This is a genomic window from Priestia megaterium, assembly GCF_041941685.1.
Taxonomy (GTDB): domain Bacteria; phylum Bacillota; class Bacilli; order Bacillales; family Bacillaceae_H; genus Priestia; species Priestia megaterium_C.
The window spans coordinates 57672-115342 of the sequence record NZ_CP130959.1 but is presented as its reverse complement, the minus strand read 5'-3'; the positions used below and the strand labels follow the sequence as shown (position 1 = coordinate 115342).

Below are 57671 nucleotides of genomic sequence, written 5' to 3'. Positions count from 1 at the left end.
TTAAAGAGCTTTTCAAAAATCATGTTTCCAGGTTTAAGAATTGGTCTAGCCGTTCTTCCTCCCCCTATTCTTAGCACCTTTCAAAAATTTAGAATGACCATAGATATAGATAGCTCTATGATTTCACAAGCTGCACTATATCTTTATATAAAAAGTGGTATGTTTGAACATAATAAATTAAAAGTAAGTAGTATTTACCATAAACGTGCACAAATTCTTCATCAATCGCTGCAAAATCATCTGGCTAATTACGAATCATCGTCAGAAATAGTTATGCATGGTCATATTTTGCTACCTAGACAAGTAAATATGAAGTTATTTATTCGTTATTTATATGAACAGCGTGTATATCTGGATTCAGTTGAAAGTAATTATCTAGCCAACTTTCACAAAGAACGGATTTTAAAGTTAAATGTGTCAAATGTTGAAAATCACCGAGTTGAAGAAGGAGTCAAAAAAATTGCAAGTGCTTTAAAAAAAGAGATAACTATTTTTCTTAATTACCTAATGTAATTAAGGTCTTTAACACTGTTTAAGAAGAAGAGACTTAAAAGTATTATTCTTGTAATGATGTACATTTTTCTCACGTGCCTTTTATATTTATTCCTACCGGTAATTAACATTATGGTAATTAAGAACTTATAGAATCTCCAAACCTTCTTGTATTAAATTTAAATTCTCTAGAAAGGCGGGGGTATTAGTAAAATGCACAGATGGAAATCTGATAATGGTTTAAAAAAGAAAACTCGCGGGATAAAAAGAAAGTGTCGTAAGTTTGTTAATTCTATCACTGAATATACTACTTCTTTACCTAGACCTGATGATAATAGCTATTTGGGTTATTGGCACCTTCATATACCTTTTAACGAGTCATTTATTGATTCTAAAAACACATCAAATTCGGTAAGAAAGCTATGTATGCAGACAATGATTAATCGAATGCAGCATTTAATTGATATAAGAACTGAATTGGAGAAAGATTATCGTATTTATATTCTGATTTCATTACCAAAGTTATTTGATTCTCAAATTGTAGTTTTATTTGATAAAGAAGATTTACATGGATTCTTTGACAGGGATACAGAGGAACAACGTTGGATTCCTCTACCACCTGAAAGAAGCATAGAAAAAGAATGGGGATTAGAAATTCCTAAAGATCTAGTTATTAAAGGATATAAAGAGACTATTAATGACGAAGATTACTTTCATGAGGGCGAGTTATGGTTCATTGGAGAGCTTGCTTAATTATTTAAAAGGATCTTTAATTAAAGATCCTTTTTTTCTGCCGATAAATGGTTTTATGTTAACTATAAAAAGAAAAATGACATTAGATTATTTGTGTCAGACATTATAACAAAGTTATAGCTTGCTTATATCAGTTTCCGGTAATATAAAGTTAGTTGATTGAAGATTCAGAAATCCTTTTTTGCATAAAGGCAGCACCTAAATAATTAGGTGCTGTCTTTATGCAGATTGGACAGACATTTTAATTAAAATACAAGGTATAAAAGTCGAAAAGAGTCTTCTCTCATTCTTCATATTTGAGTTATAACTTTACTTCTAACTCTCTAAGCAGTTGCTTTACTCCCTCACGGCTTAGAATTACTTTTCCTTTTGCCAAGATTAGATTATCTTCGGAAACTTCACCTGTCACTTTACAGGCTAAATTAGGTGAATATTTTTTCAACACAATGTTCTCATTATCTACAAAAATTTCAACAGGTTCGTCATTCTTAATATTTAATGTTCTCCTTAGTTCAATGGGTAAGACTACTCTTCCCAAGTTGTCAATTTTCCTAACGATGCCAGTAGCTTTCAATTTAAAACCTCCATAAAATATTACTTACATACCCATTAAGTGTACAATATGCTTTTTATTGTTTTCATTAGTAATATATTACATTTTAGGTGGAGGAAGATATTTCAGTATCATAAGGTTAGGAAGAAAGGTTGCATAGAAGAATTATAATGGAAATTGTTAAATCACTCAGCATTTTTAGTTTAACCCGATGTAGTAATTAGAAATATAACTTATTCAAGTTATTTACAACCTATATAAAACTAACTTTAGCATATAAGTAAATCGTAAAACATTTTATAAAAATCATTAATTTCACCATTTACACTTATTGACGACAAATTAGGATTTTTTCTAGAATATAGGTATATAAAAAAATATTTTTAAGAAAGTACTTTAAAAAAACACTCAAAAATAGTGGATGTTTATGTACAAATTAATAACTTCCAAAATATATATATTTTTATTCAGAATATTTTTTTTATTTAAAAAGTTACGTTGACAAATCGGGTGGATAGATATAATATTGCATGTAATCAAATAATAATAAGCAAAGATTGGAAATAGTAGAAGGATGTATAAACTTGTCAGAGAGCCGATGGTTGGTGAGAATCGGTAGTTATTGCCTTTGAACTCATCCAAGAGCTACTCCCTGAATATTATAAGTAGGGGATGTCGGTTTTCTACCGTTATGAAGATAGGTGGTGATAGCTGCCGAAAATGAGTGGGTTAATTATGTAATGATTAATCAATTAGAGTGGTACCGCGAGCAACGCCTCGTCTCTATATTTTTATAGAGACGAGGCTTTTTTTATACATTAATACGACAAAGGAGTGTTTCTGAAATGACGAGAAAGATTTGGATGTTTGATACAACTTTAAGAGATGGCGAGCAAGTTCCGGGGGCTAAGCTGAATCTGTATGAAAAACTAGAAGTAGCACAGCAACTAAAGAAGCTGAAAGTCGATATTATCGAAGCTGGTTTTCCTTCGTCTTCGGCTGGTGATTTTAATGCTGTGAAAGAAATTGCTATGAAAATAGGAAATACAGACGACACAATCATCACAGCGTTAGCAAGAGCAGTAAAGACTGATATTGATGCTGTTTATAATAGTGTGAAATATGCTAAAAAACCGTTAATCCATATAGTGTTAGGCGCTTCAGACATCCACGTGGAAAAGAAGTTTGGAAAATCGAAAAGTCAAATTTTAGATCTTGGTGTTGATGCAGTAAAATATGCAAAAACACTTCTACCAGACGTACAATATTCAACGGAGGATGCGTCTCGCTCCGATTTTGAATATTTATGGACAACGATTGAAGCTGTTGTAAAGGCAGGGGCTACCATTATCAATGTGCCCGATACAGTTGGCTATGCCGAGCCGGAAGAGTTTGGTGAACTAATCTTTAAAATAAATAATCGCTTGAAAAATTTGAATGATAAAGTGCTTTTAAGTGTTCATTGTCATAATGATCTTGGTATGGCAACTGCGAATACGTTAGCTGCAATTAAAAATGGAGCAGATAAAGTTGAGTGTACGATAAATGGCATTGGTGAGCGCGCAGGTAATGCTGCACTAGAAGAAGTTGTGATGGCAATTAATACGCGCTCATCAATCTATAACGCGTACACAAATATTAATACGAAAGAAATCATGAATACATCTAGGTTGGTAAGTAGTTTAATGGGGCTTGATGTGCAAGTAAATAAAGCCATTACAGGAGATAATGCTTTTGCCCATTCTTCAGGTATACACCAAGACGGTTTATTAAAAGCAAGGGATGCTTACGAAATCATTAGCCCAATTGAAGTTGGTCTAGATGATATGGAACTGGTTTTAACTGCCCGTTCTGGACGTCATGCGGTAAAAAATGCCCTTGAATCATTAGGCTTTAATGAGATGACTAACATACGATTTGAAGGGATATTTGAAGCTTTTCTTGAATTGGCTGATGCAAAAAAAGAAGTATATAATCATGATTTATATGTCATCGTTGAGAACTATTATGCAAAAAATGATATTCATAATCAGGATATGACGCACTATAGTAATCATTTTTATGAACTAATGGACTTGCAAGTGATTAGTAACACAAACTTCCCATCTGCAAGTGTGAAGATTAAAAAGGGTGATCAAATGTTGAAAAGCAGTGCAGTCGGTTCTGGCCCAATTGATGCTTTGTATTCTGCTATTACAGAAATTAGTGATTTAGATATTAAATTGATTGAATATAATATTAGCAGTGTATCAAGAGGTAAGGAAGCATTAGGGAAAGTGAAGATTCAAGTGGAATATAGAGGAGAAAAGTATGTTGCCAAAGCAACAGATACGGATATTATGAAAGCAAGTGCATTTGCGTATATCAATGCTGTAAACAGTATTGTAGTTGATACTTTACTTCCGATTGAATAGATAAAAGGTAATATTTAACGGAATGTGCTTAGTTTGTTAAGGTAATTACTTCGGTCGACCTACATCTTTAACAGAGGGAGAAAAGGGATTAAATCATTGGTTAGATAGTTTTGTAGATGATTTTTTCCTGAGTTTTTCAAGGGAGAAAAAACAAAATAAATACCAATCTATATAAAGATGGTACATGGGTAGCTGATTATAAACGAATTCGAATTGTCGCCATTAAGAAAAAGTAAGGATTTATTAATTAGGAGGTCTATCATATGGAAGGGAATATTGCCCGTAATCGGGCTGAATTAGCAGGGAAGTTAACAAACGTATTAAATTCCCGGTCACTAACATACTCCCATAAAAGGCTTGCAAGTATACTTAAGAAAGGTATGACGGTTCTTGATTTGGGATGTGGAACAGGAGCAATTACACGTGGAATAGCAGAAGCAGTAGGTCCAAAGGGGCGTGTTGTAGGAATCGATAGCAATCCCAATCTAATCCAAAAAGCTCGTCAAAACCATGGTGAAACTCCAGGATTAACTTTTGAAACAGGTGATATCTCTAATCTTACCTATGAAGGAGAATTTGATATTGTTACCTGTGCACGAGTGTTAATATGGCTGTCCGAACCTTTAAAAGCATTGCAAATGATGAAAGCTGCTGCCAAAATTGGTGGTCGTATTTTGGTCGTAGACTATAATCATGAAAAGATATCGTGGGAACCGGCCCCTCCTTCAAGTATGACTTCTTTCTATTCTACATATTTGAAATGGCGTTCTGACGCAGGTATGAATAATGCAATTGCTGATGACCTTACTAATATGTTTCGGGAAATTGGGATTCAAGACATCATTGTAACCCCTCAACACGAGGTATCTAACCGAACAGATTCTAATTTTAATACAAACATTGGTATATGGGCAGATGCGGCTTCAAGTAGAGGAATTCAAATGGAAAGGGATGGGTATATTACTGAAATAGAATATATAACGGCGGAAAAAGAATATCGCGAATGGATGACTAAAGAGGCTCAATCTTTAACAATGTATATGTTAGCTGTAGAGGGTGTAAGAACTTTGTAAATGTATTTCTCATAGAGCCTCCAATTTATATTAATAGATTGGAGGTTTTAGCTACCTATAATACCTGTTACGTAAACTAGATTTACAGAATATAGATATGAGATAATATGGTAGATTTTATAGATAAAGGAGATTAATTTAGATGACAAAAGCGATAAACCTTTGGTCATTCGTCTTCTCATTGCTATGTGTCTGTCTAACTTTCATAACTTTTGCTCACCCATCCTTATTAAGCTTAAATTTTTATGTAGCAATTGTTATATTTTTAGTTGGTATTATAGGCTTCTTCGGAATATATAATTGGAAATCAGCTGTGAGAAGTGTTTTAACCATTATACTTAGTATTGTATTAATTATAGTGACTGGATGGATTATCTTTGTTGGAAATCTTTTCTCATAATTAGTATGTGGCTTAGAAATATAAAAAGTAGCAAAAAAGCCTTTAATCCCAATATAAAGGCTTTTTTGCTACCTAGAAAGGCCATTATGTTAACTAACTTTGCATACCATATACAATTTAAAAATAGAAAAACCACTGTGCCTAATCAGTTTTTTCTATCTCGAGTACAATACTCAAAGTACTAGATACTATTCAACTCTTTCCTTATAAAATACAAACAGGCAAATCATTTAATGATTTGCCTGTTTGTAGAATGACAGTCCCAGTTACTACTTTTTCCTCTAAATTAAGAGATAACCGAAAAACTACAACTGTTTTACTGCATATAAAATCTTATATTAGCTTTTAGCTTTGACTCTTACGAGACCAAACAACTACAGGAATAAGCACTAGTGAAAGAATGGCTCCAGAAAGTGATAATACTGCATAACTAGAATGAGCGACTACCATTCCTGATACCCCCCACCAGCTGCTCCTGACAGTGCAAATAAGACATCGACTGATCCTTGTGTTTTTGCACGCACAGATGGATGTGTTGAATCTATAATGAGAGCCGTTCCACTTATTAAACCAAAGTTCCAGCCCAAACCTAGTAGTACTAACGCCAGGATAAGTAGTGGCATTGAACCTACCGGTGCAAAAGCTGCCACCAATCCAGAGGCTAGGAGTGTAACACCAGAAGCAACAGCCATAGTAGTACGGCCAAGCTTATCTACGAGTATACCTGTTAATGGCGAAGGAAGGTACATTGCTGCTATATGGAAACCTATAACTACCCCTACCTCTTGCAAACCATGACCATGATGTCCCATATGAATGGGTGTCATGGTCATAATGGCTGCCATGACAAATTGGGTCAAAATCATAATTACGGCCCCTACCACAACACCTTTTTTGTTGATATTAGCACTCTTTAAATTTGTCTCTGTAGTATTCACATTTTTCTGAGCACTCGCAATAGCTGTAGACACAACCAAAGGATCTGGACGAAGAAAAAATAAGATCAATAATCCGGCAATTATGAAAGCAGCTCCTGACAAGATGAAAGGGCCAGCCAAAGTTGGAACACCGAGTGAATCCGCAAATTCTCCCATTGTATTGACCAAGTTAGGAGCAACTACAGCACCCAAGGTAGTGGAAACCATGGCCATACTTGCGGCAGTGGCCCTTTGTTTATCTGTTGCAAGATCCGTCCCTGCATATCGCGCTTGTAGATTAGACGCCGTACCAGCTCCATAAATAAGAAGGGAAAGGAATAAAAGTGCAATGTTGTTGGTTAAAGCTGCAATGATAACACCGATAGCGCCTATCCCTCCTGCAAGGAACCCTCCTGCAAGTCCTGATCTACGTCCAAAACGTTGTGAAGATCGGCCTATAAGTAGGGCAGCTCCTGCAGAACCTAAAGTAAATAGAGCCGTTGGAATCCCTGCTGCATTTTCCGTCCCTAGCATGTCTTGTGCGAGAAGTGCCCCTACTGTTACACCGGCTCCAAGTCCTGCTCCCCCAAAGATTTGTGAAAACATCAAAATTCTTAATGTTTTTTTATAAAGTTTTGCCTGTTTTTCTGGTGAATCAATATATTCTTGCAACCATATAGGCTGCTGTGTTGATGTATTTGTATCTTTTGCTGTCATTGTCATGAACTCTACCTCCTAATAAAATATATTTGTAGCTTTTCATGTGTGATTTTGTCATCCTTGGAATATTTCATTTGTGTTATTCTATATATTTAGGATTTTCGATACATTTAACTATATTCGCTATTAGAAGAAGCTCATAATTAAATTGTTGATAATTATGAGCTTCTTCTATTTCTTATTTTTTAATATGAACACGACAATATTTGTAGATATTCATATTAAAATGTGTAGGATTCACCATCTTCTGGTACTAAGATATGACTTGAGAATCCTTTTTCTTTACTAAAGTTTTTTAATTCTTCTCTAGATAGTGCCCAATGGTTAACAGCTTCCATATGAACAGAAATAATCTTAGCATTAGAAGCCGCCTTGTGTACTTCATAGATGTCTTCTTTTCCCATAATGAGAGAACCATATTCTGTAAATTGATTATCTCCGCCATTGACGACAATAATATCTGGTTTATAGGTACTTAATTCTTCCTGTACACCTTCATACCAAACTGTATCACCAGCTACGTACAATGTTTTTTCACTTGGATGTTTAAAGACTACGCCACATACTTCCCCCATAAGCTTTAATAGTTCTTCTCCTCTACCATGCTCACCTTTTGTTTTAACTAATTGGATGCCTTCAAAAACAGTGTCCTTTGTTAGTACCTCTACATTTTGGAACCCGGAATTTTGGACTTCCTTTGCCTCTTCTTCATTTTGAACGAACATTTTAATATCTTTTGGTAATAGCCTTTGCGCTGCCTCATCAAAATGGTCTAAATGTAAGTGAGTCACAATGACTGCATCAACTCCACTAATAATCTCGTCAACAGAGGTTGGTAAACTCACTGTAGGGTTATATTGATCTTGTTTGATTGAACCAGGGAAAGGTGGGTACGTACCTTTCTCTGCCAACATAGGATCTATTAAGAACTTTTTGCCAGCATATTCGACTACGATTGTGGCATTTCGGATTTGTTTAATATTCATCTTGATTGCTCCTTTTCTTTAATCTACATATAGCTTATACTATGTCCAGTGCATGATTACATAGATAAAATCAAGTCTTTTACCCGTTTAACTTGATTTTTGAAAGGATTTGAAGAAATGTTAGATCATACGGACATGGGTATCTTGCGTGAGCTGTCTAAAAATAGTCGAATCACCATGAAAGAATTGGGTGAGAAAGTCCATTTAACTGGACAAGCAGCTGCAGCTAGAGTAGCTAAACTTGAGGATAATGGAATAATTGAACGTTATACAATTGAGGTTGACCAACCTAAATTAGGGTGTTTAATACATGCCTGGATTAATATCTATACGAAAAGCACCCATCATCAGCCATATCTCTCCTTTATCGAAACTCAGGAGAATTATGTATTAAATAACTATAAAATTAGTGGAGATAGTTGTTATCTACTTGAATGTAAATTTCCATCTAATGAAGTATTAGATCAATTCTTAATAGAACTGAATAAGTATGTAAATTATAAATTATCAATTGTGATTAACAAGCTTTAATGAACAATAGGATCCGCCATCATCTTAAGAAAACAAACAATTCTTGGTGAGTAGAAGGTATATTTATCAAAATAAAAGGTCAATATGTTTATTTGTATTTTCCAGTCAATTCAAAAGGGGATACCATTTTTTTATCTAATTAAATAAATAGAAAAACAAGCAGCCAAACGCTTTCTAAAGAAAGCATTGGCTGCTTCTTATATTTGTAAACCTACTGTGATAACGTATGATAAAAATACATTTTATTCTATTTTCTTTATAGTCATCAATCAGTCATACTAATTGAGTCAAGTATAGAATAAGTCTTCAAAATTTAATTCACAGGGTTAAACGACATCAAAAGTGACATATTTTTAATAATGTTTTTATTATTAATCAATGTTGTCTTGAAGTTTTTATCAGATGCAGGAATTAGCCTTTCATCCGTTGGTTTGGTAAAGAGACATGAGTGTTAGTTAAATCTCGATAAACGATCAAATTTTATTTGTGGTTCTAACACATCGCTTACTCTTTCTACTACAATATCTTTATCTACTTTAAATGTAGCAGTTCCTTTAATATTTGTAGAAGAAGCCCCTATTTTCACTTTATAAGTGCCTTTTTCAACGACCCATGCGGATAAATCCTCATCAAATGATGCAATGTCTTTTGCGTTAAGCTCAAATTTTACATCTTCTTTTTTACCCGGTTTTAATTCTTTTGTTTTCGTGAATGCCTTCAACTCTAGTTCTGGCTTTTCAAGCTTTCCATCAGGAGCTGATACATACACTTGCACTACTTCTCTACCTGCTAAATCTCCCGTATTTTTTATTGTTGCATGGACAATAAGCTTGTCGTGAAAATTTTTGTTGTTCGTCACTTTAATATTGCTATAGTCAAAATCTGTATAAGATAGACCATACCCAAATTCATAGGAAGGTTTCACATTGAAAGTGGTATTGTAGCGATAACCAACATAAATGTCTTCTTTATATATATATTTCTTGCCTGTTCCAGGGAATGTATCTGCGTAAGGTAAATCTTCATAATCCTTTGGAAAGGTGTGCGGAAGCTTTCCAGATGGATTCACTTTGCCGGTTAACACATCTGCAACAGCGTTCCCTATCTCTTGACCTGGCTGCCAGGATAGGAGGATTCCATCTGCTTTATCCTTCCAGCTTTCAACTTCTATTGGTCCTTCTGTATTTAAAATTACAATAACCTTTTTGCCTTTGGCGTGATAGGCAGTAGACACTTTATCAATCATTTCTTGTTGTGTTTCAGATAAGTAGAAATCCTCTTTTGCCCGGTCTATAGCAGGTATTCCAAAGGCTGGTGATAAAACAATGATTCCTACATCCGTATTCTCAGCTGCGGCGATAGCATCTTCGGTAATATCCATTTCTGGTAATTTCGGTCCGAGTGTACCGAAATCACCAGGTGTACCTTTATATTGTTCCTGTGACCTTAATCGTGCAACATATTCTCTGTATTTATTAATTAAGCTTTCATTTAATTCAAACCCTGCATTTCTCAAACCATCTGGAATTCCTATAATTCTTCCTGGTTCTGTATAAACTGTCGAACTTCCTCGCCCACCGGTTAATGTCTCAATTTGCGGAGTACCAAATATAGATGCGCTGGCGTGTTTTGTGATTGGTAATGTATTTGATTTATTTTTTAGTAATACCATTGCATTCGCAGCTGCTTTTCGTACTACTTTTGCATTTTTATTAAGATCAGGATTATTTGAAGGCTGCTCACCTTTAAAGCTAGGCGTTTTTACAATTACCTGAAGAAGCTCTTTTACGTTACGATCAAGAACTTTTTCATTTAGTGCACCACTTTGCACAGCATCAATAATTTGATGGGAAGTGGTTGCGGTCCCAGGCATTAGTAAATTTGTGCCAGCGTTCATTTGCTTGGCTCGATCCCTCTCTCCAGTTTCCCAATCTGTCATTGTAAATCCTTTAAATCCAAATTCTTCTCTTAATACACTTCTCAAGAGCTCTTTGTTTTCAGTTGCATAGGTTCCGTTTATTTTATTATATGAATTCATGACAGCCCACGGCTTAGCTTCTTTAACTGTCATTTCAAAGCCTTTTAAATAAATTTCTCTTAATGCTCTTTGGCTCACAATCGCATCCACATTAAGATTTGTGCGTTGATTAAAGGCTGCAAAGTGTTTAATTGTTGCTCCGACGCCATTCCCTTGAACCCCTTTAACAAATGCAGTAGCCATTTTGCCAGTAACGACAGGATCTTCTGAGAAATATTCATAATTTCTCCTATTTAGGAGATAGCTTTGAATGTTCATACCAGGTGCTAAAAATAAATCAATTCCATATGCTTTTAGTTCTCTGGCTTCTGCTTCTCCAACCTCTTTAACAAGCTCTGTATCCCATGTTGAGGCAAGAACGCTAGGGGATGGGAATTTCGTAGTGTAATACTTATGATTATCATTTGGTCGGGTTGGGTCAAGTTTTACTCCCATTGCCCCGTCAGCAAAAACAATAGAAGGAATTCCTAACCGTGGAATTGCTTGTGTTTGCCCTGCGGCTCCTGGGACCTTTGTCGCTTGAGTTCCAATTATCTCCCCGTTTCCTGAAGTTAATTCCTCCTTATTTCCACCAACAACTAGAGAAGCTTTCTCCTTCAATGTCATCGCTGCAACCACAGCATCGATGGACTCCTCATCCACAAGCTTTGGAGTTGCTTCTTGTTGCACATTTTTATGGTTATCTTGTTTTGAAGACTCAGTCACTCTTTGTGACGGGTCATCAGCTGCAATAGCAAAATCAGCATTAATTCCTGATAAAGCAATTCCTGAAGCAAGTGGTAGAACCAACAAACTTTTTCTTCTTTTCTTTTTGAGTCTTTTTAACATGTTATTACCCCTTTGTCTAATATTAAAGCGTTTACAAAAATCACCAACCACTTTTCTTTTTAAACACTTCTATTATTTGAATAGTAGCACCATTTATTTAACAAACACATAGATAAAATCAAGTCTTTTGGACGTTTTACTTGATTTTTGAAAGTATTTGAATATATATTGAACCCTACAGATATGCTTATATTAATTAGAGTAACTGTTTAAGAACAGTCAGAAGAAATATTGAAAACGCATCCGCATCAATAGATAGAGGATGTACCCGTTTCACGCACATAATTTAGTACATCCATTTTAAACTGTGTTGAATAACTTGTTTATTTTTTTATAGGTGTAAAGTTAGCCATAAAAAAACCCCATAAATGTTAGATATCAATCAAACATTTATAGGGCAGTTCGATATAGAGAGCTTTTCTAAAAGGGGGTCAGACGTCAAAGCGCCCTACTCTTTTCTAATTATTCCTCTAAGCTTTCTATCAATTGTTTTTCTTTCCACATTACTGTAATACTAAGACCAATGCCCAAAATAACCGCAGCGAAAAGGTAAGGATAGTGGATGTTTATGTCAAATAATATTCCGCTCATCATTGGTCCGACGATATTCCCTAAGCTCGTATAGGTTGAATTCATTCCAGCAACAAATCCTTGCTCTTTCCCAGCAGCTTTTGATAAAAATGTCGTCAATGCAGGACGAAGCAAATCAAATGCAAGGAAGATGAAGCAAGTTACCGCCAACACTGTCAAAAAACCAGAGATCACGGTAGATACTACCGCCAAGATAGCACCTGTAATTAAACATAATTGGATCAGTTTCTTTTCACCAAGTATATCTACCATTCTTCCAAACATAAAAATTTGGAAAATTACGCCGAAGATTGAGCTTATTGAAATAATGGCGGCAATATCCTTTGGTGTGAAGCCGAACTTATGATCAGAAAATAGGCTAAAAATAGTTTCATATGCTGATAAACCGAAAGCGAGTACAAACACAATCATAAATGCAATAAAGTAACGTGGATTAAGTGATCTTTTTATATCGTTTATAAAGTTTGTTTGCTTTGCATTAGCAGAAATATCTGTAATCCTTTCCTTTGTTGGCGGCTCCTCTTTCAAAATAAATATTGATGGAATGCATGCTAAAATGGCAATGGCTGCCGCAAAGAAGAAGGGCATGCGTATACCGTATTCTGCAATAAAGCCTCCGATGCCGGGTCCTATAATATAACCAGTACTAATGGCGGCAGAAATATAGCCCATCGCTTTTGGACGTTCCTGAACAGATGTAATATCTGCAACATATGCAGTAACGCCCGGCATAATAAAGGCGGCACTTATTCCTCCTAGAATTCTTGATATATAAAGCACTACTACATTCGTACCTAAACCAAAGATAAGTTCTGAAACACCAAAAAGGAATAAACCAATTATAATGATTTTCTTTCTGCCATAACGGTCGACCCAGCGTCCTGCAAATGGTGAAATAAGCAGTTGTGCCATCGCATATACAGCAACAAGATAACCCATCGTTTTTCCTGATAAATGCATGATATCCATAAAAGACGGCATAACAGGGACGATGAGTCCAATCCCTAGAAATGCAATGAATATATTGCTTAAAAGTATAAGTAATACCAATTTCTGTTCTTTTATTGTTTTCTTCATATATCAACATCTCTTTCTGTATGATCATTGTTGTAAAATACCTCTTCAAAAAACTGTCCAAGAGGCTTCTAATTTTCCCTTCAGTCGTTTCTTATCATTGCCATATACAAGCGCATAATGGAATCCATCACTTCTAAGAAGGCGAAGGTCGGCGTTTTTTCTGCATCTTCGGCTATTACTTTAGCATTGATCCAATCCTGAAATTTACTTACTAGTATCAACTGTACTGTCTCTTCGATATCAATTGCTTTTGCAAGATGTTTTGACGAAAAAAAGACATACGTAGCCAAAACTTTAACTGCTCATTTTTTAGAAAAGATCGATTACCCATTGTAGAAATTAAGTGTTTTAGAATGTTACGATGCTGTTCATAAGCCTCTATTTATGGCAAAAACAATTCCTGTACTCGGTCTTATTATTGCCCAAAATAGGCAATCTTGATCTTTTATCAGATGGAAATACTTATACCGAACCACAAAATAAAGTAGAATGAAAAAAGGTGTCCAAAAGTTATTCTTCTGGACACCTTTTTTAAGTTGTTAAAACAGCTTTCTTGTGAAAAGAAAGACGTTATGTTCGCAAAGGAAGTTCTTTTATTTTTAAAATGTCTCTGTTATTTTCACTTAAAAATAAAACACAAGAGGTAATAAATAACATTATAACCTGTAATCCAGCTTACCATTAGGGTACTATAATAAGTTAGCACCCAGTTGTTTTAGAATGTCGTATCGATCGAAATGAGCTCTTTTCTCAATAATTTTGCCGTCAACAATTTTTAGAAGCATCATAAGAGAAAATTTAACGTTTTTTCCTGTTGCAGGTATACCGCCAAACGGTATACCTGTGTGGGTACCTTCGAATATAAAATAAACGGCTACTTGATCACCTTCAGCTACCATAGCTTTAAGAGGCATTTTGAAGTTGGGAGTCGCATCAAAGTTTTTCTTTTCTGATTCGATCAGACCTTCTACGCCATAAAACGGCGTATCCACTTGTGGGTAAAAGACAAAGTCTTTATGGCAGAATTCTTTCAATTCATCATAGTTCTCTTGTTGAATGGCTTCATAAAAACGACGCACTAATTCTTTATTCGTTTCAACTGACATGATGATTTCTCCTCTCTTCCAACATGATAACAACTATGTTTGTCTATTTTTGGCTTAAAACGTGTATGATTCACCATCATCTGGTACTAAAACAGTAGAAGCGATTCTTTTTTCGCTAATAAAGCTTTTTAATTCTTCTCTTGATAAGTTCCAATGATTCACTGCTTCCATATGAACTACAATAATTTGGGAATTAGGGGCAGCTTTGTACACCTCGTAGATATCTTCTTTCCCCATGACAAGAGAACCGCCTTCAAAGAATTGATTATCTCCACCATTTACAACAAGGATTTCTGGTTTATATATATCAATGACTTTTTGAACCTCGTCATACCATACCGTATCTCCAGCTACATATAATGTTTTTTCGCTTTGGTGTTTGAAAACCACACCGCATACTAAACCAGCAAGTTTTAAGATCTCTCCTCTGCCGTGCTCCCCTTTTGTTTTAATTAATTGGATATCTTCAAAGGCTGTATCTTCTTGTAATACCTCTACATTTTGGAAACCAGCGTTTCTCACTTCTGTTGCATCTTCTTCATTTTGAACAAACATTTTAATATCTTTTGGTAATATTCTTTGCGCTGCCTCGTCAAAGTGGTCTAAATGTAAGTGAGTAACAATGACTGCATCGATATCTTCAATAATATTTTCAACGGATGTAGGTAAACTAACTAAAGGGTTCTTTTGATCTTGTCTTGCAGAGTTTGGGAAAGGTGGGTACGTACCTTTCTCAGCTAACATTGGATCTATTAAAAATTTTCTATTTGCATACTCAACAATGATTGTTGCATTACGAATTTGGTTAATTTTCATCTTACCCTCTCCTTTTCTTTAATCTACGTATAGCTTATACTATGTCCAGTGGAGCAATACATAGATAAAATCAAGTCTTTTGGCCGTTTGACTTGATTTTTGAAAGGATTTGAAAATATGTTAGATCATACGGATATGAGTATCTTACGTGAGCTGTCTAAAAATAGTCGAATCACAATGAAAGAATTAGGTGAGAAAGTCCATTTGACTGGCCAAGCAGCTGCGTCTAGGGTAGCAAAATTAGAAGATAATGATGTAATTGAAGAATATTCAATTACAGTAAATCAAGAAAAGCTAGGGTGTTTTATGCATGCTTTTATTAATATCTATTTAAATGACATCCATCATCATCCATTTCTCTCATTTGTAAAAACACAAAATCAATTCATCTTAAATAACTATAAAATTAGTGGAGATGGATGCTATCTGCTTGAATGTAGATTTCCATCTAATGAATATTTAAATGAATTTCTAGAGAATTTAAATGAGTTTGCGAATTATAAAATATCCACTATTATTAAAAAGCTGTAATAAATAATACTAGAAAAATCCTTGTATAGAAATATAAGGATTTTTTAGTACCGATAAATAGTCTTATGTAAACTAAGTTTGTATAGCATATACAGCCTAAAATAGAAAAGCTACTGTGCCCCAACAGTAGCTTTTCATTAAAGAAAGTGGGTTAGAAATACCAATGTTGGAAGGTATTCGATTACATTTTGTTCCTATTTCCTAAAAAATATACTAACAGTAAATGAAAAAAACTACCCTACGAGTAAGGTAGTTTTTCCATTTGCACTCAGAAAAAAAGAAATTGTCGGGAGGATAAATCCTCTTTTGTAGTTTGCTCAAAATTTAATGTCTCATTCACTCTTTTTCTTATGTCTTTGAGTTATAAGTTTAAGGTTAAAAGGGCTTGAATTTTACAATTTTATCTGTATCCATAACAGATTTTATAATGACAAAGCCATTAACTATTTTATTATTTTTTAATACTGAGTAGTCTACCTTAAACATTTGTAGTTTTTCTGGCTTGTTTTTTAACATTATAGTTACCTCTTTTTTAGTAATTCTCATATCATTAATTATACTTGGTCTAGTGTATAAGAAATATTTCAAACGGAGATGGTAGAACATAAATAACGAAAATTTCAGACAATAGAAGCCATCTATTATATATAGATGGCTTTTTACTCATTTAGTATTATATCCTTTAAATTTGTATCCGTAGATTTTTGTTAATTCTTGGAAGCTCTTAGGTGAGTTTGTAATGGCAACAGGTGTTCCAACCTGAACTTTATCATAAAGCTTTTCAATTGAAGCATTATGCATTCTTACACAACCTTGACTTACATATTTACCGATGCTTGATTCATTTGCGTTACCATGAATCGCATACGTATCACCTTTTGTTCCGTTGGCATTTAATCCTAACCAACGTTTCCCAAGTGGATTACGTGGATCGCCCCCTGGAATGTGTCCTGTATAGTATGGGCGGTTTTTAATTTTATTTACAATTTTAAAGTGTCCTACAGGCGTTTTTTCCCAACTTTTCCCCGTAGCAACTGGTTCAATCATCTCAACATACCCATTATGGTAGTAGATAAGTTTGTTGTAGTGCTTGTTAATAATAATTAAATCATCATTTTTGGTTGCGGTCGCTTCAGCTGTAGATCCTAAGCTCCCGAACAGGGTTACAAAAGCAAGTGCAAATACCATTAAAGAATTTACTAAGAACTTTTTCATTGACCTATATTCTCCTTTTTTCCTGTTTATTATATACATAGCACTAATTATATTGATAATATGACCGATATAATATATATGTAATATATATACATTATAACCAACATAAGGCTTATGTTCAATATTAATTATAGTGGTTATACTATCTAAAAGGAGGGATTTATTTTGGTGGTTGATAAAAGTAAAAACAAACAAGTCCTTGTTACCTTCCCACTTGAACAATTAGAAGAAATAGAAGATTATTGGCATGAAAAAAGATATAATAATCGAAATGAAGCAATAAGAGCATTGATTCAAGAAGGCTTGAAACACACAAAGAAAACAGATAACCAATGATGTTTTATATGCCAGCTGCATTATAGTAACCCTGAAGAAACTAACTTATAGACCTTTTGACAATTTCAACGTAGTAAAAGCCTCTTATAGTTGTATAAGAGGCTTTTTGAATTTCTTACAAATGACAAAACGTACAAAAAGGTTAATTATTTTTTATACGTATATTAAGGTGTATTTTTAAGTGTAAATAGACGTTTTGTTATTAGTTTTCATATTGTCTAAAAAGGTGTACCTTTTGGGACTGTCTGCATCGGACAGCCTATTGATTAATTATACATATTGTATCCTCGAACTATTTTGAAAGGAGGAATTAAATGCAGTCGGCAGGTATTGTATAGTAGCGAAGAATTGAAAACGTAAAGTCTCTATTACTTCCTTTATTTATGGCAATACTATATAAGAGGAGTGATATTATTATGTATTCTAAAAAAAATCAGGATCCCTTACCTAAAGAAGAAATAGAAGTTTGGGAATGTGAATCAGAGGCTTGTATTGGGTGGATGAGAAAAAATTTCTCGTATGAGGATAATCAGAAGTGTCCTTTATGTGGTCATACAATGAAAGCTGGAAAACGACTTTTGGAGAAGTCTTCCAACCCGCATAAACGATAACACATACTTATATGAAGTGATCCCTGGGTAATGGGAATCGTATATGGTTTCCTTCAAAAAAGTGATATATTTTCTACTGGAAGTTGTATATGTATAAGCCAAGAGAGAAAATCCCTTGGCTTATTGGTTGTTCTTTCCTCTTTTCCTCTTGCCAATACCCAAGCAAATCTGTGGACGATCCTGAGCTACCATTTACGGAGCTTACAAACCTTCACTTTCATTTACCATACCTATTTTCTCCTAGCAGTATTGTGGACCATGCATTTGTCCTCTGTTTCCGCATTTCCTTATGCAACCGACAGACTCGTTACCAAGTATGCCGTTTCGAATGGAGATCATCTTTGCGTCTAGATGAGTAGCGTTAGATACACTGTAAGAAAGCGACTTCTTGTCGCACCATAATGTGAGTTATCGGAAATCCTATTAGCAATTCTAAAATTTACACCTTTTTTAGTGTGTATAGTCCCACTATATAAAAGAATGAACATAAAATAACTATTAGGTCATTATGTATAATGGAGAGATAAACACATGCGAAACCTCCCTAATTTATAAGGCGGTCTCTCTTTTTACATCATAATAAATTGCTTTGTTACATTTCATCATTTCGGTTTAACGATTGTTAGGAAACACTCTTCGAACGGTATCAGTAAAGTCTTCAAATAGACCATCTCTTGGCGCGCCTTCACTAATTCGATTTCCGTATCCTTCCATACGATTCACAAAATCAGGATCAGATGACACATATACATTTCGAATATCCTGATCCGTAGCTCTTACTTGATCTGAAATCTTCTTTTTTAAACGGTCGGTTACTTCTCCGTTTGCTCCATTCTTTAAAACAACAGCCACGTAAGCATTTCGGTTTGTAACAATGACATTCGCAATGTCTACTTCAGCTAATTTAACAATACGACTTGCAGCCTTATCGGCTACCTCTAATCGTGGCTGATTATTATTATTTGCATTACTATTCTGATCATCGCCGGGTTGATATCCCACATCTCGTAGATCATTGTTGTCACGAGTGTTTTGTGCCTTTTGTTCAGACGGTTCTTCAGTTGGATCAGGCTCAGCCTCATCCTTTTTATCATTACAACCAAAAAGAAACCCTACTGATAAAATAGTTGATAAGAGTCCCAGTACATATTTTTTTATCTTCATTCCTTCTTCTCTCCTTCTAATAGGCGTATATGTATTAGGATCCACATTGTTTTAAAAAATAATTACAGAAAATGTTTTGAAAGTCCAAGTAGGGATAGTATCATTTTCCCAGTATATATACATAACATCTTCACAAAATAAAGGCGTTGGAAGAACCTTTTCTTTCAAACACTTACTAAAAGAGGATTGGCATAATGAACAATATACAGCAGTTAACTGCTTTATTTAATGTTAATGGACTGTTTAGGAAAAAAAAATAATAACAGGGGCATGCTACTGTCACTTTTAAGCATAGGAATTGGGACTTTAGTGATTTGGATAATAAGAGGAAATGGAAATAAAACAGGGGCACTAACCATACAAACAATGACAAGTAGAAGCCACATGAAAAACGGTTTATCCAAGCAATAAAAACTGTATTTTCAATAGTATGTTTTCCATATCAATTGAGTTACGGTTGATTATTAAAGGCTTTACGTAGTTTTTATTACATAAAGCCTTTAATAATCAAAAATAATAAACACCGATGACCTAATTCTTATTTCGTTCCTAAATATACCCCTTTCAACTTAATTTTTTTAATATCAAATTATAAACAGTATCTATTAATTGAATTAATTAGTTCAGGAGACGTGTTAATACCCATTAATCGTTCCCTTTCTTCTCCATCTTTGAATACTAGAATAGTAGGAGCGATAACAACACTGAACCGAAGAATATCTTCTTTATTTTTTTCTCCATCTACTTCTATTAAAGTTACTTCTTGTTTAAACTCTTTACGCGCTTGATGAAAGAATTGTTTCATCATTCTTCTATGCGGTGTATGAGGTAAAAAGAAATGAACAATTGTAACACCATTTTTTAGTAGATCCGAAAAATCAGTGGTGGTGCCTTGTAAAATCCGCAAGATTATACCTCCAATTTTTTGATAAATATACATATTACCACTTGTAATATTTCTATAAATATCCTAATGTTATTTTTTATGTTTTATTTTACCAATTATTAAAGTCCTTGAGTTGTATCTTTTAGAATTTGAACTTAAATGACTATAAATTATCAAAAATAAGGATTTTATGTTTAATTCTAAAGTCTTTAACGTTCTTAATTAAGTTAATTTATTAAGTCTAAAATCACCGAATTATAAAGATGTTTTAACGCCTAAAAAAGTGGTACACATATAGTACAGAGCCAATAGAAAAAATTCTAGGGCTACTGTGAAAGGTTAAATACTAGGCTTAATGAAGGGACTGATTTTGTTTTGGAAGACTTAACAGCGACTTCAGCACATGTATTGCCTAAATTGGAAAGTGGCTATTCTTAGCTAATAAATGGAACTCTCGTTATGAATCGATATACGTAACGAAAGGGTCCCCAAAAGGAAAATGAACATGAGAAAAATTCTTTAGTAAGAGAAAAGAGTCTGCATCAATGTTGCTGCAGGCTCTTTTCGTGTGAGGATATATATTTAAAAAGAAAAGAATAGGCCTTTTTCTATAACTGATGTAATTGTTTAAACTTTACATCACATTTACTTTTTGGAAACACAATTGAGAAAAAAATATGTTATTTTTAAATCATTGATTTTTATTCATTAATTGATTTACATTGTTCTACTAGTCATTACACCAATTTTCATGAAATTTTTATACTTTCAACCTAATTTAAACTAATGTTATTCCAAATAGTTTAATCTCACTCTCAAAAAGACTAAGAGTCACGCCACTTTAAATTAGGAGGATTTCATGAGCATATTTTTTCAGTCATTTAGAAAATTAACCGCCTTAGAATTAAGATTACTTCTATGTTTCCTTTTACCACCATTAGGTACTTTTCTGTTATTACTTAGTGGTCTACACACCTTCTGTAAACACTGGAAGGAAAAAAAACGTTTCGTCTTTTCCTTAAGCACCTATTTTTTTCTATGTCTTTTTATCTCAACCATTGGAGCTTCTATTTCAATGAAGGAAATATCTTATTTAAGTGTTAGTGTGATGATTCTAGGATACTGGGGACTATATTTAAGAATCATGGAAACTGAAAAGAATCAATTATTTCAGCATTTTCGATTGATCATGATTTTTGGAGGTGTATACAGTTGTGTAATAGGTTGGATTTCACAATGCTATACCTTTCCTCTAGCCGTAGGCTATTTAACGGGTACTATACCCTTAGGCTTAGGACATTTTGATTTAGACCGATTAGTTGGCTGTACATACAACCCAAACTTTACTGTATATATTCTGTTAATTTCCATTTCCTTTCTTTTAGCTCATTTGCTTGCTAGTTTGAGGAGCAAACGATTTGTTTATTTCGTTTTGATATTGCCTACACTACTCCTACTAAGCTATGGTGTTATTCAAACTGGTTCAAGGGCAGGCTTTGCGTCGATGATTTTTATTTATCTTTTATTTATTATGCGTTTAAACCGATATATCTTCATTATTAGTACACTATTTATACTGTCGCTATCTAAATGGTTACTTCATTTAATGCCGAGAAACGAGCTGGTAAATCTATCACTGCAAGTAAGGCAAGATATATGGAAAAGCGCCTATAAAATATGGCAGGATCATTCTATCTTTGGTGTTACCCCAATCGGCTTTGGCCAAGAATATTTAAAGTATTACAATGAATCTGTACCACATGCTCATAATATCTTAATTGGCATGTTTGCGGAATATGGGACACTAGGGGGATTGGCTTTTGTAATTGTTATCTGTTTAAACCTTGTAAAATGTATTCATTTATTCTTTTCAACACGAAGTCATAAATGTTTATTAGACAGCTTTTTATTGGGCTTGCCTATTATCATTCTTACGGGAGTTTTTGACGAGCCCCTATTTTCACCGCAAATAGGTTTTTTAACGGTAATATTACTTGCTTGTTGGGACAGATATACTAAACGGATGCATTATATTATAATAAATCCATTCATTTCAAGCATTAAAGATTGGATTTATTTACATGTCGCGGCACCAAATAAGCGAACTGAAACTATCCATAAGGGTTATAAAAGTAGCAATTAATTTGCCTTACTAATATTATTTAATTTAGCCTCCCTGAACTTTCAGAGAGGCTTTTTAAAAAATGTTAAAGGAAAGGTAAGAGGAGGCAAAAAATTCAGCGCACTCATGAACAATTTCGATATCGCCACAATAAGGGCAAGTGAAATATCCTTTGGCTTGCATATAATTAGAGCTGATTATTTCCTGGTTTGTATCTATTTACTTAAATAGGTGAATTTTCAAAGAAATATTTCAAGTGTATACCTTAAGATATCCATTTTCACTATAAATAACGTAGATCTAAAAATAATAGTCATTAGATAAATGAAAAATAATTAGTTAAATAAAAGATTAATAACTTTAGATTTGAACAACAATAAATAAAAGCTTGTCACCTTTTAAATGTACATAAATGCCTTTAAGGAGCCTTCCGTTGATTGTAAAATCATTAGTATTTGATCATTTATTATAAAATCAAGTTTCACCTTTTTTAAAAGGGTATATTATTAAGAAGTTACATTGTATTAGCTAGTTACTCACGTAATCAAGCGTCAATCTACTAGTTAAGAGTCTATTATTAAGGAGGTTTTTAAAATAAAAAATATAAGAGTAGTAAAAGATGGTTATGAAGCAAAAGAGGTCATTGAACAATTTTTAAATCAAGGATTCACAAAAGATGAGATTTACTTATTAGCACATGACAAAGACCGTTCTGAAGAGTTAACAAAGGCATTAGATACAAATGATATCGATGTATCAGAACGGGGGGATCGTGATACAATGAAAAATTTATTTTATTTTCATGCAGAGGAACAACGCTCTAAAATTCAATCTTTAGGATTATCGGATGCAGAAGTTCAACAATACGAAAAAGAATTGGATTGGGGACGTATAGTAGTGGTTGCAACAAAAACAGTTGACTTGCCCCCTGTCAAGTAGATACTAGTAAAAAAGCTTCTTCATTCTAATTAAAGAATGAAGAAGCTTTTTTTAATAAGCCAATTTCAGAAAGGATGGAAGAATGAAAATCAATCATATTACCTAACTGTTACCGATGTGCCAGCTGGTCAACATTTTTTAGAAACCTATTTTGATTTGACGTTTGGAGCAAGCAGAGGGAAAAGCTTTACGGTAATGTTTGTATGTCGAAAGCCATCCAAATTTTTCAATCGATTAAGTAAGGCAATTAGCTTTAATTGATATCTATTCCATTCTATATAAAAATCCAATTGAATTATATAATTTAAAATTAAGAAAAACCTCTCCATAAGGAAAGATTCACTTATCAAGATATACGTCTACCTATAAATCGAAAAATAAATGCGATAACCGCCATGATAAGAAGAAGCTGAATAACTCCCCCACCAATTTGGAATATCATTCCCAAAATCAAACAAATAAGTAAAATAAATATAATTGTCCACGACATTGTTAGTTCTCCTTATGTATATGCTATATCAATAAACTACCCATACAAGCGTTAATTAAACCAATTGATTTTGGTTGCGAGGTCGCATTCACTTGAAGAATCATATAGATTTTTTATAGAATTTTGCAGGATTCCTCTTTCTATTTGTTAAACAAATGAAGGATAGTGGTTGAATGAAAGGAAATTATTAAGAACCTTCACTTCGTAAACGTCTATAGCATAGCTACTGCATTCCTTTGTTTACTAGTTATTTTGATTGTCCCACGCTTTTTTCCTAAAGCTGAAGGACTCTCTTATTTACTGGGAATCCTTGTTTCAACTTTAGTTTCATCATTGCTCTTTTTAAATCAGATTGAAACAATCGGTTCTATTTATGGGAAAATCCCAAATCATTTCCCTACCCCTCATTTTCCTGAGGTGACTATAGAAAAAGCCATAACTCTGCTACCATCCTCTTTTGTAATTGCTATCCTTGTAGGATTACAATCTTTGTTGACAGCTAGGGTTGCAGACGAAATGACTCAATCAAGACATAGCAGTAAAAAAGAGCTAATAGGCCAAGGTATTGTCAATATGGTTACACCCTTATTTTATGGGATTCCAGCAGCAGGAGAGATAGCAAGAACCGTAACAAATATAAAAAATGGTGCTTCTTCTCCTATTTCAGGAATAACGCATGCTGTATTTGTTTTAATTGTGCTATTATTACTTGCACCCTATGCTTCGTATGTTGCGCTTGCTAGTCTAGCTCCCGTTTTAATGGTGGTTGCATGGAATATAAGTAAAAAGGAGCAATTTTCTATTATTCTAAAAGAAAAATCAAGCCATTCATTGATTTTAATGACTACCTTTTTGTTGACTGTCTTTACTAATTTGACAATAGGAATTGGAGCTGGATTATGCTTATCTTTCTTATTCTTTCTTAAAAGAGAAAGGAAAGATAACCGAAATCAATTAAGGGAGACTGGCTAATGGATTTGATGTGACCAATGTTTTTTAAGTCTTTTTTACATGTCTCTGGGTAACTTTTTCTTCAATTTTTCACTAGAACAAGATAGGTCGAAACCCTTACAGACTGTTATTACAAGGAGCGTTAAAATACGAAAGCCGTCTCTTAGCCAAATAGGAACATCTTTTTTATTAGTGAGCTCTTGTAAGTAAAATTATGTTAACTAAAAATGAATAGAGGATTCATTAAAAAGACAATTAAAACCTGTCTTATACTATAAGAAAGTATAACTTTAAGGTCGATTAAATTTTTATGGACTATATGTAAAGACAATTAGGAAACCAACTGCACCTGAAGGCTTGATGCTAGCCAAGTTTTCTTTATGATTACAGAAATATAATTGTTGGACATTGATCATCAGAGAAAAATATGAAATAATTTTATTAACTACTAGGAGGAATTTAAATGACATTACTTTCAGAGATTCTTGAATACAATAAACAATTCGTTGAAAATAAGAAATATGAAAAATACAAAACGACAAATCTTCCTAATAAAAAAATGGTTATTCTTACATGTATGGATACTCGACTCGTTGAATTATTGCCGCAAGCGATGAATATTAAAAACGGTGATGTAAAACTTATCAAAAATGCAGGAGCAATCGTTTCACACCCATTTGGAAGTGTGATGCGGAGTATACTAGTTGCGATTTATGAGCTTGGAGCAAAGGAAGTCGCCATTGTTGGACATCACGGTTGTGGGATGAAAGGGCTAGAACCTGAGTCTTTCTTAGAAAAATGTGAACAAGCCGGATTAGATAAAGAAATTATAGACACCTTAACCAACGCTGGTATTGATATCAAAAGTTGGTTAACGGGATTTCAAACGGTTGAAGAGAGCGTCGAACAAAGCGTTAAGATGGTCAAAAATCATCCGATGTTCCCGAAGGATATTAGTGTTCATGGACTTGTCATCTGCCCGGAAACAGGAAAATTGGATACAGTAGTAGATGGATATGAGCACTAATTAGTTGAAGGCAAGGTTTTTCTTATACCTTTGTCCTCTGTTTCCACATTTCCTCATGCAACCGACAGACTCATTACCAAGAATGCCGTTTCGGATGGAGATTATCTCCGCGTCTAGATGAGTAGCGTTAGCTACACTGTAAGAAAGCGACTTCTTGTCGCACCGTAATATGGATTATAAGAATCAAAAGCCCTTAGAATTAATGATTTTAAGGGCTTTTGGTGTATGTGAGTTTGAAAACCAAGAATGTTTAAATATCTATTTGTATAATCACTTATCCTTCTTTAATTATTGATTTCTGTTTTGAAATTGCTTGATTTCTTATAAATACAATAATGCTTAAAATAAGAACTACTAAAGGCATTAGAGCCATTAATCCTTGTCCTGCATTAAAAAGAGTGAATATCGCACCTATCATGATTAGCCCTAATCCTCCAGAAGCAGCTACTGCAAGTTTTGGCTTCCAATAACCAATAAATAGTCCAAGTGCACCCAAGACTTCAAGAATACCAATAGTATACATAAATCCTAGTGAAAAATTGTAGAACTTTGTAAATTCCTGTACCACCGTATTATTACCTGTTAATTTCATAATTCCAGATAATAAAAAGTCAATAACTAATAGTCCCTGGATAATTCTTGTAAACCACTTTATAACAGACACCTCCTATAATATTCTTTGTTAAAGTTTCTTTGAAAATATATGCTAGATGATTTGTATGTATGTTGCAGACGTTTTTTATTTAAATAAGGAACTTCATCGATAGTCATAAAACCTAAGTAGTAATTGTCTATATGAATAATACCTCATAATTTGAGCAAACTACTCCAGATACTCCAAGGTATCCTTTACTAATCCTTTTGATAAAACAGAAAAAACTACCTTACATCCATGTGCAGGTGGTTTTTTCTTGTTTTAAGATATATATTGTATCCACTTATAATTACATAATAACGATAATATATAGTTTTGCTTTCCACTATATCGCCAAGTAAAATCAAACATACTTTATAAAAATTAGTGTTATCATTTACACACATTGTAGAAAAAGGCCATCTATTAATAGATTATTAACGACAAGAATAGATAAGTTATGTTAACTGGGTACGAATATTTTGAAGCACTAGAGGTACCTTAATTATATTCTTATTCCCTCATAGGTGGTATAATATGGATGATTGTATCAGTGAAAGGGGAGAAAAAGATGAACAAACTTGTATTCAAGCAATTTGAAATTGGAAGAGGGTACTTCCTCAAAATCGTAGAGGCTGTTTCTAAGGATCAAACTGATGTACAGCCAGATGGTTTTAACAACACAATTCATTGGCATACAGGTCACGTTTTGACAATTACTGAACAAACTATGTTTGGTTTTCCTCATGCAACAACCCATCTTCCAGCAAACTATATGGAATTGTTCGGAAATGGTACGAAACCAGCCGATTGGACGGGGGATGTACCTACTATGGAGGAGCTTATGATACAGCTAAAAGATCAATTGGCTCGTATTCAGCAAATTCCTGCTGAACAGCTAAACAATACCTTGGAAAAGCCATTTCTGGGATGTAAAACCTTTGGAGAGCTGGCGGGTGTTACACTGATGCATGAAGCAACTCATATGGGACAGATTCAGGCAATGAAGCGAATAATTGAACATGTGGGCGTGAAAAATTGAATTTGACAAAATGATATAACAAAGTTATCGGCAGATATAGCCTTTTTCTCCTTTCTTTATGTTAGAAAGAGAGGGTGGGGTTCACGTTATTACCCTGTATTAGAGAAGCTTTATAAGCTGTCTTCTTCAACTACTGGCTAGTTCCAGTAGTTTTTCCTCTTTTCAGGATTAATATCATATACAAATCCAGTTAACATAATCACAGTTCCTGGAACAAAAAACAGCCTTTAAATGGCTGTTTTTATAAGATACCCCCATATAACCCAGGGTAAAATAGCAGCTATAAGTAGAATCCACCATTGCCATGTAAATAAGTCACTGTGAAGCCAATTTTGATATCCAACTTCCTTTAGTTCTCTTCGAATATCTTGTACCTCATCATAAGAAGGATATGTCACAAATACTATGTCTCCTCTCTATAAACACTCAATAAATGCTTCTTTATTCATATTTTGTCCAAAACATCAAGAATTAAAATCCATCATATTTTCAATGTGTATTTTATTGGTTTCTAGTCGACATAATCACTCTTAACGGAACCCACGTAAAAAGAGAACCCTTGCACGTGCCAAGGGCTCTGATAAGGTTATGATATTCTTCAATATGCTCAAACTCTAAATTAATTTCTCTATTTACCATGTTTATGTAGTATATTTTTAGATGAATGGATTACGTTTTACGAATTCCATTTAACCCTTATAATGCTTATAAAATAAAAGGCTACATCATTTTTGAAATGGTGTAGCCTTTTATTTTTGTTTCTTGCTTGCTAATAGATTGTTCTCTAGCTTACATATCCACTTATAATGCCCTAAAAGGTGATTTTTATCTCTTTCTTTTCAGATTTCCCTAAAAAAGCGCTTAATAGAAGAGCGCGAACTATATATTGCCCATACAATAATTATGTGTTGGGTCATCAATATGGTCGTGAATTAGATGAGAGAGTAAGACTTTACCTTACGAAAAACAACGGTTCTTTAAGAGTCGATGATATATACGTAAAAGTCAACAGGGATTGAGTGATGGATCTTGCTGTCAATTTGAATAGGGAGATCACTGATTTTTGTTTAAATAAAACAAGAGAGTATAAGGCTGCAAAGCATTTTTCAAAAAGTTTTTTCAGTGTCTTTTCCAAGTCCTTAGAAAATATATAATGTCATACAAATTTTTATTTTCCCTTGTCGAAAACGTTTCCTAAATTATACAATAACTTTAGGGATTAATTCCTTATTAGTTTGATTACGAGATAATATTTTGTCACTCACCATGAAGGGCCCCCTTCCCCTTTATGCTGATTTTTTTAATAATGACTCATATATTTTTGAAAGATTTTCTACTAAGGCAATGACTTAAAAAAATATATAGGAGGTTTAAAGGAATTTATGACAATTCATACAGAAGTTTTTTATATGGATAAACGATTTAGAATTATTCATATTTATTATTCTGGTTATTGTGAAATCCGTAAAATTAGTAATTCTTTTGAAGTTGAACTAGCTTTATTAACGGATTTGATTGCCATAAGATAAACTTCCTATTAGTAAAGCTGCTTTTGATAGAAACTATACTAAGTAATGATAATCCCGTTTTGTAAAAATGAGAATGTAGGTTCTTCAATCTATTATATATGTGAGATGACATAACCAATGTGTAGATAATATAAATTTTTTTTTTTATAGTATAGGTAACTGGTACAAAAACAAAGGGTATATATTGTTATCTTTATCTTCTACAATATATTTATGTCTTTTCTATTTGTAGGACAACGTACAATAAATATTTCATGGGGTATATGAATATATTCATATACCCCACATTTCCTAATTATCATTTTTATCCCTATTCACATACTTATTTTCTTTTTTTCCTTTATTACGTAATTTTGTTTGGGTAGAAACAAATTAGATATAAAAGGAGTTGTGGAAAATGACATTATTAAGAAGGTTTGTATTCTTGAAAAATCTACAACAAGAACTATCTGAAAGAATAAAAGAACCTTCTATCTCCCATTCTCAAAGGGAGGAGATTTGCAAATACCTCCGTAAAATTGATATGGAAATAAAAAAACACAGCATAGATAGAAATCAATAATAAGAATAGATCTAATGCAAGTATTAATTGTTAGCAATATAGAATTTTCTTATTATCGATTTTGAATTATGATAATCCTTCAAACAATTCATCTTTAAATTCAACCTTTCTTTGGGTAGTATGTAGTAATTCATAAAATCTGCTTTTTGTTTATCTGCATGGTTTTAAACCAATCCGAGTATTCTTAGTAATATGAATGCTCTTGACCTCACTGTAAAATGGATTCTAGTGAAAGAGAAAAAATATTTATTAATTGACCTTAACTCAATTAATAAAGAAGTATTGATGGTGTTCTAATAACTTTTTTTACTTTACATTCGAAAATAGAAAGGAAGAATCGATATGGATGTATTAAAAGATTTTGGAATCATTATCTTTGGAGGAATTGTTTCATTTCTTTTTGGGTTAGGTACTGTTAAAATAATTGAAAAAGTTTTGTACTTTCTTTTATAATTAGCTGATATACAAAAGGGTTCTGATGCAAAAATTGCACTCGCTTGAAAGAGGTATATAGTTTCCTATTGGCATTTACTCTTACGAAGCTATTCCAAATAGTTGATGAATGAACTTGACTTCATTTTGGACAGACTTCACCTCCTGATAAACCTGTTTCTTTTTCATCATATGCATGGCCTCTATTCCAGAAATAATGGATTTTGCTGTACAAAACGCTTTTAAGCCTAACATCGTAGAAAGGCGATTCTTAATAAACCTGTGATCTTGCTCTACAATATTATTTAGATATTTAACTTGTTCTTCATTTCCTTCAAAAAACTCTTCTAAAGATACTAAGGGCGCAGTTTTTGCATCTGGATAACCTTGTTCACATATTCGTTTTATTAACTTATCTCTCATAGAATATCGCCGCCTTTTAAGCAATTATAACTATGAACATCATATACAACTTAAGTTTACATAACAGACATTATCGGCACTTAAAAAGAACCTTATTTGATTAAATAAGGTTCTTTTCTTTTTACTAAGTATTAAGAACTCTAACGAATGTTCCTTTTAAGGACTTTTCTAGAGCATACTGATTTAATTCTCTTACTTTGGTGGAGAGCTCTGTTGCTTTCTTCATTCGGCCGTTCCCTACCAACACAAAGGGATCGATAATCCGAACCTTTTTCTTTTGGTGTATGTCGTAATCTCCCTCATCATTTATTACCTTTTTGTTCATATCTTTCATTTTTTGTAGCACTTCATGGTCTGTACTGTCAATTAACTTTTTCCAAACTGTTTCATCATCCGATAATAAGTCATCAATATGAATAATCTGCTTGGCCATTGCTATCTTTAATATATCCGTTAGGATGGCATACCCATATACATTTGATGGATGAAGAAAGAAGTCAATTACCTCTATATAATAAGCTTTAACAAACCATTCTGCTGCCTCTACTGTTTTTAAACAAATCTTACTATCAATCACTTTTAATTCATCTACAAATTTACAAGCATCGACTAAAGAAATCATATTATAGGTTGATAAATCACGAAGCGTGTAATCAATGCGGTCTGCACACAGTAAAGGAAGAGGTTGTTCTAATAAGGACCATTTCTCAATAGGTAATATAGACAAGAGATTAAATCCATGCTTTTGTAAAACAGAAGGTATTTCTGACGATTGAATCGTTTTTTCAAATATTTGGTCGTGAAAGTCCTGTTCTGGATTATCTAAAACGAAATCTATAACATGAGAAAAAGCTGTATGAGAAACATCATGTAATAAGCCGGCTATTTGTTCTTCTATAGAACCACCTAATTTTCTAATCAATAGCATGACACCTACAGAATGTTCAAATCGTGTTACATTCCACTTTGGATTCACTAAATAACTTGCGCCACCTTGGTGGATCTTTTTCAGCCTCTGAAGGGGCTGAGTATGTATTAATTCTGCTAGGACTGGTTCTAAGTGAAAAGATCCATAAATGAAATCATGAATTTTCATAAAACGACTTCACTTTCCCTTCTTTTATCACATCTATATCATTTAGTAGAATAACGCTCTGCAAGCTTCTCCTTATGTGAGCTGAATATTTCTTCTAAAGAAATATCATATTTGTTAGCAATAACAATCAAGTTACCTAACACATCTCCTAGTTCTTCCGTTAATTCTTTCTTATTTTCTTCCCAAGTTCCAGTTACTTCATCTGGTCGATCCCTTCCGATTTCTAAAGCCCTAATAGCTCGTGCTACTTCACCTGTTTCTTCAGCAAGAAAACCAATTCGAATAAAGATGTCTAAATCTGACCAACCTCTCATTTTGTAGTAGTCCTTTACCCACTGTTGAAATTCTGTTACGTTCATTGAATGGTTCCACCTTCCTTTTTTAACTTCAACTAAGTTTATCAAATCATCCATTATTATGTATAATCAATAACGGTGATTACATAGGAGGGGATCTTTATGAAAAGAATAGCTGTATTTTGTGGATCAAGTAATGGAGCATCTGAGCTTTATATTCAAGGGGCAAAAGCTCTGGGGAAAGAACTTGCTAAACGTAATATTTCGCTTGTATATGGTGGGGCAAGTGTTGGAGTAATGGGTGCTGTGGCTGATGCCGTGTTAGAAGCTGGCGGACATGTCATTGGCGTCATGCCTACTTTCCTTGAAGAAAGAGAGATTTCTCATAAAAACCTGTCAGAGCTTATCGTTGTTGAATCTATGCACGAGAGAAAAGCCAAGATGGCTGAACTTGTAGACGGATTCATTACATTACCAGGTGGTCCAGGTACATTAGAGGAATTCTTTGAGATTTTTACATGGGCTCAGTTAGGGTTACACCAGAAGCCTTGCGGATTATTGAATATTAATGATTATTACACACCACTTATTTCTTTATTTAATCACATGACAGAAGAGCAATTTCTACAGGAAAAATATCGTTCTATGGCTCTTGTAGATACAGAACCAAACGGTTTATTAGATGAATTCAATACATATCAACCTCCTTCAGTTAAAACATATATCACAAAAGCTCAAAGCTAACAAAAGAACAGGATTAGTTACTATCTAATCCTGTTCTTTTTTGTTTATTTGCAATGTACCTTAACATAATGTGATTTTCTAGGAAGCCTTTGTTCTGAAGAATATAGTATCTAGTCTCTTTTTCATCTACTTATTTTCTTAGGAGATCCCCAATGCCCAATCAACTGCTGTTTGTGCATGTATTTCTGTGGTATCGAATATAGGTATCGAGATATCATTCTGATTAATTAGTAAGGAGATTTCAGTACACCCTAATATAGCTCCTTCTATTCCATCGTTGATTAAACCATTTATAATTTTTTGATATGCACTTTTGGAACCTGAGTCAATCTTCCCTAAGCATAATTCTTTATAAATGATATCATGTACAATTTGGCGCTCTTTTTCGCTGGGAATATTAACTTCAAGATTATGGTTAGCCATAAGTCGACCTTTATAAAAATCCTCTTCCATCGTAAACTTCGTTCCAAGCAATCCGACTCTATTAATCCCTTGGTCTTTTATTTTCTTAGCTGTGGCATCTGCAATATGTAAAATAGGTTCTGGTGCAAAAACTTCAAGATAATTGCAATGAATCTCTAAATCTTGGACATACTGATACTATCAGTCTAAAAAGGGTGTGTGATCGGTATGGAAAAAGAAGGTTTGTTCAAATGGAAGCATTATCAGCCTGATATTATTTTACTAACGGTGAGATGGTACCTACGGTACAACCTAAGTTTTCGTGATTTGGTGGAAATGATGGAGGAGCGAGGCTTATCTATCGCTCACACGACCATTATGCGTTGGGTTCATCAATATGGACCTGAATTAGATGAAAGAGTACGACATCACCTTAAGATAACAAATGACTCCTGGAGAGTTGATGAAACGTATATCAAGGTAAAAGGGCAATGGATGTATTTATATCGTGCGGTCGATTCAGAAGGGAATACCATTGATTTTTATCTAAGTAAATCAAGAGACAAACAAGCAGCCAAGCGCTTTTTCAAGAAAGCCTTGGCTGCTTCTCATATTTGTAAACCGCGTGTTATAACAGTGGACAAAAACCCAGCCTATCCTGTGGCGATTCAAGAGTTAAAAGAAGAGAAACATATGCCTCAAGGCATACAAATAAGGCAAGTTCGATATCTCAATAATATCGTGGAACAAGATCACCGTTTCATTAAGAAACGTGTGCGTTCTATGTTGGGATTTAAGTCATATGAAACGGCTACTTCTATATTGAGTGGCATTGAAGTGATGCATATGGTGAAAAAAGGACAACTTCACCGACAGGTGAAGTCTGCCCAAAATGAAGTTGAATTCATACATAAGTTGTTTGGAATTTCATCATAATCTGGAATGGAACAGACTATGTAGGTTCTATGTCTCTATCAAATGGTTTTCGCACCAGAACCCTATTTTTTAAAGCAGGAACAAGAAATTTAATATGAAATTACTTTTTGAATCTGATCATTAATATTTAATTTAATTAATCCTCCGTGATAACAAATCATAGATTCAATGTCGAGGTCTAAATATTTTTTCAAAGAGAGTTGAGCCGCCTTTATATCAAGTGTTGTTGGGGCATGAATTCCTCCAATTATTCCATTTATACTGTACATCGAATCCCCAGCAACGAGTGTTTTACTTTGACTCAAATATAAGCTGATATGACCAGGAGTATGCCCTGGAGTATGGATGACACGTATTCCGCCGCAATACGGTAATTCTTGACCATCTCTCAAGGTATCGTCCACTCTACCCTTCGGGAGATTTTCTAGGTGCCCGTCTTTCAATAGAGGTAATTCCCCTTGGATATAAGGCTTATCCAACTCATGAGCATATACTTTAATATCACTTCCACACTCCTGTAATATCTCAGGAAGACTGCCTATATGGTCCAGATCTTGATGAGTTAAAATTACAACTTTTAGTTTGTCGAACGATACTCCTACTGCATCCATTGCCAAGCACAAATCTTCAATTTGTCCTGGGAATCCGGTATCAATTAAAACTGCCATCTCTTGATCCCACAAAAGGGTTGGATGAATAATATTCCCATGAAATTCAAGATGGAGCATCTCCACTCCCTTAGAAATTTTCATAACTTCGGACTCCTTTTAATTATATTTATTGACGAAAGAGAAGGGGTTTAATTACACCAAGGGGGTTAAAAAAATAAGCTAATTTTGCACTTAATATACATATTATCTAGTTTCACTCACACTACTTGCTTTGATAATTGCATAACTTAGAGTTTCGATTAACTTTCTAATAATTCCTTCTCTTATTCAAGAATTTGGCCCTTTAGTTGAAAAAGAAGGATACCATAAACGACCAGTTTTGTTACTGATAATCCAAAAGTACAATGAACCTCTGAAACCCCTAATATTGTTGTAACAAAAATATGTGACATTATATTTATTTTGGTGTTTTTGTTACATTGATTCATTGAGGATACAATACATAATCTATGGTTAGGGCTGTCCAATGTAGGTAGTCCCAAAAGGTACACCTTTTTAGACACTGAAAAAACGAATGATAAAATGTCTATTTATTCTCCAAAATAAACCTTTAGAGACGTATAAAAAGTAATAGACCTTTTTATACGTTTTGTCATATACCTAAACCATCTACTAAAAACAAGGGGCTTACCAGAGAAAGAGGTTTATAAAAAATATCAAATGGAACATGTATTTTTGTGTTTTGAATAATTTTACACATTCTGAAAAAAATAGGATATAAGGACCGAAGGAGGTTAAACATTTTGGATAATAAAAACCCAATAAGCGCTTCCGAAATCGGAACACTTTGGCTTACATACCAAGAAAAGTCGATGATTCTAAGAATTTTAGAATACTTCTTGGCAAAAGCAGATGACCAGGAAGCTAAGAATATTATGGGGGGCTTATGGCAAGAACTGCATTTTTATATCAAGGAAATAAAGCAGATTTTTGAGGATGAAGGAGTCGCAGTTCCTATTGGCTTCTCAAGTGTAGATGTTAACTTAGACGCTCCCAACTTATACGACAATGGATTTGACATAAATTTTCTTCGTATTTTAAAAGAGGTTAGCATGGGTATGTACACAATCAATATGAATATGGCATATCGCAAGGATGTCATAGCAATTTATGAAGGGCTAACTATTGTTACTCATAAAACTTATAAATTGGCCACACTTTACTTACTTGAAAAAGGAATTATCACCCTTCCACCAAAATCGACAATGCCTAAAACGATTGAGTTTGTTAATGATAAAAGCTATTTGAAAGGATTTCAGCCTTTTAGCGACAAAAGACCTTTGAATCACAACGAGTTAGGCATTCTTCACCACGGAGTTGAGTCAAATAATGTTGGTATGCAGTTGATTACTGGTTTTGCACAATGTGCAGAGAATAAAGAGGTAAAAGACTATTTTGTTAAAGGAAAAGAACTTGCCAAGAAACAAATAAAAATTTATCAAGAAATTCTACTAAAAAGTGACGTTCAGTTCTCTGCGACTTCTGGAAGCACAGTAACTACTTCTACTGTGGCTCCATTTTCTGATAAACTCATGATGTATTGTGTTTACCTTCTCAATGGATTTGGAATTGTTGGAAGTAGTTTTGGGTCTATTTTTAGTTTAAGGAATGATGTATCCCTGAAAACAGCCTTAATTGCCAAGGATATTTATTTCTACGCTGATGAAGGAATCAAACTAATGATTAAAAACGGATGGCTAGAGGAACCGCCACAAATGGAAGATCGGGTTACAATAATAAAAAAGTAAGTATCGAAGATTAAAATAAAAATCATTTTACTGGAATAAATTTAATTTTTAAATGAATAATAACCCTAGTGTTAGATCTAACACTAAATTACAATGTGGAGGGATATATTTTGGATATGCTTATGAGTTTATTATCGGCATTAATTACTATGGTCTTTAGAGTTACATTTTTAACGAAAAAAATTAATACTTGGTTAGAATCATTGATAAAAATGCCAACTTTAACATAAGCATTTTGTATTTATATATGTTATTCCATATTGTTATAAAAAAGACAAGCACAGTTAAGCTGTTCTTGTCTTTTTTAAGGTTCTATTATACTAACCTGCTCATGTTAGTACAATAAGTAAACTTAATAAGTTTACTTATTGTATTTTATCAGAAGCAAAATATATTTTATAAAAAAATACTATGTTTCATTTTAAATCATATGGGTAAAATATTAAATGGATTGGAACTTTTCAAGAAACAGTCTTTTTAGATATGTTTCTTTTTTTATTTGGCTCTGTTAAAGGTTGTTGTTGGTAATTGATTTTTACGAACAAGAGTTCTATTATACTACTATAAACTTGTTGAGGTGATATTAGTGAGAGCAGTTGATATTCTTAAAGCCATTCAAAAGCTAAATCCAGCCGAAAAACATCGTCTACGTGAGTATCTAATTAATGCTCTTACTGCATCGTCTTCAACGGGACCTGTTTTACAAGAAATATCTGAACGTAAAAACAAAGAAGGATATCAATGTCCTGTTTGCGAATCAGAATACGTTATTCGTTTTGGAAAATACACAACCATGGTTGATGGTGAAGAAGTAATAAAACAACGCTATCGTTGTAAAGCGTGTCGTATGACATTTACCGACCTTACCAATACAGCTTTATATCGAACTCGTCGTCTTAATCAATGGATTAAATTCATCGAATGTATGATTGAAGGTTATTCACTACGAAAGTCAGCAGAATTGATTGGAAATGTATCTCACGTCACTTTATTTTACTGGAGACATAAACTTTTATCCTCGTTAAAGCAAATGGAAGTATCGCAGTTTCAAGGTATCGTTGAAATGGATGAAACCTATTTTCTATACTCTGAAAAAGGGCAGAGAAAAATCAAAGGAAGAAAACCACGCAAACGAGGTGGTTCCGCAAAAAAACGTGGCATAAGCAATGAACAAGTTTGTGTATTGGTGGCAAGAGACCGTGACAAGATGACTTTATCATGGACATTAGGAATGGGTAGATTAACAAAAGAGCAATTAGATAATGCAATTGGACATAAATTTTCAAAAGGAAATATATTATGTACTGATTCTTGGCGTGCCTTTAGAACGTATTCCAATGAAAAAGGATTAGACATTTACCAATTCAAATCTGATGGTAAAATCCGTACAAGAGGGCTTTATCACATTCAGAACGTCAAAAATTACCACCGTAGACTCAAAGGGTGGATACAACGTTTTAATGGAGTAGCCACAAAGTATCTGGATAATTACCTTGCTTGGTTTCAAGTTTTAGAAAGCATTCATCATCAAAGAAATGAAGTTACGATAAATGACTTGATAATTAAAGGGAATTTATTACCTAACAAAGAAACTTATGATACGCTAAGATTATCAGAGTTTTCACATTAGTTGTGGTTTCTTATTCAACTAACGAGGTAATGATGTTGAGTAAGGTGCTCTTTGTTAGTTCATTTTCTGGCGGTAAATGATGAACACGATTTTTTCACAATGGCTGGTTCTATAATTACATGATAGTCAAATGGTAAACGCAAGGGGCGTTCGATTATGAGGAGGGAATTTACATGAGCAATACACATCAAGTTCCGGCCTATTCTACTGCATGGGTCGACCACATACCTGTAATTTGGTTTGAACCACAAGGTGACTGTTCCAAACGCCAACTTATTATCTTTCTTCATCATCTGGGTGGAACAAAAGAATCCACTATTCCTTTCTTACAGGACCTAGCTGCCAAGGGTTTTGTCGCACTGAGTTTTGATGCATGGCAGCATGGGGAACGAGGAACGGAGTCGCCACAAGAGATTCTTGGACGAGTATTTGGGAACTTTAGGCATCATATGTGGTCCATACTCGGACATACTACGTTGGACACGCTTCGGGTCATCGATTGGGCAGTGTCCTCGCTTAACTTAGAACCTGATGTCTATATGGGAGGTCTTTCTATGGGTGGGGACATTGCCGTTGCTGCTGCTGGGATTGACCATCGTATTAAACGTGTGGTGGCAGTTGTTGCAACACCAGATTGGATGAGACCTGGTATGGAAGATGCTCTTCATCCTGGAAACCTGTTACATACTGGAGAGTCTGATAGTTATGCCCAATACTTCTACGATAATTTGAACCCTTTAACACACCTATCTGCGTATGCAAATGATTCTGATATTCATTTTATATGTGGCGAGATGGACACCCATGTGCCACCAGACGGTGCGTTTCGTTTTCAGTCAGCATTACAGGAGGCATATCCTACGGAAGTTGATAAAATTAAAGTCACTCTTTTGCCCAACTTTAAACATCTAGATGTTCGAGACAGCAACCTGTGGTGGCTTGACTGTTTGAGGGAACTGACTCGCTCTGAAACAAAGGATTGACTAAGCTCCTATTCGGAGGTTCCATAATATAATTGACCGTCGAACATCAGAATACTATTCAACGATTGGGTGCGTTAGTTGAAGACCTCAATAAAAACAATCAAAGAAATTCCAGTTATTTAGAAGTCTTTTTACTATTCAAAATCAACACTAAACTTTAACAGAGCCTTTTATTTAAAAATTGTAAAGTGAATAATAAATATCTAGTTGAGCAAACTACCCAGGATGCAATGAGGCATCACTCATGAAACCCAATTACGTAACAGAAAAAGACTACTTCTTTTGACTGGGAAGAGGTAGTCTTTTTCTATTTTCAGGCTGTATATCGTATGCATTCTTAGTTAACATAATGTCTCTTACAGGAAATCATATATAAAAAAGCCCTTTTATTAAGGGCTTTCACTTGTTTACTCTTATATATTTAATGCTACATTTTGGGAGCTTCCATACCAAAATTCGCCCATTCTTCTTTTGATGGCCCATAAATACCTGGAACGGTTAATCCTGCTTGCCTCATAAGAACGGTCATTTGTCCTCGATGGTGGTTTTGATGTTGTATTAAAAACATTAAAAGTGACCCATTTGATATTTTTCGACCCAAAAAGTCTATTTGTTCTTCTAACGTTTTGTCGATCCATTGAGTTTTTAATGCTTGTACAAATGCATCACTTGCTTGATGATAGCTGTCTGCTATAAACTGAGCCGTAGTAGGAACAGGCCAACCTTCAGACGGTGCTTCAAACGTTAAGTTAGTTATTTGAAGCAATTATGTGAATGGCAGCTACTGTATGCCAAGCAATACGCCCTAGAGTCCAATTCTGTGAAGTAATTTCCTGTTTAAGCGACCCATCAGTTAAATTTTTTAGTAGTCTCTGAGTAGCATTCGCTTCATATTCCCAAGATTTTAAAAAACTATCTAAGCTTTGAAACATAAAAATCCCCCTTTTGTTTATCCTTTTAATTCCATTTTAACAATAATATTATTATAAAACACTATGTATAAGACATTCATTCCTCCCTCTATAAATTGAGTAATATCAAGGGTTTATAGGGGGAATATAAAATATAAAAAAATTTTTTATGTCTATTCCGAACCTTATATTCTCATTTTTATAAGAAACTGGTACTAAGGGGAATAGCTTCGCTATTCTTTTTCCATTATTTTTAAAAAAAGATGGAGACATACATATGGTCGCACAATGGATCTCTATATGTCTCATAGCGATGAAACCTCCCATGTCTCTCAGCGTCTTAGCGCCTACATTCCTTCGTTCAATCTGTCTATGAGATAGAGTTTGGTAATGCTAGTTTGCAAGGTCGAATGCCTGAAAGAATGCTTTATCCCAAATACTCCGTGCTTCATTTTTAATGGACAAAGGTTAAGCTCCTAAAGCTAAAGAAAGATGGGGAATATCTTGTATCATTCGCTTTTCATCAAACGGACATTGTTTTTGACCTACAGTATGTAGAACACGAACTAACTTCCCACAAAGTACAATCAGTGATTGTTTCTTACGTAAAGGGTTTTCTTGTCTCGTTGTATAGTACTGATGCAGAGCCTTAAAGGCTCGATTATGTCGAACAAGGGGCATTACAGTCCGAAAGAGCAACGCCCTCAATTTAGCCCTTCCCCGTTTGGTAATTCGAGTCTGTCCTTTGTGCTTTCCTGAGCTAGATTCTCGCAAATTTAATCCCGCGTACTTAAGTATTTGGCGTGGATTCTCAAAGTTTTTAATATCACCTAACTCCGAATAAAGTTCAATCACCGTTACCATCCCAACGCCAGGTACAGTAAGCATTTCAGCAATACCCGGCAGGGTGAGCACAAGGTCTTCCAATTGTTTTTCTAATGCATGTAGTTCTTCTTTCAGCATCTTATATCGTTTGATATTTGTGGCTATTTCTCGTTGTGCCATCTGTAGTCCAACCGTTAACCCTACTGAACGTCCAGCAGCCTCTTGGAGTCGCTGTATACGTTTATGACTTGGGCGTTGTACGCCTCCGTAAGTGGACCATATTTCTGCCACCCTTTCGGGTGTTGTTTGATTAAGTTGACCTGGAAGAGGAATATGTTCTAGCGTGGTCAACGCCATCTTTCCACTCCAGTCTTTAAAAACGGTTAGAAACTCTGGAAAATACTTATCTAACCAATTATGAATCCGTCCTTGTAGCGCTTGTAAATCGCCTACAATTTGGTTTCTGATTGTAATTCCTGCCTTTACTTCTGCATCTTGATTCATTGGTAAGCGAGGGTAAGAAAATCGACCATCTTTTATCAGTTGAGCGATAACCCTAGCATCTTTGATATCATTTTTGGTTGGAGAGTTATCGTCGAGTTCTTTACTTCGCTTAACATGGAGAGGATTAACGACTCCGAAGGAGACAAGTCTCTCCTTTAGTGTATAGGCTAGATTTAACCAGTAATGCCCAGTAGGCTCCATGCCAACTAGAACATCGGATTTCTCATGTTTGTGTTGCATCTCTTCCAACCAGGCAAAGAATGCCTCGAATCCTTCTTTTGTATTTGTGAAGGTTAGAGCTTTTCCAAGAATCTTTCCACGATCATCTTGTGCCCGAGCAACATGCTTAAATTTAGTAATATCTACTCCGACAATCAGTGTATGGGGTGTAACTTGATTTAACTTTTCGTTTTGAGTACAATTCATAAGAGTCCTCCTTGAATGATGAATTGAAGTCATGGCCATGACCTTCTGCATCATATCAAGGGGACTTTTTTATTTCAAGACACCAAGTAATTTCAAACAGGAATGCTAGTTTACATAATCAAAATTCTAGGCAATAATAAAAAAAGCTCTGTTTAATAGAGCTTTTTTTATTATGGAGACCCACCAGCATTTTGAAAAAAACGTACGCTAAGGGGTAAGGAAAGAAACACTTCTTTTTAATCGTCTATTTTAACTTCTACCTCCCACGAAATAAGGGTTGAAGTACTTTCAAATCAAAAACAATCCCTCAGGAGCAAGTTGTCTCTCTAAGTCAATTAAACTATCTCACTGGTTTGGAAGTCTGTTCATTTAACATAGCGAAATAAAAAGTTCTTTTCTCATGAGCAAGAGTCTTCACGTTTTCCAATTGCTTCATTTGTTGCTCCAGTAGATTAACATGTTTATCTAATATTTCAATCCGTTTGTGTAAAATATCCTGGATATCATCTATTTCTTGGTCATTTTGTGTCAATAGACATCCATCTTCGGTAAACAACGTGATATCCTTCAGCTTCATTCCTGTTTGCTTCAAACCATAAATAAATCGGATAAAGCGAAGATCCTGATCATCATATTGCCGAATCCCTTTTTGCTTCCCATCTAATCGATAAGGATTAGGTAAGAGCCCAATTTTTTCATAATATCGGAGTGTGTATGCGGAAATACCCGTTAATTTAGATATTTCACCGATCGAATACATGAGATTTTCTGCCTCCTTTCATCTACTGATGAGAACAACCTTTCCGGCAGATAAAGATTTTTCAAGCAAATCTTGTGCCTGTGCAGCTTCCTGTAATGGAATACGGTGAGAAATCAAAGGATTGATTTTCCCTTCCTCTAATAAGGAGAAGAGGAACCGAAGGTCTTCTTGAAACCAATCCAATCTTTCTTTTTTTAAAGAGGATATAGCATATAGATGGACGGGATTACCTTTTCCCGTAGTTTGCCTTTGCTCTAGACTTTCCCAGTCCTTGGCCCAATCTTCTGAATCTCCTTGCTTAAGAATCGAAGTATAGCCGTAACCTATGAACCGACCGTTCTTGCTTAAGGTTTGCATCGAACGCTCGTAGTTCCGTCCTCCTATTGGATCAAATACAGCATCCATTCCCTCAGGAGCTTGAAGACGGAGAACATCTACAAAATCTTCGTTTCGATAGTCAATCGGCATGGCACCGAATTGGGAAACGATGGGGTGTTTAGCCAGAGAAGCCGTACCGTACATATCCAATTTCGCGAGCTTTCCAAGCTCAAGCAGTGCGGTACCAACTCCTCCACTTGCCCCATGAACAAGAATACGCTCCCCCTCAGATACCTTCGCAATGCGGTGAAGCATTTGATAAGCTGTTACATAATTCAGGATAACGGCAACCGCCTTTCCGGCATCAATATGCGCTGGAGCCGCAACAATCTCATCGTCCTTTGCATACACATAAGCTGCATAGCCACCCGTTCCGTTAAAAAAGACAGCTACCTTATCTCCTACTGAATATTTTTGCACGTCTTCTCCTAACTCGTCAACGATTCCAATTGCATCGTATCCCGGTGTAAAAGGAGGAGTCGGAGACAATGGCACTTTTCCCTCTCTTCTCATAATATCTGCAAGCGCAACTCCTGCAGCTTGGACTTTTACGCGAATTTCCCCTCTTTCAGGTTTCCGTAAGGGCTCCTCTATCACATCAATAACTTGAGATCCCCCGTATCGGGTTACAATTACACGTGTGTTCAACATGAACATCTCTCCTTTCAATAAAAAAGATATATGTAATTATATTTATTAGAGTAAACTCTAAGTCAATCAATTAATTTACATCCGTTCTAGCCGAGGTTTACCATATATAAAGTGGTAGGACAAGGAACATAACTCTCGTAAAGAATTTGGCTGCATACTTCTAAAGATAGGGATATGGAGTTATTCCTCTAAAAAACATGTATACTATATACAAATCCAGTTTACATAATCGTGAATTATGTTAAATTCGAAATTAACTTAATTATATATGTAATACTTAACGTACTTTCGTTAAAAATACGTTAAGTATTACAAACCTTGTAGAAAAATGATCCATTTTTTGTCGTCAATAACTGTAAATGATAAAACTTTATTTTTTTATAACATAGTTTATATATTTACTTTTTTAAATGATATAAATTTAATATTTAATTTAATTGATAACCAATTTGTTTAAATCTCACTAAATGAAAGTTGTTATAACATTTATATTTAATCTTTGTCTTTTTAATAATTTATCTAAAGGTAAGAAGATATAATAGGGAGTTATACGAAGTAGAGCTATTCGTTTTTTAACCACAATGAATGTTTAGACGAAACACAAATAGGTGACTTATTCCTTCTATTGAGAAAGATCAAGTCACCTACACTTTTTTTACATCCATCATTAGTACTTTCAGCTTATAAGATTTATTGGTTTACATGTTCCTGTTTTAACTGATTTACTACATTATTCTAGCATTACTTTAGCACTTTCCATTTTAAATGTAAAAGTGATTGTAGTTTAAGAAAGTAATAAGGCATAGTGCGATGTTTTACAGACTTATTAACGAAGCGATAGTATAATTGAAAGATCTTGTAAGTGAAATTCATGAACATTAAGGAGTATCTTATGAAAAAAGCAGTTAGCATTCTTCTTCTTTTCCTGTGTTGTATAAATCAAAGGGTTGAGGCTGCTAATCAACCTTTAGTAGAGCCTATACATCATGAGATCTACGTCTCTCCTGCAGGAAGTGATAAAAATGCAGGTACTAAAAACAGTCCCTTTAAAACTTTGAAAAAGGCAGGTAAAGTAGCTAAACCTGGGACGACTGTTAATATTCGAGGCGGTGTCTATCACGAAAAGTTAATGATTAGTCGTTCAGGCAATAAACAAAATCCCATTATCTTCAGAAACTATAAAAATGAAAGGCCAATTATTAGTGGAAAGAAAATAAAGAGTGGTTCTTCAGATGGAGGGCTAGTTACCATAAAAAACAAGAGCTATATTACAATTCAAGGTCTAAATATAGGGCATTTTTCTACTTTGAAAGAACAAAATACACCGTGCGGTATTTTAGTGGAGGGAAGGGGCAAAGGTCTTCGGATTATTAACAATCATATTTTTGATATTAAGACTGCACATAAAAACGGAAATGCACATGGAATAGCTTTTTATGGATCCGAAGCGCCACGTTCATTAAATAATATTGAAATATCGGGAAACTTACTTGAAAACCTAACTTTAGGTTTTAGTGAAGCGCTGACTCTAAATGGGAATGTTAAAAAATTTGTAGTCCATGCGAATACGATTCGTAACGTTGATAATATAGGAATTGATATAATTGGCTTCGAAAAGATAGCTCCTAATAAAAAATTTGATCAAGCTCGTGAAGGAGTTATCAGTGAAAACTCTATTTACAACGTAAGCAGTTATTCCAACCCAGCCTACAGACATGAATATTCTGCTGGGGGAATCTATGTAGATGGAGGAAAGGATGTTGTTATTGAACATAATATTTCAAGTCATAACGATTTAGGAATAGAAATTGCAAGTGAACACCACGGTAAACAAACTAGCAACAATCAAGTCGTACGAAACATGATTTATGAGAATCGTTTTACAGGAATTTCAATTGGGGGATATGATGAAAAGCGTGGGGGAACAATGAATACTTCTATTACGCAAAATATCTTATATGGGAACGATACAATAAAAATGGATGGCGGCCAGTTATTAATGCAATATCATGCGATCCATAACATCATCAATGATAACATTATGGTTTCAGTAAAATCTAACTTACTTCTAGCCAATCTTCATTACTCAAATAAATATAATGAGCTTAGCAATAACGTATATCTAAATAAAAGTAGGAACACAATGAATCGATGGATATGGAATGGTCAAGAAATAGAAAGTTCTACGTTCGGATCCCACAGGTTTTTTCAATAAACTTTTCTTTTAAAAAGATACTCTTGACTAAGCTTTTTGCTGAGGTTCTACCTGATACTAGACAATTGTTCACTACATTATATGCTGAGCATACTTTTAACCTTTTAGAAAATTTAAATCATATTTTTTAAAGCACTGTAGCAGACTTTTTATTAGATTTTCTGTAAACAGAAAAAGCTTTGTTAACACAAATAAAAAGAATCCATTTTGATGGATTCTTTTTAAATAGATTAAGGCCTATGAAAATTCACCGTTTCGTCGTTATCTCCTGTTCGTTCAAACCAACCTCTAAAGGCCCAGTTATCATATCCTCCGTCGCCTTCATTAATAAATGTTCCTTCTTCAAATATCCAGACCCCGAATGTTATCTCATCGTAATTTACGGTATCAAAATATTGTACACCTTGTAGTTGGTCGGAATTATAACCTTGACTCAAATTCATTACCATTACATTATACTGTTGCCCCGATTCAAAGAAAGCTTTTTCCATCACCCCTTTGACAAAACCACTCCGGTTGTCGGCCGTTTTAGCTGCATCTGCAATCGCTTGCCCAATTGCTACTGGATCAATGCCTACGTCTCCTCCAACTTCTGCAGCCTCTGCAGAGCCAGCAGAACCTCCTAAATTCGGTAGAGCTAATGGCGTCGCTAACATAGCCAAACCTACAGTGGAAGCTACAACAGCTTGTTTCGCTCTTCTCATTTAATCTCCTCCTATTTTAGTTGATTCCTGAAACATTTACCTTTTTTTAATATTAAAACAAAAATACCATAATTAAGTAAAAGTAGAAGGGGTGAGAAAAGCCAGATAAAGGTTTGAAAGAAATCTGAAAATAATCGCGATTGGAAGCCAAATGAAGAAACGATGACATATTTAAACGTAGTTTGTCATGTCCTAGTATTAGATACTATTATCGACTAGCTATCAAAAATTCAGGCAGCTTAAATGTTTATTTTAGTATAGACTTTTGCAAAACGTTACTTACTTATTTGTTACTGAGTTGTTCTGCCAAGCCGATTAAAACTCCTTCTACTCCGCGAATGTAGCAAAGCCTATACGAGTCCTCGTACTGAACCACTTCGCCAACGAGCTCGGCACCATACTTAGTGAGTCTGCATACCATTTCGTCAATGTCTTCAACTGTAAACATGACGCGTAGATAACCGAGAGCATTTACAGGAGCAGCCCGGTGATCTGCTATAGTAGGTGGGGTAATAAATCGCGAAAGTTCAATTCTGCTGTGGCCATCTGGAGTAACCATCATAGCAATCTCTACACACTGAGAGCCCAACCCGGTTACGCGACCCGCCCATTCACCTTCGACAGTGGTTCGCCCTTCGAGGCTCAAGCCAATCTCCTCAAAGAAAGAAATCGCGTCTTCAAGGGATTCTACAACGATGCTGACATTGTCCATTCTTAATAAATTGTTTTTTGCCATAGTTTTATCTCCTTACGTGTGAAAATTTATGATCTGTTCACTTTTATAATCATTCTATTAAAAAGTTCCAAATTCCTTTCACACGAAGTATTTCTAACCTGTCACTATGACCTATTTGTTTTATATTTTATATTGTAGAAAAAAAAATACGCTGTTATTCCTGTATATGTGTAATGGTTGAAACTTATTTTTAGAATAAGTTTTATCATTTACATAATGAACTACCATGCTTTTTTATAGATAAGGTTTTTTATAGAATAGTCAATCACATACTAATGTATATGATCGGGTGAATTAGAAGCCTAGAATAGTGGGTTTATCTCCAATCAAAACTATCAATCAAAAAAGCTTGGCTGAATATAGGTGTAAAGCGTCCATTAGTGGTCGCCCTCTCAGCCATCATATACGCCCATATAAGAAGGGTTAGGGATAAGGTATACTAGAAAACTAAGATAGTAGGGACGGTCGCCACAGCGAAGCCCATAATAGCCAGCGTGACCACACACAGGCAACACAACCACACATGACGTGGTGCAATGGTAGAACACACAAGGCGAAGCACGATGGATGAACAGCCAAGTAGAATAGATGAACGATTAGAGAACAACGAAACGAACAAACACAATCAAGTCATAACACATCATGAGTACCATAGACGGCTGAGTATGTAGCAACCGCCATTATGACAATCAGACAAGGCAAAGGGTACCCTATGGGAGACGGTATGCCATAGACTGCCGACTGGTACTTTCAAAATATACAAATCGGATTGAAAACATTTACTGGTAAATTTTGTATGTTGCTATAGAAGCCCACAAGCCACTTAACTTTTACTAGTAAGATATTGACTTAGCCTCACTGTACGCCACTATAGATACCCCGTCCTTACCATTTTTGCTAAAATGAATATAACGATTTGGAAAAATAAAATTTTGCAATTTTTTCTATAACATTTGGAGGGATGCAGCTGTGACTAAAATAAATGCTGAACAGATGGCTGACTTAATGAACAACATGGAAAATGGAGAGAGAATCTTATTCTTAGAGTATTTATTTCACAATTACTTTGATATGAGACCCACAGGCGATATGGTTGTTACTACAACAAACTATATTGAAGATCGATTAGACAGAGAGTTAACAGCAGAAGAACTTGAGGTAATGAAGTTAGCTTATGATACGGGCTATGGATTGGGCTGTAAGCATGGATTAGAAAAGGCTTTGAAAAGTGAGAACTAAATAAAAAAACCTACTCCACATAGGAATAGGTTCGATGAAGTAAGATGAATAGGTGTTTTCATCAAATGCATTTCTATTGTAGCCTAAATTGGAAAATAAAGCACTTACATTTTTACGTAGAAACAAAGAAAAAGCCCTATGCAAATGCAAAGGGCTTCTCTGTAAGGTTTTGTACTAAAATACTTCCAAAGGTGAATTTATTGTAACATACAATATTTAAGGTTCTGGTGCAAAAACTACGCGCTAGAAAAATAGAGTGTCAATTACCTTTAAGTTGCTAGCTTATGAAGCTAATCCAAACAATTTATGAATGAATTCTTTTTGATTTTGGGCAGACTTCACCCCTTGATGAACCTGCTTCTTTTTAATCATATGCATCACTTCTATACCACTCAGTATGTAAGTGGCTGTATGAAATGATTTCAATCCTAACATAGAACGAACTCGCTTTTTAATAAACCGATGATCTTGTTCCACGATGTTATTGAGATATTTCACTTGCCTTAGTTGTATGCCTTCAGGCATATGTTTCTCTTCTTTTAACTCTTGAATCGCTACAGGATAGGCAGGTTCTTGTCCACTGTTATCACACGAGGTTTAGAAACGTACGAAAAAGTCCATATTTGTCGTCAATTAAAGTAAATAGTAAAACTTTAATAATATACGAAGTGCTTTAATATTTACTCAACGAATCATGAAACATAGGTAAAAGAAAAAGATTGATTTTTTAATTAGCGTCGATCGTAACATTCATTTTTAAAGTTATATGTATATGAATCTACAAATCTGGCCAGACTAATAACGTATTCCCCCTATTCCAATAAATCTGAAAATCCTTTGCCTACATGGGCAAAGGGTTCTTTTTGTATATGTGTATTTGAAATTAATATAGCAGATATTCCAGGTAACATTTTGTTATTTATTGTTAATTTTGGTATATTATTTAATAAACACGTAAATGGGGGATGAAAAATGAGTTTGCTAATAGTAGGTATCATTATTATTTTGTCGATCGTTGCAGACTATTTTATTTTCGATTACGACGATAAAAGATGGGGCTGGCTAAAAGGATATTCTAAACCTGTAAGAATAGGGATTATCAGTTGCTACTTAGTCATTTCATTTACTATTTACTTTGCTTTAAGCCTTAAATATATCTCTTAAGGCTTAAAGTCTTTTTTATTTATATTCCGTACGTTTCTAGTTAACATAAAACCATTTATCGGAAACAAAATATATTTTGTGGAAAATACTATATTCTATGTTTCATTTTAAATTAGATAGGGTAAAGTATATGATGGATTGGAATTTTAAAAGAAACAGTCTTTTTTAGATTTGTTTCTTTTTTTTATTTAATAACTATAAAATGAATAATGAATTGTTATGCTTTTACTACATAATCATGATATTTAGTAGGTGAAAAAATGGAAGATGTATTGTTAAATAAAAAATTACAACACATTACTGCTCTAATTTTACATAAAAAAGAAGAATTAGCTGAACAAAAAAGACACTATCATTTTTATAATCATGATGTTTATGCTCAATTGGTTCCTTGGCGAGTGAATTTAATTAAAATTTATGCAGAATCTATCTCTATCGATGAAGAGCTTACTTTTCAAACCTTAGAAAAGTGGGGAATGGAAGTAGCAAATGTATTAATAACTCTTCAACTTCCTTTAGATATTGCTTTAGAAGAAATCAGTTATTATCGAAATCTAATTGAAGAAATCGTTACGGAGGAAGCAAAGAAAGAAAATTTTTCTTTTGATTTGTTCTATAAAATTATATCTCGATACAATTTAGTAGTAGATAAAGCTGTACATTGGGTAAGTAAATCTTATATGGAAGATTATACAGATAAGATTCAATCTGCACAGTACGCTATAGATGAACTATCTATACCTGTAGTGCGTATAACAAAAGAAATTGGTGTAATTCCCCTTGTAGGGGAGATCGATACACATAGAGCTCAAATTTTAATGGAAAATGCATTGAAACAAGGTGACACTTACAAACTACGTTGGTTAATTATTGATCTATCTGCCGTACCTATTATTGATACCATGGTTGCAGACCAACTTTTCAAAGTAGTTGCGGCTTTGAAACTTATAGGAATAGATGTTGTGTTAAGTGGCATTCGCTCTGAAATTGCCCTTACAATGGTTCAGGTAGGTGTAAAATTAAATGACATCGTCACATTCAACAGTCTTTATGGAGCATTAGACTACACAAACTCTCGAATGCAGTAAATATGAATAAGTATTTCACCTATCAAAAAATGGTTTTAAGTCGAATAGTCTTTCCTATTAGGAATAAAATTTTATTTCTTGAGCAAACTACTTAAGATGTAATAGAACATCACTTTAAGACTACATTCATAAAAAGAAAAGAGAGCCTTAAAATAAACAAGGCTTTCTTTTTATTTGTAGTCATTTTTTATTCTTCTAAAAAATAGAATTGATCGTCTCTTCAATTTGTTTTAGCATTTCCTTCAGCACTGAATCTTCAAGGTTTTCGGAGACATTTCCAAACAATAAATGATCTATAGGTTCAATCCCTGTGAAATCAAATATCCCAACATCTGAAGTGATTTTTAACCCGGCTGTCATTCCAATTTTGTCATATATCTCTTTGGGAGCACCGTGAGTATTAATTATCAAGCCTTTCTTACCTTTGAGTAACTGAATAATTCCTTCCTCACCATAAGCATAAGCATAGCCATAAGAAAATACACGGTCTACATAGCCTTTGATAATGGCTGGAAGACCTGCCCACCAAATTGGATATATAAATGTTATCACATCTGATTGTGTAATGAATTCTTGTTCCGTTTTAATATCATCTGGGATATGGCCAGATTTCATAGCAGCCGTATCTTCAGGTTTCAGTACAGGCTGAAAATCCAATGCATACAAGTCTCTCACAACGACCTCATGACCTTTTTCCTCTAAGGCTTGAACAGTGGTTTCCATTATAGCATGATTAAAACTTTCTGGATGTGGATGGGCATATACAACAAGGTGTTTCATTTATATTCCTCCATTTATATTGGATTTCTTACACCAGAACCATGATTACTGTTCTTTTGAAATATTATTATTTCTTTTCCTTTTTACTATGAGAATGATGGCAATGACAAAAGCAATTGCACTATATATCCAGGTAAACATAAAAGCCAAGCCCAAACCGATATTGGCATCCATATAATGGCTGTTCATATCATCTATGGCTAGATAGAGAAGTGGCGTACCTCCGATAATGAGCAAGGGTATCAAGAGAATGCTTTTTTTCGTCTTTCTGGTTGTTAAGAAAATGGACATAAAGGATAGCAAAAGAAAAATTTCCGAAACTATCGTTAAAGTTAACAGCTTGTTCATACTAAATTCCCTCCTTTACAATAGATCATTCTTTATTTACTATTCTTTTGAAGTAATTCGATTACTTTCTCATTTTGTTTGACCATAGTTCTTAGCTTGGCTTCTAATGAACACAAAGTTACGAAAATCATTATAAATCCTATAATTGTAAATATAATCGGTATACACCCTCCTTGTATATTTAATATTAACAAAAAAGTAATATTATGTAATGTTTAGGGTTTAAATGAAAATAAATGTATTAAAATGAGGTAACATAATGTCTCTTTCCGGAACCCAGCACCAAAAAGAACTCTTGCGGCTGAAGTGCACCCCAATTTTAGACAAAGAGACTCTAACGCTTGGGGGGTTATTATGTCAGAACATACACTTGAAACAAAGCTAAAAGGAGAGACTCCTGTAGAATACAGAAACCAACCCTCCTTGGCGACCTAAATAAAATATCTAACTTTTTGAGTTCAGTTCATAATGGGCGCTCTTTTTTATCAATATTCAAGTTAATTATTTAATCCTTTTTTCTTAGCTAATTGTGTTTTATCCTTTGTTCCAGGTGGTTGTTCTAACCATTCATTCTGAATCATGATATCAACGCCATCTTTAGCATATTGAGCAATTTCAAAGGATAATCTTTCATAATTCATAATAAGGTCACTTCTTTGACTTGCTGCAGCTGCTGTTGCATAGTTTCCTGATCCTGCTGCAGTTAAAAGGCTCATATGAAACATTGTAAGCTTATCCGAAAATGCTGGTGTTGTTGAATCACTAATAGCAATATCTGATGAAATAGGTGATTGTATATTATTATTAAGAAGAACTTTAGCGAAAACTTGAGTATGTTTTTCTGCGATTTTACTACCTCTTATCATCCAATCTTGAACCTCCTTTCGTGGGGATGTTTGAGCAAACGCCAGTGAAAGCTTAGCGCCTATGACGTTTGTTTGAATATTCATGAATAGATGGGAAATTTCCATCGTATTTAATGGCCGTTGTTTACTAAAAAAGGAGAAACCACTAAAATATTTTTTACTATCTACATAATCGGTTGTTGTTGGATAGGCTATATAGGGAGATCGAATGAATACTCCTTTTGAAAGTGCAGTACGTGAACTTTGATTGAACAAAGCCGATACCTCTTGAAGTCCTGTTATAAAGTAAGTTCGGATATCTTCTCTAGCACTCATTGAAACAAACCCACTATAGGCTAACATGCCTGCTTTCGCCATGTGATTAATATATGTGAGCATAAAAGAATCTGTAAAAAGACGTGGTGCATTCAAATTAACATCATGTCCCATAGTGAAAGCTGTTGGAATGGGTAATTTCTCTTGCTGAAAAATATTCGTAAGTTTTTCTAAATGGGTAAACGAAATGTCATATGCAAATTGAATAACTGGACGAATATCCTCATCTTCTATTTGTTTTAGGAAATAACTTAATATACATTTGGACATACTATCATTCATGTAACCAGTCCAAATAGAAGCTATTTCGGATGAGGTAAGTTGTGTTTGATGCTTAGTCATACATGGTTTCCTCCAAAAGAATAATTTTAGACATAAATATATTCTTTACGGAAACCACTATATTATGAGTCAGGGGTTTTACCCCTGACTTTTATCTTTATTTTTGGTCTGCTAATTTGTATATCATTGGAATTTTAGAAATATATAGCATACATAGAGATAAGACCGCCTTATTATAGATAATGGCGGTCTTTGTTATGATTATGTTTTAGTTTTATCGAATGCAGGAGGTAGTTTTTTCTTTTGTGCTGTTAAACTTATTTAAACCTAAGATCGATTAATGCTCTTAGTGGCATTTCACTTCTTAATTCAAACACATCACCAATAAAGTAAAAGCAATTTTTATGTACATTTATTGTATAGAGATAATAAAGACGTTTAATTTTTAAATCAAATATTGAGATCCTTACTACAAAAGAAAGTGTAGTAAGGCTTTTTAATTTTACTGAGTTCTAACTATTCCGTCTTACTAGAATGATAAAAAGTTGTTTAATTCTTGTTCAACTAAAGCATCCCTTTAGTTGAACAAGAACTGAAAAACAAATCCATTTATTGTATAATTCTTCTCTTGTAGTAAACATTAAATTTATAACTAATAATAAGGACAATATGATTATGACTGATAAGTTAGAAGCTATTCTGTGGAGTATAGCTCTCCCAGGATTTGCTCAGTTATTAAACAGAAAATTTGTTAAAGGTATAGTTTTTCTTTTGTTAGAGTTCCTCGTTAATGTTAATAGTCATTTTAACATGGTGATTATGCATAGCTTTCAAGGAAACATTAGAGAAGCAATCGAAGCAACAAATTACCAATGGCTGATGTTCTATCCTTGTCTATATATGTTTACTATGTGGGATGCATATAAAGATGCAAAAGGAGAGACTCCTCCTTATTCATATCTCCCTTTTGTATTTGGGGCTTATTTTGTAACAATTGGGCTTATGTACTCTCCCTCACTAAAATTAGGACAAATATTATTTGGACCTGTGTGGCTTCCAATTTTGTTTTTAATTCCGGGTTTTTTGATTGGGAATTTTATCAGGAGTATGGTTATGCGATTGAAGGTTGAATGAAAGTAGTTATTGTTTATAGTAAATATAAAAAATGGAGGTTTATATCATGTCTCAAAAACAGGCTTTAACTTCAAGTGAATTAGGAACATTGTGGATGACCTATCAGGAAAAAACAATGACACAGAGAATGCTTGAATATTTTATAGAACAAGCCGATGACAATCGAGCTAAAGAGATTATGCAAGATACTCATATGAAAATCATTAACTATCTTGAAGATATAAAAGCTATCCTCAAAAATGAAGGTGCTGCCATTCCTGTCGGATACACAGAGCAAGATGTTAATATTGGTGTACCTAAGCTGTATGACAACATGTTTGATATTATGTTTCTTCGTCTTGTCAAAGAAATAAGCATGGGATTACATACGCTTCATCTAAATATGGCATATCGCAAAGATATCATTCTTCTTTATAAGGAATTAACTGCATTTACCCAAAGTGTTTATGATGAATGCGTGGATTATTTGCAAGAGAAAGATGTTTTACCACGTCCTCCTGCAGTGACTATGCCAAAGTCTGTGGAGTTTGTAGAGGGAACCAGTTATATGAGTGGTTTCAACTTATTTTCTGAAAAGCGAGCATTGAATACAGTGGAAGTAGCACATTTATATCATTCAATTGAATCAAATATTATTGGAATGCAATTGATAACGGGGTTCGCGCAAGTAGCAAATAAACCTGAAGTAAAGAAATACTTCATAAAAGGAAAAGAATTAGCAAAAAAAATTGTAACTGAAAATACGCAATTATTTCTTCAAAGTGATATTCAACCACCTTCAACATGGGGGGCAAATGCAACAGACTCAAAAGTAGCTCCTTTTTCAGATAAACTAATGATGTACTGTACCAGTCTGTTTTGTAGCTTTGGTTTAGGAAGCAGTGCTTTAGGAACAGCATTTAGTTTACGAAGTGACCTCCCATTAAAAATGGTTAGTGAAGCAAAAGACATATTAACTTATGGGCAGGACGGTGGAAAAATTATGGCGAAAAATGGTTGGCTTGAAGAGCCACCACAAATGCAGGATAGGAACGATTTAACTAAATAATCAAGATAATTATTAAAACAATACAAGTTCTCCTTACTATTTATGAGAGCTTGTATTGTTTCAGTTAGATAAAGTATCGTATATTGTAATGTCTAATATTTAACTAATCTTAATCGCTACTTTTTCTACTCCTTCTTCAATTAATCTGTTTACTTTAGTAAAATAAGAGCAATACACAAAATGTATATATTTTTAAAGGACTTTATTGTTTATTAAATAACTTCGCTATTTGTCTACATTTGAAGTAAATATTAAAACTTATACTTTTCGTAAAATATTTTATTATTTACTCAATATAAAAGAGAATCCTTAAAGAACCAAGCCATCTCTATTTTCACTGATTGTCCTTCCCTTTCAAGTTTCCTATTCAAAAACAAAAGAAGTTAGCTATATGCTAACTTCTTATATATTAATCTTCCCCTAGTCAAGTAGATAATGGAGTAAGATGAATTAAGCAATGTGAAAATTGTTAATATGTCTTATCCCCGTTAAAAATGGAATTTTTGACAATAACATAATCAACATTACGGATGGCCTCTAACTTATTTCCTCCTGCATAAGAAATAGAAGATTGAAGATCCTGTTCCATTTCTGCCAGAGTATCTTTTAAAGAACCTTTGTGTTCTACGAACATTTTTTTTCCTTCTACATTTCTCTTTTCACCTTTTTGGAATTCTGAAGCTGAGCCAAAGTATTCTTTATAAAGCTTTCCATCTTTCTCAACAGATTCTCCGGGAGATTCTTCATGCCCAGCAAATAGTGAACCAATCATGATCATAGATGCACCAAATCTAATTGATTTCGCAATATCACCATGAGTACGAATACCCCCATCTGCAATTATAGGCTTGCTTGCTGCCTTTGCACACCAGCGAAGGGCTGCTAATTGCCAACCACCTGTTCCAAATCCAGTTTTAATTTTTGTGATACATACCTTTCCAGGTCCAATACCTATTTTTGTCGCATCAGCACCAGCACGCTCTAATTCCCTCACTGCTTCTGGAGTTCCCACGTTTCCCGCAATAACAAAACTATTAGGTAAGTGTTTTTTGATATGCTGAATCATCTGTATCACTGCATTGGAATGACCATGTGCAATATCAATCGTTATGTATTCAGGTGCCAGTTGTTCTTCTGCTAATTGGTGTATGAATTTATATTCTTCTTCTTTTACTCCAACACTAATAGATGCGAATAAGCCACGTACTTTCATATCTTTAATAAAAGATAGTCTCTTCTCTGGTTGAAAACGATGCATTACATAAAAGTAACCGTTCTCGGCTAAGTAAACTGAAATTTTTTCATCTATAATAGTCTGCATGTTGGCAGGTACGACAGGCAATTTAAATGTACGCCCTCCAAATGTTATAGTTGTATCACACTCAGTTCGACTATTTACTACAGATTTAGCCGGAATTAGTTGAATATCTTCGTAATCAAATACATTTTCCATAAGTTACACTCCTAAAAAAACGAATATCAACACATCGAAAAATCTTTAAGGTTTGTGCAATGTTCATATAACTCACGTTTATAAGTATGGCAAAGTTTTAGTTTATTTATGCTGTAGGAACAGTTTAATTATTTACATAAGATTGGTCCTAATAGGATTAACTGAAAGGATAAAAGCAACATATATTCGTCTTTAATTGAGTCGGGTAGGAAGGCACTCTCACGAATGCCCTCCCCCTAAGAACCGTACGTGACAGATTTCCCGTCATACGGCTCAAGCCTTCTTTTTATCCAAACAACTCTTTTATTTAATACAAGGTACATGTACCAATTTAACGGCTTTACCTGTAGAAACTTCTAGATTTCGTACAGTAACCTTTTCTCCATTTTGTAGAGGGTACTTACACATTGCACAACGATATCCTTGCTTTCTTGCGAGTTTCATCCTGTCTAGCGTATTTTCACTATTAAAGACCTTACGGTCTCGCTTTTCCCAATATTCTTTTAGACTAGGATCATCTGGGCTGTTTTTATAGGCTATCATCACATGACGCTCTATTTTAATCCAAGACATCTTTAACAATTGGATATTGGTAAGTGGACATGTGAGAATCCATCTATCATTTCCTCCGTGGTGGGGTTTCTTAAAATAACGCTCTCGAATCCACTTCCACGACTTCTTTGGATGCAATTGTCTAAGGTGTTTTCTTATTTTCAAGAAAACATAATTGTCCATATACCCAAACGTCTTTTTTGATACGACATGCTTCCAATACTGTCCGTAACCACGAATAATAGGGTTTAAGACACGTATGATTTCTTTTGCTGGTCGTCCTCGCATCACTGCGAACGTATCTTTTATCTTACCTTTTGCTTTTTTGATGCTGTCTTTGCTAGGTTTGATCAATAACTTATTTCCTTGCTCAGTCTTGTATTGACGAAGTGAGAAACCGAGAAAATCAAACCCATTCTCGATATGCGTTACTTTTGTTTTATCAACACTCAATTTAATCCCGCGCCTTTTTAAATAAGGAGTCAACTTTTGATACATAAGCTGAGCTTGCTCATTAGTTTCCGTTACGATGACGAAGTCATCTGCGTAAGCGACACGTCCCATCTTACACTTTGGATCAATCTTGTAGCCCGTGCC

The 57671-nt window shown here is 34.3% G+C and carries 54 protein-coding genes, 5 pseudogenes and 1 other annotated feature (2 of these 60 cut by a window edge); of the genes and pseudogenes, 27 read left to right on the top strand and 32 right to left on the bottom strand.

What is annotated here, in order from left to right; genetic code table 11:
* Together Q5794_RS27680 and Q5794_RS27675 are read left to right on the top strand one after the other, a co-directional pair.
* A protein-coding gene (locus tag Q5794_RS27680; RefSeq protein ID WP_374989262.1) for a PLP-dependent aminotransferase family protein crosses the window boundary here: on the top strand, nucleotides 1–513 show its end. It extends 840 nt beyond the left edge of the window; 513 of the gene's 1353 nt are visible here — the last part of the coding sequence; its start codon lies off the left edge, out of view; its stop codon occupies nucleotides 511–513.
* 192 nt (nucleotides 514–705) lie between these two features.
* Nucleotides 706–1245: a DUF3916 domain-containing protein gene (locus Q5794_RS27675; RefSeq protein WP_214988896.1), complete on the top strand. Its 540-nt coding sequence runs from the start codon at nucleotides 706–708 to the stop codon at nucleotides 1243–1245.
* A 301-nt stretch (nucleotides 1246–1546) separates the two neighbouring features.
* Here Q5794_RS27675 and Q5794_RS27670 read toward each other — a convergent pair whose 3' ends face one another.
* A complete protein-coding gene (locus tag Q5794_RS27670; RefSeq protein ID WP_162213407.1) occupies nucleotides 1547–1819 on the bottom strand; it encodes an AbrB/MazE/SpoVT family DNA-binding domain-containing protein in 273 nt (90 codons plus the stop codon).
* A gap of 523 nt (nucleotides 1820–2342) precedes the next feature.
* Nucleotides 2343–2586: a binding site (T-box leader), on the top strand.
* A gap of 57 nt (nucleotides 2587–2643) precedes the next feature.
* Here Q5794_RS27670 and Q5794_RS27665 point away from each other — a divergent pair.
* Together Q5794_RS27665 and Q5794_RS27660 are read left to right on the top strand one after the other, a co-directional pair.
* Nucleotides 2644–4212, top strand: coding sequence for a 2-isopropylmalate synthase (locus Q5794_RS27665; RefSeq protein WP_374989261.1), 1569 nt, complete (start codon nucleotides 2644–2646; stop codon nucleotides 4210–4212).
* A 263-nt stretch (nucleotides 4213–4475) separates the two neighbouring features.
* Nucleotides 4476–5285 (top strand): class I SAM-dependent methyltransferase, encoded by an 810-nt coding sequence (locus Q5794_RS27660; protein ID WP_214988898.1) that lies wholly within the window; start codon nucleotides 4476–4478, stop codon nucleotides 5283–5285.
* 745 nt (nucleotides 5286–6030) lie between these two features.
* Here the strand turns inward: Q5794_RS27660 and Q5794_RS27655 are convergent.
* Nucleotides 6031–7325: pseudogene (locus Q5794_RS27655) on the bottom strand (MFS transporter).
* 218 nt (nucleotides 7326–7543) lie between these two features.
* Nucleotides 7544–8308, bottom strand: a complete 765-nt coding sequence (locus Q5794_RS27650) for an MBL fold metallo-hydrolase (protein ID WP_214988899.1) — start codon at nucleotides 8306–8308, stop codon at nucleotides 7544–7546.
* 117 nt (nucleotides 8309–8425) lie between these two features.
* Here Q5794_RS27650 and Q5794_RS27645 point away from each other — a divergent pair, with 117 nt between their 5' ends.
* Both Q5794_RS27645 and Q5794_RS27640 read left to right on the top strand, forming a co-directional pair.
* Nucleotides 8426–8839 (top strand): Lrp/AsnC family transcriptional regulator, encoded by a 414-nt coding sequence (locus Q5794_RS27645; RefSeq protein WP_374989260.1) that lies wholly within the window; start codon nucleotides 8426–8428, stop codon nucleotides 8837–8839.
* An 11-nt stretch (nucleotides 8840–8850) separates the two neighbouring features.
* Nucleotides 8851–9091: pseudogene (locus Q5794_RS27640) on the top strand (DDE-type integrase/transposase/recombinase); the annotation flags it as partial.
* A 199-nt stretch (nucleotides 9092–9290) separates the two neighbouring features.
* On the opposite strand, the gene Q5794_RS27635 reads toward Q5794_RS27640, so the two are convergent.
* The 5 genes from Q5794_RS27635 to Q5794_RS27615 all read right to left on the bottom strand — a co-directional run bounded on the left by Q5794_RS27635 (nucleotide 9291) and on the right by Q5794_RS27615 (nucleotide 15295).
* Nucleotides 9291–11756, bottom strand: coding sequence for a beta-glucosidase (locus Q5794_RS27635; protein WP_374989259.1), 2466 nt, complete (start codon nucleotides 11754–11756; stop codon nucleotides 9291–9293).
* Between the two features lie 411 nt (nucleotides 11757–12167).
* Nucleotides 12168–13373: an MFS transporter gene (locus Q5794_RS27630; protein ID WP_214988901.1), complete on the bottom strand. Its 1206-nt coding sequence runs from the start codon at nucleotides 13371–13373 to the stop codon at nucleotides 12168–12170.
* 80 nt (nucleotides 13374–13453) lie between these two features.
* The gene (locus Q5794_RS27625; RefSeq protein WP_251034306.1) at nucleotides 13454–13663 is read right to left on the bottom strand and encodes a hypothetical protein; all 210 of its coding nucleotides are present in this window, start codon (nucleotides 13661–13663) and stop codon (nucleotides 13454–13456) included.
* 399 nt (nucleotides 13664–14062) lie between these two features.
* On the bottom strand, nucleotides 14063–14479 hold the full coding sequence (locus tag Q5794_RS27620) for an ester cyclase (protein WP_214988902.1): 417 nt from the start codon (nucleotides 14477–14479) through the stop codon (nucleotides 14063–14065).
* A 54-nt stretch (nucleotides 14480–14533) separates the two neighbouring features.
* Nucleotides 14534–15295, bottom strand: coding sequence for an MBL fold metallo-hydrolase (locus tag Q5794_RS27615; protein WP_214988903.1), 762 nt, complete (start codon nucleotides 15293–15295; stop codon nucleotides 14534–14536).
* 117 nt (nucleotides 15296–15412) lie between these two features.
* Between Q5794_RS27615 and Q5794_RS27610 the strand changes: the two genes are divergently transcribed.
* Nucleotides 15413–15826 (top strand): Lrp/AsnC family transcriptional regulator, encoded by a 414-nt coding sequence (locus Q5794_RS27610; RefSeq protein ID WP_214988904.1) that lies wholly within the window; start codon nucleotides 15413–15415, stop codon nucleotides 15824–15826.
* Nucleotides 15827–16201: 375 nt separating this feature from the next.
* Here Q5794_RS27610 and Q5794_RS27605 read toward each other — a convergent pair whose 3' ends face one another.
* Both Q5794_RS27605 and Q5794_RS27600 read right to left on the bottom strand, forming a co-directional pair.
* Complete coding sequence (locus tag Q5794_RS27605; RefSeq protein WP_214987889.1) at nucleotides 16202–16342, bottom strand: hypothetical protein; 141 nt, start codon at nucleotides 16340–16342, stop codon at nucleotides 16202–16204.
* A 147-nt stretch (nucleotides 16343–16489) separates the two neighbouring features.
* On the bottom strand, nucleotides 16490–17041 hold the full coding sequence (locus Q5794_RS27600; protein WP_214987903.1) for a L,D-transpeptidase: 552 nt from the start codon (nucleotides 17039–17041) through the stop codon (nucleotides 16490–16492).
* Between the two features lie 168 nt (nucleotides 17042–17209).
* Between Q5794_RS27600 and Q5794_RS27595 the strand changes: the two genes are divergently transcribed.
* Together Q5794_RS27595 and Q5794_RS27590 are read left to right on the top strand one after the other, a co-directional pair.
* Nucleotides 17210–17377: a ribbon-helix-helix domain-containing protein gene (locus tag Q5794_RS27595; protein ID WP_374989334.1), complete on the top strand. Its 168-nt coding sequence runs from the start codon at nucleotides 17210–17212 to the stop codon at nucleotides 17375–17377.
* A 416-nt stretch (nucleotides 17378–17793) separates the two neighbouring features.
* Nucleotides 17794–17988 carry a cold-inducible protein YdjO-related protein gene (locus Q5794_RS27590; protein ID WP_098598778.1) on the top strand — a complete coding sequence of 65 codons (195 nt, stop codon included), beginning with the start codon at nucleotides 17794–17796 and terminating at the stop codon, nucleotides 17986–17988.
* Between the two features lie 612 nt (nucleotides 17989–18600).
* Here Q5794_RS27590 and Q5794_RS27585 read toward each other — a convergent pair.
* The gene (locus Q5794_RS27585; protein WP_374989258.1) at nucleotides 18601–19152 is read right to left on the bottom strand and encodes a YhcN/YlaJ family sporulation lipoprotein; all 552 of its coding nucleotides are present in this window, start codon (nucleotides 19150–19152) and stop codon (nucleotides 18601–18603) included.
* Nucleotides 19153–19741: 589 nt separating this feature from the next.
* Nucleotides 19742–20059 carry a thioredoxin family protein gene (locus Q5794_RS27580; protein ID WP_374989257.1) on the bottom strand — a complete coding sequence of 106 codons (318 nt, stop codon included), beginning with the start codon at nucleotides 20057–20059 and terminating at the stop codon, nucleotides 19742–19744.
* An 838-nt stretch (nucleotides 20060–20897) separates the two neighbouring features.
* Between Q5794_RS27580 and Q5794_RS27575 the strand changes: the two genes are divergently transcribed.
* Together Q5794_RS27575 and Q5794_RS27570 are read left to right on the top strand one after the other, a co-directional pair.
* Nucleotides 20898–22181, top strand: a complete 1284-nt coding sequence (locus Q5794_RS27575) for an O-antigen ligase family protein (RefSeq protein ID WP_374989256.1) — start codon at nucleotides 20898–20900, stop codon at nucleotides 22179–22181.
* A gap of 552 nt (nucleotides 22182–22733) precedes the next feature.
* Nucleotides 22734–23099, top strand: coding sequence for a general stress protein (locus tag Q5794_RS27570; protein ID WP_374989333.1), 366 nt, complete (start codon nucleotides 22734–22736; stop codon nucleotides 23097–23099).
* 346 nt (nucleotides 23100–23445) lie between these two features.
* Here the strand turns inward: Q5794_RS27570 and Q5794_RS27565 are convergent, their stop codons facing one another.
* Nucleotides 23446–23589 (bottom strand): lmo0937 family membrane protein, encoded by a 144-nt coding sequence (locus Q5794_RS27565; protein WP_374989255.1) that lies wholly within the window; start codon nucleotides 23587–23589, stop codon nucleotides 23446–23448.
* A 183-nt stretch (nucleotides 23590–23772) separates the two neighbouring features.
* On the opposite strand from Q5794_RS27565, the gene Q5794_RS27560 reads away from it, so the two are divergent.
* Together Q5794_RS27560 and Q5794_RS27555 are read left to right on the top strand one after the other, a co-directional pair.
* On the top strand, nucleotides 23773–24561 hold the full coding sequence (locus Q5794_RS27560; protein ID WP_374989332.1) for a SulP family inorganic anion transporter: 789 nt from the start codon (nucleotides 23773–23775) through the stop codon (nucleotides 24559–24561).
* Between the two features lie 442 nt (nucleotides 24562–25003).
* A complete protein-coding gene (locus tag Q5794_RS27555) occupies nucleotides 25004–25567 on the top strand; it encodes a beta-class carbonic anhydrase (protein WP_374989329.1) in 564 nt (187 codons plus the stop codon).
* Between the two features lie 274 nt (nucleotides 25568–25841).
* On the opposite strand, the gene Q5794_RS27550 is transcribed toward Q5794_RS27555, so the two are convergent.
* Complete coding sequence (locus Q5794_RS27550) at nucleotides 25842–26159, bottom strand: DoxX family protein (RefSeq protein ID WP_374989328.1); 318 nt, start codon at nucleotides 26157–26159, stop codon at nucleotides 25842–25844.
* Between the two features lie 613 nt (nucleotides 26160–26772).
* Here Q5794_RS27550 and Q5794_RS27545 point away from each other — a divergent pair.
* On the top strand, nucleotides 26773–27243 hold the full coding sequence (locus tag Q5794_RS27545) for a DinB family protein (protein WP_374989327.1): 471 nt from the start codon (nucleotides 26773–26775) through the stop codon (nucleotides 27241–27243).
* A gap of 227 nt (nucleotides 27244–27470) precedes the next feature.
* Here the strand turns inward: Q5794_RS27545 and Q5794_RS27540 are convergent, their stop codons facing one another.
* On the bottom strand, nucleotides 27471–27641 hold the full coding sequence (locus Q5794_RS27540) for a hypothetical protein (RefSeq protein WP_374989326.1): 171 nt from the start codon (nucleotides 27639–27641) through the stop codon (nucleotides 27471–27473).
* A gap of 984 nt (nucleotides 27642–28625) precedes the next feature.
* Here Q5794_RS27540 and Q5794_RS27535 point away from each other — a divergent pair.
* Both Q5794_RS27535 and Q5794_RS27530 read left to right on the top strand, forming a co-directional pair.
* Complete coding sequence (locus Q5794_RS27535; RefSeq protein ID WP_374989325.1) at nucleotides 28626–28772, top strand: hypothetical protein; 147 nt, start codon at nucleotides 28626–28628, stop codon at nucleotides 28770–28772.
* A gap of 397 nt (nucleotides 28773–29169) precedes the next feature.
* Nucleotides 29170–29334 (top strand): hypothetical protein, encoded by a 165-nt coding sequence (locus Q5794_RS27530; RefSeq protein WP_214987901.1) that lies wholly within the window; start codon nucleotides 29170–29172, stop codon nucleotides 29332–29334.
* Between the two features lie 534 nt (nucleotides 29335–29868).
* Here Q5794_RS27530 and Q5794_RS27525 read toward each other — a convergent pair.
* From Q5794_RS27525 to Q5794_RS27515, 3 genes and pseudogenes are all read right to left on the bottom strand, one after another.
* Nucleotides 29869–30087: pseudogene (locus tag Q5794_RS27525) on the bottom strand (DDE-type integrase/transposase/recombinase); the annotation flags it as partial.
* A 226-nt stretch (nucleotides 30088–30313) separates the two neighbouring features.
* Nucleotides 30314–31285, bottom strand: a complete 972-nt coding sequence (locus tag Q5794_RS27520) for an HD domain-containing protein (protein WP_374989324.1) — start codon at nucleotides 31283–31285, stop codon at nucleotides 30314–30316.
* 38 nt (nucleotides 31286–31323) lie between these two features.
* Nucleotides 31324–31644: a MazG nucleotide pyrophosphohydrolase domain-containing protein gene (locus Q5794_RS27515; protein WP_374989323.1), complete on the bottom strand. Its 321-nt coding sequence runs from the start codon at nucleotides 31642–31644 to the stop codon at nucleotides 31324–31326.
* A 99-nt stretch (nucleotides 31645–31743) separates the two neighbouring features.
* Here Q5794_RS27515 and Q5794_RS27510 point away from each other — a divergent pair, with 99 nt between their 5' ends.
* A complete protein-coding gene (locus tag Q5794_RS27510) occupies nucleotides 31744–32325 on the top strand; it encodes a TIGR00730 family Rossman fold protein (RefSeq protein WP_374989322.1) in 582 nt (193 codons plus the stop codon).
* A 138-nt stretch (nucleotides 32326–32463) separates the two neighbouring features.
* Here Q5794_RS27510 and Q5794_RS27505 read toward each other — a convergent pair whose 3' ends face one another.
* On the bottom strand, nucleotides 32464–32814 hold the full coding sequence (locus Q5794_RS27505) for an aspartate/glutamate racemase family protein (protein WP_374989331.1): 351 nt from the start codon (nucleotides 32812–32814) through the stop codon (nucleotides 32464–32466).
* A gap of 141 nt (nucleotides 32815–32955) precedes the next feature.
* Between Q5794_RS27505 and Q5794_RS27500 the strand changes: the two genes are divergently transcribed.
* Complete coding sequence (locus tag Q5794_RS27500) at nucleotides 32956–33663, top strand: IS6 family transposase (RefSeq protein WP_374989273.1); 708 nt, start codon at nucleotides 32956–32958, stop codon at nucleotides 33661–33663.
* An 89-nt stretch (nucleotides 33664–33752) separates the two neighbouring features.
* Here the strand turns inward: Q5794_RS27500 and Q5794_RS27495 are convergent, their stop codons facing one another.
* Nucleotides 33753–34415: an MBL fold metallo-hydrolase gene (locus Q5794_RS27495; protein WP_374989321.1), complete on the bottom strand. Its 663-nt coding sequence runs from the start codon at nucleotides 34413–34415 to the stop codon at nucleotides 33753–33755.
* Between the two features lie 662 nt (nucleotides 34416–35077).
* Between Q5794_RS27495 and Q5794_RS27490 the strand changes: the two genes are divergently transcribed.
* The 3 genes from Q5794_RS27490 to Q5794_RS27480 all read left to right on the top strand — a co-directional run bounded on the left by Q5794_RS27490 (nucleotide 35078) and on the right by Q5794_RS27480 (nucleotide 38695).
* Nucleotides 35078–36082 carry a DUF3231 family protein gene (locus Q5794_RS27490; RefSeq protein ID WP_374989320.1) on the top strand — a complete coding sequence of 335 codons (1005 nt, stop codon included), beginning with the start codon at nucleotides 35078–35080 and terminating at the stop codon, nucleotides 36080–36082.
* Nucleotides 36083–36668: 586 nt separating this feature from the next.
* Entirely contained in the window at nucleotides 36669–37712 is a 1044-nt protein-coding gene (locus Q5794_RS27485; protein WP_374989319.1) for an IS1595 family transposase, read from the top strand.
* A gap of 173 nt (nucleotides 37713–37885) precedes the next feature.
* Nucleotides 37886–38695, top strand: a complete 810-nt coding sequence (locus tag Q5794_RS27480) for an alpha/beta fold hydrolase (protein WP_374989318.1) — start codon at nucleotides 37886–37888, stop codon at nucleotides 38693–38695.
* Between the two features lie 427 nt (nucleotides 38696–39122).
* Here Q5794_RS27480 and Q5794_RS27475 read toward each other — a convergent pair.
* From Q5794_RS27475 to Q5794_RS27460, 4 genes and pseudogenes are all read right to left on the bottom strand, one after another.
* A pseudogene (locus Q5794_RS27475) lies at nucleotides 39123–39627 on the bottom strand (DinB family protein).
* 447 nt (nucleotides 39628–40074) lie between these two features.
* Complete coding sequence (locus Q5794_RS27470; RefSeq protein ID WP_374989317.1) at nucleotides 40075–41361, bottom strand: IS110 family transposase; 1287 nt, start codon at nucleotides 41359–41361, stop codon at nucleotides 40075–40077.
* A 340-nt stretch (nucleotides 41362–41701) separates the two neighbouring features.
* Complete coding sequence (locus Q5794_RS27465) at nucleotides 41702–42121, bottom strand: MerR family transcriptional regulator (RefSeq protein WP_374989316.1); 420 nt, start codon at nucleotides 42119–42121, stop codon at nucleotides 41702–41704.
* Nucleotides 42122–42139: 18 nt separating this feature from the next.
* A complete protein-coding gene (locus Q5794_RS27460) occupies nucleotides 42140–43150 on the bottom strand; it encodes a medium chain dehydrogenase/reductase family protein (protein ID WP_374989315.1) in 1011 nt (336 codons plus the stop codon).
* Between the two features lie 892 nt (nucleotides 43151–44042).
* On the opposite strand from Q5794_RS27460, the gene Q5794_RS27455 reads away from it, so the two are divergent.
* On the top strand, nucleotides 44043–45365 hold the full coding sequence (locus Q5794_RS27455) for a hypothetical protein (protein ID WP_374989314.1): 1323 nt from the start codon (nucleotides 44043–44045) through the stop codon (nucleotides 45363–45365).
* 230 nt (nucleotides 45366–45595) lie between these two features.
* Here Q5794_RS27455 and Q5794_RS27450 read toward each other — a convergent pair whose 3' ends face one another.
* Together Q5794_RS27450 and Q5794_RS27445 are read right to left on the bottom strand one after the other, a co-directional pair.
* Nucleotides 45596–46069, bottom strand: coding sequence for a stress protein (locus Q5794_RS27450; RefSeq protein WP_214989328.1), 474 nt, complete (start codon nucleotides 46067–46069; stop codon nucleotides 45596–45598).
* A 283-nt stretch (nucleotides 46070–46352) separates the two neighbouring features.
* Nucleotides 46353–46805, bottom strand: coding sequence for a VOC family protein (locus Q5794_RS27445; protein ID WP_214989329.1), 453 nt, complete (start codon nucleotides 46803–46805; stop codon nucleotides 46353–46355).
* Nucleotides 46806–47774: 969 nt separating this feature from the next.
* On the opposite strand from Q5794_RS27445, the gene Q5794_RS27440 reads away from it, so the two are divergent.
* Nucleotides 47775–48044 carry a hypothetical protein gene (locus tag Q5794_RS27440; RefSeq protein ID WP_374989313.1) on the top strand — a complete coding sequence of 90 codons (270 nt, stop codon included), beginning with the start codon at nucleotides 47775–47777 and terminating at the stop codon, nucleotides 48042–48044.
* Nucleotides 48045–48326: 282 nt separating this feature from the next.
* Here Q5794_RS27440 and Q5794_RS27435 read toward each other — a convergent pair.
* Nucleotides 48327–48652 (bottom strand): annotated as a pseudogene (locus tag Q5794_RS27435) (DDE-type integrase/transposase/recombinase); the annotation flags it as partial.
* 364 nt (nucleotides 48653–49016) lie between these two features.
* On the opposite strand from Q5794_RS27435, the gene Q5794_RS27430 reads away from it, so the two are divergent.
* Entirely contained in the window at nucleotides 49017–49208 is a 192-nt protein-coding gene (locus Q5794_RS27430; RefSeq protein WP_098449853.1) for a hypothetical protein, read from the top strand.
* A 260-nt stretch (nucleotides 49209–49468) separates the two neighbouring features.
* A complete protein-coding gene (locus tag Q5794_RS27425; RefSeq protein WP_214989169.1) occupies nucleotides 49469–50296 on the top strand; it encodes an STAS domain-containing protein in 828 nt (275 codons plus the stop codon).
* A 195-nt stretch (nucleotides 50297–50491) separates the two neighbouring features.
* Here Q5794_RS27425 and Q5794_RS27420 read toward each other — a convergent pair whose 3' ends face one another.
* From Q5794_RS27420 to Q5794_RS27410, 3 genes are all read right to left on the bottom strand, one after another.
* Nucleotides 50492–51076 carry an NAD(P)H-dependent oxidoreductase gene (locus Q5794_RS27420; RefSeq protein ID WP_214989337.1) on the bottom strand — a complete coding sequence of 195 codons (585 nt, stop codon included), beginning with the start codon at nucleotides 51074–51076 and terminating at the stop codon, nucleotides 50492–50494.
* Between the two features lie 45 nt (nucleotides 51077–51121).
* Complete coding sequence (locus tag Q5794_RS27415) at nucleotides 51122–51424, bottom strand: hypothetical protein (RefSeq protein WP_214989336.1); 303 nt, start codon at nucleotides 51422–51424, stop codon at nucleotides 51122–51124.
* Between the two features lie 497 nt (nucleotides 51425–51921).
* Nucleotides 51922–52947, bottom strand: a complete 1026-nt coding sequence (locus Q5794_RS27410; protein WP_214989335.1) for a DUF3231 family protein — start codon at nucleotides 52945–52947, stop codon at nucleotides 51922–51924.
* A 609-nt stretch (nucleotides 52948–53556) separates the two neighbouring features.
* On the opposite strand from Q5794_RS27410, the gene Q5794_RS27405 reads away from it, so the two are divergent.
* Nucleotides 53557–54021, top strand: a complete 465-nt coding sequence (locus tag Q5794_RS27405; protein WP_214989334.1) for a hypothetical protein — start codon at nucleotides 53557–53559, stop codon at nucleotides 54019–54021.
* Nucleotides 54022–54067: 46 nt separating this feature from the next.
* On the top strand, nucleotides 54068–55069 hold the full coding sequence (locus tag Q5794_RS27400) for a DUF3231 family protein (protein ID WP_214989333.1): 1002 nt from the start codon (nucleotides 54068–54070) through the stop codon (nucleotides 55067–55069).
* Nucleotides 55070–55538: 469 nt separating this feature from the next.
* Here the strand turns inward: Q5794_RS27400 and guaC are convergent, their stop codons facing one another.
* Together guaC and ltrA are read right to left on the bottom strand one after the other, a co-directional pair.
* Entirely contained in the window at nucleotides 55539–56522 is a 984-nt protein-coding gene (gene guaC, locus Q5794_RS27395; protein ID WP_374989312.1) for a GMP reductase, read from the bottom strand.
* A 303-nt stretch (nucleotides 56523–56825) separates the two neighbouring features.
* On the bottom strand, nucleotides 56826–57671 hold the 3' portion of the coding sequence (ltrA, locus tag Q5794_RS27390) for a group II intron reverse transcriptase/maturase (protein ID WP_374989311.1). The gene runs 804 nt beyond the window's last position; 846 of the gene's 1650 nt are visible here — the last part of the coding sequence; its start codon lies off the right edge, out of view; it ends in the stop codon at nucleotides 56826–56828.

Coding starts and splice junctions, on each gene's coding strand:
- Q5794_RS27675 (WP_214988896.1), top strand. CDS start 706: ATGCACAGATGGAAATCTGATAATGGTTTAAAAAAGAAAACTCGCGGG.
- Q5794_RS27665 (WP_374989261.1), top strand. CDS start 2,644: ATGACGAGAAAGATTTGGATGTTTGATACAACTTTAAGAGATGGCGAG.
- Q5794_RS27660 (WP_214988898.1), top strand. CDS start 4,476: ATGGAAGGGAATATTGCCCGTAATCGGGCTGAATTAGCAGGGAAGTTA.
- Q5794_RS27650 (WP_214988899.1), bottom strand. CDS start 8,308: ATGAATATTAAACAAATCCGAAATGCCACAATCGTAGTCGAATATGCT.
- Q5794_RS27645 (WP_374989260.1), top strand. CDS start 8,426: ATGTTAGATCATACGGACATGGGTATCTTGCGTGAGCTGTCTAAAAAT.
- Q5794_RS27630 (WP_214988901.1), bottom strand. CDS start 13,373: ATGAAGAAAACAATAAAAGAACAGAAATTGGTATTACTTATACTTTTA.
- Q5794_RS27620 (WP_214988902.1), bottom strand. CDS start 14,479: ATGTCAGTTGAAACGAATAAAGAATTAGTGCGTCGTTTTTATGAAGCC.
- Q5794_RS27615 (WP_214988903.1), bottom strand. CDS start 15,295: ATGAAAATTAACCAAATTCGTAATGCAACAATCATTGTTGAGTATGCA.
- Q5794_RS27610 (WP_214988904.1), top strand. CDS start 15,413: ATGTTAGATCATACGGATATGAGTATCTTACGTGAGCTGTCTAAAAAT.
- Q5794_RS27605 (WP_214987889.1), bottom strand. CDS start 16,342: ATGTTAAAAAACAAGCCAGAAAAACTACAAATGTTTAAGGTAGACTAC.
- Q5794_RS27600 (WP_214987903.1), bottom strand. CDS start 17,041: ATGAAAAAGTTCTTAGTAAATTCTTTAATGGTATTTGCACTTGCTTTT.
- Q5794_RS27590 (WP_098598778.1), top strand. CDS start 17,794: ATGTATTCTAAAAAAAATCAGGATCCCTTACCTAAAGAAGAAATAGAA.
- Q5794_RS27585 (WP_374989258.1), bottom strand. CDS start 19,152: ATGAAGATAAAAAAATATGTACTGGGACTCTTATCAACTATTTTATCA.
- Q5794_RS27575 (WP_374989256.1), top strand. CDS start 20,898: ATGAGCATATTTTTTCAGTCATTTAGAAAATTAACCGCCTTAGAATTA.
- Q5794_RS27565 (WP_374989255.1), bottom strand. CDS start 23,589: ATGTCGTGGACAATTATATTTATTTTACTTATTTGTTTGATTTTGGGA.
- Q5794_RS27555 (WP_374989329.1), top strand. CDS start 25,004: ATGACATTACTTTCAGAGATTCTTGAATACAATAAACAATTCGTTGAA.
- Q5794_RS27550 (WP_374989328.1), bottom strand. CDS start 26,159: ATGAAATTAACAGGTAATAATACGGTGGTACAGGAATTTACAAAGTTC.
- Q5794_RS27545 (WP_374989327.1), top strand. CDS start 26,773: ATGAACAAACTTGTATTCAAGCAATTTGAAATTGGAAGAGGGTACTTC.
- Q5794_RS27535 (WP_374989325.1), top strand. CDS start 28,626: ATGACAATTCATACAGAAGTTTTTTATATGGATAAACGATTTAGAATT.
- Q5794_RS27530 (WP_214987901.1), top strand. CDS start 29,170: ATGACATTATTAAGAAGGTTTGTATTCTTGAAAAATCTACAACAAGAA.
- Q5794_RS27520 (WP_374989324.1), bottom strand. CDS start 31,285: ATGAAAATTCATGATTTCATTTATGGATCTTTTCACTTAGAACCAGTC.
- Q5794_RS27515 (WP_374989323.1), bottom strand. CDS start 31,644: ATGAACGTAACAGAATTTCAACAGTGGGTAAAGGACTACTACAAAATG.
- Q5794_RS27510 (WP_374989322.1), top strand. CDS start 31,744: ATGAAAAGAATAGCTGTATTTTGTGGATCAAGTAATGGAGCATCTGAG.
- Q5794_RS27500 (WP_374989273.1), top strand. CDS start 32,956: ATGGAAAAAGAAGGTTTGTTCAAATGGAAGCATTATCAGCCTGATATT.
- Q5794_RS27495 (WP_374989321.1), bottom strand. CDS start 34,415: ATGAAAATTTCTAAGGGAGTGGAGATGCTCCATCTTGAATTTCATGGG.
- Q5794_RS27480 (WP_374989318.1), top strand. CDS start 37,886: ATGAGCAATACACATCAAGTTCCGGCCTATTCTACTGCATGGGTCGAC.
- Q5794_RS27470 (WP_374989317.1), bottom strand. CDS start 41,361: ATGAATTGTACTCAAAACGAAAAGTTAAATCAAGTTACACCCCATACA.
- Q5794_RS27465 (WP_374989316.1), bottom strand. CDS start 42,121: ATGTATTCGATCGGTGAAATATCTAAATTAACGGGTATTTCCGCATAC.
- Q5794_RS27460 (WP_374989315.1), bottom strand. CDS start 43,150: ATGTTGAACACACGTGTAATTGTAACCCGATACGGGGGATCTCAAGTT.
- Q5794_RS27455 (WP_374989314.1), top strand. CDS start 44,043: ATGAAAAAAGCAGTTAGCATTCTTCTTCTTTTCCTGTGTTGTATAAAT.
- Q5794_RS27450 (WP_214989328.1), bottom strand. CDS start 46,069: ATGAGAAGAGCGAAACAAGCTGTTGTAGCTTCCACTGTAGGTTTGGCT.
- Q5794_RS27445 (WP_214989329.1), bottom strand. CDS start 46,805: ATGGCAAAAAACAATTTATTAAGAATGGACAATGTCAGCATCGTTGTA.
- Q5794_RS27430 (WP_098449853.1), top strand. CDS start 49,017: ATGAGTTTGCTAATAGTAGGTATCATTATTATTTTGTCGATCGTTGCA.
- Q5794_RS27425 (WP_214989169.1), top strand. CDS start 49,469: ATGGAAGATGTATTGTTAAATAAAAAATTACAACACATTACTGCTCTA.
- Q5794_RS27420 (WP_214989337.1), bottom strand. CDS start 51,076: ATGAAACACCTTGTTGTATATGCCCATCCACATCCAGAAAGTTTTAAT.
- Q5794_RS27415 (WP_214989336.1), bottom strand. CDS start 51,424: ATGAACAAGCTGTTAACTTTAACGATAGTTTCGGAAATTTTTCTTTTG.
- Q5794_RS27410 (WP_214989335.1), bottom strand. CDS start 52,947: ATGACTAAGCATCAAACACAACTTACCTCATCCGAAATAGCTTCTATT.
- Q5794_RS27405 (WP_214989334.1), top strand. CDS start 53,557: ATGATTATGACTGATAAGTTAGAAGCTATTCTGTGGAGTATAGCTCTC.
- Q5794_RS27400 (WP_214989333.1), top strand. CDS start 54,068: ATGTCTCAAAAACAGGCTTTAACTTCAAGTGAATTAGGAACATTGTGG.
- guaC (WP_374989312.1), bottom strand. CDS start 56,522: ATGGAAAATGTATTTGATTACGAAGATATTCAACTAATTCCGGCTAAA.